Raw genomic sequence first — 56578 nt, 5'->3', positions numbered from 1 at the left:
AAAGAGCCCTTTGGGTGGGTTGTATTTCCTCAAAAACACGTTTGAGCGCAAGCTGTTACCGCGTCTTGAGCGTGTTAATGAGCTGTGCGGGATGAATGAATCCGCCTCGATAGGTTTTTTATCTGCGCGTGATGAATATGCACGCCTGCCGGATATGAACGACAAAGAGCTCAGGAAATTTGCGGCCAGAATAGCCTCGCAGCTCTGGAGCAGATACGAAGAATTAAGCGATGCATGGGCGCACGCTCACGGCGGCAGAGAGACCCTCTTCACTGATGAGGCGCAGGCGCATTTATATGGGAAGGTTGCCGGAGTTGCGCGCGCTTTTAACTTTACCCCGATGTACTGGAAAAAATACCGTAAGGGTCAGATGACGATCCGCATGGCATTTTCCGCTATTTCACGTCTGATTAAGGATGAGTGGTGGGTTAACCAGCTCAAGGCGCAGCGTATGCGCTGGCGCGAGGCGCTGCTCATCGCTGCCGGTGAGGTCAACAAAGACCGCTCCCCCTACGCCAGCAAAATGGCGATCCGCGATGTTCATGCGCGCCGCCTGGCTAATCTCGAATATCTGAAATCCTGCGAGCTCGAAAACAAAGTCACTGGCGAGCGTGTCGACCTCATCAGTAAGGTCATGGGGAGTATTTCTAACCCTGAAATCCGCCGCATGGAGCTGATGAACACTATCGCCGGCATTGAGCGCTATGCGGCCAGCGTTGGTGATGTTGGGATGTTTATCACGCTGACCACGCCATCGAAGTATCACCCGACGCGTCAGGTCGGCAAAGGTGAAAGCAAAACGGTACAGCTTAATCATGGCTGGAACGAAACCGCATTCACCCCGAAAGACGGGCAGCGCTATCTGTGTCGAATCTGGAGCCTGATGCGCACCGCGTTCAAAGATAACGATTTAGAGGTCTACGGGATGCGAGTTGTCGAACCGCACCACGACGGCACGCCGCACTGGCACATGATGCTGTTTTGCAAACCCGGTCAGCGTAAAGCCATTAACGAAATTATGCGTCGTTATGCCCTCAAAGAGGACGGTCATGAAAAGGGTGCGGCAAAACAGCGCTTTGAGTCACGTCATCTTAATCAGGGCGGCGCGGCGGGTTATATCGCTAAATACATTGCCAAAAATATCGACGGTTACGCGCTCGACGGCCAGCTCGACCACGACACCGGCAAGCCTCTGAAAGATACGGCCGCCGCCGTCACCGCATGGGCGTCTACATGGCGCATCCCGCAGTTTAAACCGATTGGTCTCCCTACGATGGGCGCTTACCGCGAACTGCGCAAGCTGCCGCGAGGCGTGAGTATCGCCAGTGAGTTTGACGACCGTGTCGAGGCTGTCCGGGCTGCTGCTGATGAAGGTGAATTTGACCTGTATATCATCGCGCAGGGAGGAGCAAACATTAAGCGTGATGCTCAGGCCGTCAGGGTCGCCCGTAAGGTGACGGATGAGGTCAACGAATACGAGGAAAATATCGAGAGGGTGGTCGGTATTTACGCTCCTCACCTTGGGGCTGACCGTGTGCGTGTAACCCGTACAGCCGAATGGCGCATCGTTCCAAAGGTTTTGGCCGTTGAGCCTTTGACCTTAAAAAGCGGCTTCGCCGCGCCTCGGAGTCCTGTCAATAACTGTGGAAAGCTCACCGGCGGTGACGATCCAGTTATGACCCCTACACCGTCTGAGCAAGCCGCAGCGGTGTTAAATCTGATTGATCGCGGGGTTATCGGCTGGAATGAGCCAGACGTCGTGAAGGTGCTTAACGGTGCGTTAAAAGCTGGCGCACCGCGCAAAAATCGCCAGCAAAGAAGCAATGCGCCGCTCAAAACCAGCGAGCAAGCGCCATCAGCTAGGATGACGAAATCCGAAAGGGATCGCGTCGGAAAAATTCGTTTCGATTTGGCTCAGGAAGGTATTGTCCCAGAACGATGGGAAATGGAGGTGCTTGCTCGCGGGGCGACAGTATGTTTTGGGAACAAAGTATTTAGATATCACAATCATGAGATTTGGGGGTGTGATTTTACTGCAAATGAGTAGTACTATCAGATAATTCTGTTTTTATTAGTCAATTGATTGCATTGCGACATGGAGATTGTAGATGTCAGAAAGTTTGAGTGAAATCAGAGCTTCAACAGTGAATGAGTTGCTAGACAAGGTTAGGCAGAACAATTACGGGAAGTATTTATTAAAAGCTAAAATTGGACGGATCCGCGGATTTTCTGGGGAAGATATTTCTTTTGAATTTCCGGTTACAGCTTTAGTCGGCCCTAATGGCAGTGGTAAATCTTCTGTCCTCGGTGTTGCGGGGTGTGCTTATAAAGAAATTAAACCTAGTGTTTTCTTCCCCAAAAGTGCAATTGGTGATGAAAGCATGGCAGGATGGAAGGTTGAGTACGAAATTATAGACAAAAGTGTAAATCCAAGACAAACAGTCCGTAGAACCAGTAGTTTTAGGAGCGCCAAATGGGCGAGGGATGAAGTTGTATCAAGGGATGTGTATTTCTTTGGTATCGAACGTACTGTTCCTGCTGGTGAAAAAACAAAATATAAAAAATTAACTCGATCCTCTTACCAACACACAGGGAGTTTATCCACCCTGAGTGCAGGAGTTGCTAAGCAGATTGAACATATCTTAGGAAAGGATGTTTCTGCATTTAATGTTACTGATATCGGTCATGATGAGAAGTTTTTTGTAGGCAACAATAATGGTAGCCGTTATTCAGAATTCCATTTCGGAGCAGGTGAATCATCAATTATACGAATGGTGTCAGAAATTGAGAATGCATCTGATAACAGTTTGGTACTCATTGAAGAAATTGAAAATGGACTGCATCCAGTAGCAACAAGACGAATGGTCGAGTATTTGATTGATGTCGCTAAACGTAAATCGATTCAAGCAGTGTTTACCACCCATAGTGACTATGCCCTGATGCCATTACCGCAAGAGGCTATATGGGCATGTATCGACGGTCGCCTCAGAAAAGGAAGGTTAACAGTTGAGTCATTGAGAGCTATATCAGGCAGGGTTGACAAAAAATTGGCAATTTTTGTTGAAGATGAGTTTGCTAAATGTTGGGTTGATACGATTCTGCGGGAAAGATTAAAAGGCGATTATGATCAGCTAGAAGTTCATGCTGTTGCTGGTGATGGTAATGCAGTGTCAATCCACAAGTCTCATACTGCGAATCCGTCAATTAAATTTAAATCACTTTGCATTATTGATGGTGATTCATCTCAGAAAAATAGTGATGAGGATGGTATTCTTAGATTGCCTGGGACTCAGCCAGAGCGTAGTGTGTTTGACAATATATTGGATAATATCGAGCCCATATTGGCAATACTAACGGTATCTTGTCAATTGCCGCCAGAATCACAAGAAAAAGTGAGGGCAGTAGTCGAATCTGTTTCCAGAACGAATAGAGATCCTCATCTTATTTTTAATCAAATTGGCATGGGGTTAGGTTTTGTATCTGAGATTATCATTCGTGGCGCGTTTTTAAGTCTTTGGACACGACAAAATGAAAGCTATTGTGATGATTTAGTGAGCAGGGTTAAAGCTCTTCTTAATTGATTAGAATAACGGAGGGTCTGGATTTTTTCTTCCAGATCTTCCCTTATAGTCGTTAAGCATTACTAAGTTGCATCAATTTGCATTCGTTTTTTATCTAAGATTTTATAAGTTAGCGCTAGTGCTGATGCGGTTCAGGACTACTCATGCACCTGCATTAAAAGCGACCCGTTAAGCGCGCAGGCGAGGCGGGGATAGCACTGCGCGCCAGAGGTGGTGACAGGATTTTTTTTACGCGTCTGTGCGCGTCGTGATGGCGCGCTGTTGAGTGCGGTCGGTTAAGGTGGTGGCGTGGTTGCGCCGCGTGTGCGGCGTCTGACTCGCTCTGAGGGGATGCCGCCCGGAGGCGGCATTCTGGCGGGGGTTACTCAGTTTCGATGTTGTAATCCTTAAAGCGGATCACTTCTAAACCGAGCCATTCATTGATTTCCTTGAAACGCTCCTGCAATGGCGTCAGCTCGTTACGCACAAATACCCGCGCCACCTTCTCGATATCGCCCATTGAGCCGATATTTTCGGGCTTGCCGCCCATAAGCTGGAATGGTACGCGGTGCGCATCGAGCAGGTCGGCGGCGCTCACCTTTTTGATGTTGAAAAAATCATCCTTCGTGGCGACTTCACTCAGCGGCACAATCTTGATGCCGTCCGGTTTACCGTTCGGGGCATAGAAAAACAGGTTTTTGAAATTCCCGAGCCCTTTCGAATCACGCATCGCGGAGCGCAACGCCTCGACGTCGGTGCTGCTCTGCGCCGCGTCGGTGACGTACATGATGTAACCCGCGTGCGCGCCGTTCTGGTAATACTTGCGACGAAACAGCGTGGCGGACTCATTCAGCCAGGCTGAATTAAGCGCGCTAAGGTATTCCGGCATCCCGTAGAGCTCCTGATTGATGTCGGGCTCAAGCAGATGACAGACTGAGCCGGGGGCGAACTGGTGCGGGTGCGTGAAGTCCGACACGTACCAGTAAACCCCATCCTCGACACCCCGGCGGGTGTATTTGGCCGGGGAGGTTTCAAGCTTCATGAGCTGACCGGTCACGCTCATGCGCTTCTCAAGATAGCCATTAGCAAATACCAGATAATCGAGCACAAGGCGGCTGAAATCCTGCCGTGAAAGCAAAGGATGCGGGATGTAGGTGCTCGTCAGGATGTTGCGCTTCACGTAAATCGGTGAGCTGTGATGCACGGCGGCGCGCAGGCTTTTCGCCAGCCCGGAGAAGTTGACCGGCGGCTCGTACCATTTGCCGTTATTGATGCACTCGACATAGTCGAGGATATCGCGGCGATCCAGAACGGGTGACGGCTCGCCAAAGGTGAACGCCTCCATTTTCTGCGGTGCGCTGGCGGTCATGTTGGTCTGTTTTGGCTGTTTCTTTTGGCGTTTTTTCATCTTAGTTGATATCCAGAATCGAGGTTGAATGCATACCGCTACCGGCGGAAAGTGGCTCGTTTAACAGGGCGTGCATGGTCGCCCATGCGATATCCGCGTGGCTGGCTTCCTCACTGCGGCTGGCTTCATAGGTGGCACTGCGACCGCTGCTGGTCATGGTTTTGCGGATGGCCATGAATGACTGCGTGATGTCGGTCGCACCGGCGTCATACTCCAGACACCCGCGTCGGATGGTGTCTTTCGCTTTCAGCACCATTGCGGTTTTCATTTCCGGCGTGTAACGGATGGCGCGCGCTGCCGGGAAGAATGAGCGTACGAGCTGGTAAACACCCTGGCCGATGCCGGTCGCATCGATGCCGATATAGTCGACCGTGTATTTCTCAGTCAGCGCACGGATGGCCTCGGCCTGCGCGGCAAAATCCATGCCTTTCCACTGGTGACGCTCAAGGATGCGGAACTTGCCACCGGCAACCAGCGGCGGAGCCAGCACCGCACAGCCTGCGCTGTCGCCGGTATGTGACGGGTCGTAGCCAATCCAGACCGGACGCCAGTTAAACGGACGGTCAGCGAATGGCTCGAAGTCCTCCCATTCTTCCATCGCATCGACCATGCAACGCTGGAGCTCCTCGAACGGGAATACCGACGCTTTATCGTCGACGAACTCGCACATAAACAGGTTACGGAAGTCATCCGCGCTGTTTTCCTGTCTGAGCTGGTCGAGGTTAAACAGGGTACAGCCCCCGGCGAGCGCGTCCTCAATGGTGACAATCTGCCGCCACTGGCCGTCCCCGCATAACATGCCCCCGGCAAGCGCCTGATGACTGATATCGATGTCGACACGTTCGTCGCGGTTACTGCGGCCACGGTTAAACAGCTCCCCTGACCAGAACGGATAAGCGCCGTGCGCCAGCGTCGACGGCGTCGAAAAATAGGTGGTGCGCAGGTGCGACTGTGAGGCCATACCGGAGGCGACTTTTCGCAGCTTCTGGAAATTGGGTATCCAGAAAATTTCATCGACGTACAGGTCGCCGTTGTGACTCTGCGCGGTGTTGGAGTTGGTCCCGAGGAATATCAGCTCTGCGCCGTTGTTGCCGATGACAATCGGGTCGCCTGACAGGTCGACGTCGACCAGACGCGCAAAGGCGATGATGTACTTACGGAAAACGTAAGCCTGCGTTTTACTGGCGGATAGAAAAATTTGGTTTTGCCCGGTCTTAAGGGCGCGCAGAAGCGCCTCACGCGCGAAGTAGAACGTTGCGCCAATCTGGCGCGATTTGAGGATGTGGCGGATGCGGTGCTCTAGCCCGGCTTTATGCCACCTGAGCTGATACTCAAACGACTGGTCAAAGAAAATCTCTTCCAGCTTTTCAATCGCTTCTTCACTGAAGAAATTACGTTTCGGCTTTTTGCGATCCCCTTTGTTGCGGCTGGCAATGTTGGGGTTTAAATCCACCTCGTTTCCGGTCTGGCCGTAGCGGTTCACGCGCGCGAGGCGCTCCATCTGGCGCGACAGAAAATCGGCGACCTTAAAGTCGTGCGGCGTCAGGTCGGGCTTGGCGTAAAGCTGGATGAGGCGCGCCTCTAACGTCGATTCAACGCGGTTAATCGGCGCGGTTTCCTCCCATCCATCACGCTGTTTCCAGCTCTGCACCGTGGGGCGTTTGAGTTGCAGCATGTCGCAGATTTGCGGCACGGCGAACCCCTGCCAGTACAACAGCCGCGCCTGTCGTCGTGGGTCATTGAGTAATGAAAGGTCAGTTGAAATGGTCATGCTTACCTCGTTTTGATGTTACGAGGCAAGGCTAAGGAAATGACCGTGCTTAATCGCTAAACCCCTGTTGTGTCAGGGATTGCACTTCCGCAACAGGTGGCTGATGAGGGTCTGAGTCGGGAAACTAACTCCGACCCGAAAACCCAACATCAGGACACCTGAACAATGGCAAAGAAAGTTTCTAAATGGTTTCGCATCGGCGTCGAGGGTGACACCTGCGATGGCCGCGTCATCAGCGCTGATGACATTCAGGAAATGGCCGACACGTTCGACCCGCGCGTCTACGGTTGCCGCATTAACCTCGAACATATCAAAAGCCTCATCCCTGACAGCCCCTTTAAGCGCTATGGCGATGTGACCGCGCTTAAAGCGGAGATTATCAGCGATGACTCTGCGCTCAATGGCAAAAAGGCGCTGTTTGCCAAAATTGCCCCGCTCGATGAGCTGGTCAGCATGGTACGTGCCGGGCAGAAGGTTTACACCTCAATGGAGATCCGCCCTAATTTCTCCAACAGCGGCAAATGCTATCTCATCGGGCTCGCCGTCACCGATGACCCGGCAAGCCTCGGCACCGAATACCTCGAATTCTGTAGCCGCGCCACACAAAACCCGCTCGCCGGTAAAAAAGACCAGCCGGGCGATCTCTTCTCTGTGGCCTCACTGGCTGAGCTGGAATTTGAGGACGTTCCCGACACCATGCTCAACAGCCTGACCGACAAGGTAAAGGCCATTTTCAGCCGTAAACAGGCCAGCGACGACGCACGTCTTGCAGATGTGCATGAGGCTGTGACGACCGTCACCGAGCTGGTGCAAACCAACCTCACCGCCACCGACCAGCGCGTCACCGAGCTTGAGACCGAACTGGCTCAGCTTAAGCAGGACGTGACCAGCAAGGCCGAAGAAAGCGCGCAGGCGTTTAACGACCTCAAAAACTCCCTCGATAACACCGAAAGCGAGCGCCAGCCGCGCCGCGAGCTTTCTCGTGGTGGTACGGGCGACGAGCTGCTGACCAACTGCTGATAACCCGCCGGGCGCGCTGCCCGGCCTGATACCTATTACCCGAACAGGAAAAACCATGCGTAAACAAACCCGCTTTAAATTCAATGCCTACCTGACCCGCGTCGCGGAGCTGAACGACATTTCCACCGATGACGTGGCGAAGAAATTCACCGTCGAGCCGTCAGTCACGCAAACCATGATGGACACCGTGCAGGAATCGTCCTCATTCCTGACCAAAATTAACATCGTGCCGGTCGACGAGCTGAAAGGCGAAAAGGTCGGTGTGGGCGTTAACGGCACAATCGCGAGTACCGCTGATACTGACGGCGATGGCGAGCGTGAAACCGCTGATTTTACTGCGCTGGAGTCCAACAAATACGAGTGCGCGCAGATTAACTTTGACTTCCATATCCGCTACAAACAGCTCGACCTGTGGGCGCGATTCCAGGACTTCCAGACCCGTATCCGTAACGCCATTATCAAGCGTCAGGCGCTCGATTTCATCATGGCCGGTTTCAACGGCATCGAGCGTGCCGCAAAATCTGACCGCAAAAAAAATCCGATGCTTCAGGATGTGGCCGTTGGCTGGTTGCAGAAGTACCGCAATGAAGCGCCAGCGCGCGTGATGTCAAAAATCACCGACGAGGACGGCGCGGTCATTTCCGATGTGATCCGCGTGGGTAAAAACGGCGACTATGCGAACCTCGACGCGCTGGTTATGGATGCCACCGGCAACCTGATTGATGAGATTTATCAGGATGACCCGGAGCTGGTTGTCATCACCGGTCGCAAGCTGATGGCGGATAAATACTTCCCTATCGTCAATAAAGACCAGGAAAACAGCGAGTCGCTGGCCGCTGACATCATCATCAGCCAGAAGCGAATCGGCAACCTGCCTGCCGTGCGCGTGCCTTACTTCCCGGCGAATGCCCTGATGGTGACGCGTCTCGATAACCTGTCTATCTACTTCATGGATGACGCGCATCGCCGCAGCATCATCGAAAACCCGAAGAAAGACCGCATCGAGAACTACGAGTCAATGAATACCGACTACGTGGTCGAGGCATACGCTGCCGGTTGCCTGATTGAAAATATCAAGCTCGGTGACTTCACCGCACCTGCTGCACCGGAAAGCGGAGAGTAAGCCATGACGAGTCCCGCAGCGCGTCACATGATGCGGGTCTCGGCCTCTGAAACAGCGCGGCGGGCTGCTGTCCCGCTGCGCAATGCAACTGCCTATGAGCAGATGCTCGTTAAGCTGGCCGCAGACAACCGCACGCTAAAACAAATCCGATCCAATGAGCGCAAGGCAGATAAAAAGCGTGAGCTGCTGCCGTTCTATCTGCCATGGGTGGCTGGCGTCCTCGCAAACGGCAAGGGCGCGCAGGATGACATCGTCATGACGGTCATGCTGTGGCGTCTCGATGCTGACGATATCGCCGGTGCGCTGGAAATTGCCCGTTACGCCATGACCTATGGCCTGACCATGCCGACCGGTCGACGTCCGACGCCTTACCTGCTGGCCGAAGAGGTGGCACTGGCCGCGCAGCGCCTGCTCGCTGCAAAACAGCCGGTCGAACTGGCGAACCTGCTCGACACTATTGCACTGACAGAACGCGCTGATATGCCCGATATCGTGCGCGCAAAGCTGCACAAAATCACCGGCTATGTCCTGCGTGATGCGAATCAACTGCCCGAGGCGCTGGCGCACCTGCAACGTGCGATCCAGTTAGAACGCACCATCGGTGTGAAAAAGGATATCGAGCAGTTAGAGCGCCAGCTCAGGCCAAAACCCGAGCCGGCACCGAAAACCAAAACGACTAAACCGCGCACGCGCAAACCTGCCGCTAAACCGGCGGCACGGCGCGGGCGACCACCAAAGGCGGCAAAAGCCGCAGGTTAACCGAGCGCTCCCCGAGCCGGGCGGCACGCCGGTCAAAGCGGGTATCAATTGCCCTGACTGCGACCGGCGTCCACCGCCCACCTATTACCCGAGGTTGTCATGACGACGCTGATTATTGAGCAAAACAAAGAGCCGCAGGATGTGCCGGGCGTGGTGATACCGCCGCCGGGCGTGAGCGAGCCGGTAATCAAAAACACCCCGTTTTTTCCTGATGTTGACCCGAAGCGCGTGCGTGAGGAAATGCGTTTAGAGCAGACCGTTTCCCCTGTGCGCCTGCGCCGGGCAATTAAGACCGCCATCGCAGAGACGAACGCGGAGCTGGGCGAATGGCGCGAGCGTCAGCTCGATGCCGGTTACGCCACGCTGGCTGATGTCCCGACCGACAGGCTCGATGGCGAAAGTGTGCGCGTATTCCATTACTTCAACGCCGTGTGTGCCATGACGACCGCCACGCTTTACGAGCGTTTTCGCGGCGTGGATGCGACAGCCAGAGGTGACAAAAAGGCCGACAGCATCGACAGCACTATCGATGAAATGTGGCGGGATATGCGCTGGTCTGTGGCGCGCATCCAGGACAAAGCGCGCTGCATTGTGGGGCAAATCTGATGAAAGCGTATGCGCTACAGGGCGACACCCTCGACGCGATTTGTGTGCGGTACTACGGGCGCACCGAGGGCGTGGTCGAAACCGTCTTAGAAGCGAATCCCGGTCTGTCTGAGCTCGGCGTCATCCTGCCGCACGGCACGGCAATTGAACTGCCCGACACCGACAGCGCGGCCAGAACCGAAACGGTGAATCTATGGGACTGAGTATGGAGAAAATCACCACGTTTATCGCCTACTGGCTGGCAGTCGCGCTGGCGTACCTCGGCGCAATGTCGCCCGAAAAGATGGCGCTTTACGTGGGCGGCGGATGCGCCATTTTTACCGCGCTGACGAATTACTGGTTTAAGCGCAAAACGTACCTCTATCTGACGTCACTCGGACTCGACAAGGGGGCTATTCGTGAAATCAATCGTTAAACGTTGCAGTGTGGCCGCAGTGCTGGCGCTGGCGGCGCTGATGCCTGACTTTCGTCTGCTTAACACCTCGCCCGAGGGGCTGGCGCTAATTGCCGACCTCGAAGGTTGTCGCCTGACGCCTTACCAGTGCAGCGCGGGAGTGTGGACGTCAGGCATCGGCCACACTGCCGGGGTCGTCCCGAAAGGGGAAATCACAGAACGTCAGGCGGCGGCGAACCTCGTCGCGGATGTGATGAACGTCGAGAAGCGTCTCGCAGTCTGCGTGCCGGTAGAAATGCCGCAGAACATTTACGACGCGCTGGTCAGCTTCTCATTCAACGTGGGAACCGGCGCGGCCTGCCGGTCGACGCTGGTCTCGTATATAAAGCGACACCAATGGTGGCAGGCGTGCGACCAGCTCACCCGCTGGGTTTATGTGAATGGCTCAATCAATAAAGGGCTGGAAAATCGCCGCGCGCGTGAGCGTGCTTATTGTCTGAAAGGAGTTTCGCAATGAAAAAATACTTACGCTCACTGATTTTAGATGCCCTGCTGGCTGTATTCCTGCTATGGGGGCTGGCTTCGCCGCAAAGTGCAGCACTTAATTTTGTTGCAGCGTGGGCGCTGTTTGGCTGTGTTGTCTGTATTACGGCGAGCCTCGCCGGTGTGGCTGTTTTTGACCACTGGCTACGAAATGCGGGGAAAGGTATTCCGGTAAAACCCGGGATTATGAAAATCTTCCGCGCTGTTTTCTGTAACAAGCCCTCAAAGGCGCGTCGCGCATGGTCTCTTATTAATTTTGTCGTGACCATTGGGTGTCTGCTCGGTGCTGGCTGGATCTTTACCGCGCTGCTTTACCTGATTTGCGTCCTGACCTTTACGGGGGTGCGCACCTCATACCGTCAGCGTATTGAGGAGGCGGGGCTGTGTCCAGATTCATTGTGATGTTGATTGCCTCAAGTCTGGCGCTGGCGGCTGTGCTCTGGTTAAGGCATGAGAACGGTAATCTACGGCGCTCTTTTGACCGGGCAAATAAGGTCGCGACCGAACAGAAAAACGTGATCGGGATGCTGAAAAATCAGCTTTCCGTTTCGCAGGGAATCGCCAGGCGAAATGAAACCGCGCAGGTCAGTTTACGTGGTGAACTGATTGCTGCCGGTGCGATGGCCGTGCGCCGGGAAGAAACCATTACGAGACTGATGAATGAAAATGAAACGTTACGCCGCTGGTACAGCGCTGAGCTGCCTGATGTTGTGCGCAGGCTGCACACCCGCGCCGGTTGCGCCTCCGCCGGTCATTGTTTACAGCGCCTGCCCGAAAGTGAGCTATTGCCCGATGCCGGGAAGCGACCCGGCCACTAATGGCGACCTGAGTGCAGATATCCGCAGGCTTGAGCACGCGCTCGCCGCCTGCGCGTTACAGATTGAAACCGTCAAAGCCTGTCAGGATAAACTCGATGAAGAAAGCAATCAGCCTGCGAAAAGCGCTAACTGACGCCGTCCCGCAGCTTAAAACCAACCCCGAGATGATGCGCATTTTTGCCGACGAGGGGAATATCGATGCACGGCTCGCGGCCTCCCTGTCCCACGAGAAAATTTACACCCTGAATGTGATCGTGTGCGATTTTGTGGGCGACCCTGATTTGATTTTCGTGCCGGTGGCCGCGTGGCTCAGGGAAAACCAGCCGGATATCTGCACGCTCGATGAGGGGCATAAAAAGGGCTACCGCTTCCAGATGGATTTAAACGACGGTGATACGGTTGATATCAGCATTAGCCTCCAGCTCACCGAGCGCACCATCATCAGGGAGGAAAACGGCGCGCTGCATGTGAGCTATGCCCCGGAGCCGCCACCGCCTGAACCCGTCACGCGTCCAAAAGAGCTCTATATCAACGGCGAACTGGTGAGCAAGTGGGATGAGTGACTTTAAACCCTTTGATAACAAGCTCGCCGGGCTGCTTGCCGCCCTGTCACCCGCAGGGCGCCGGAAGCTTGCCGGTGAGATTGCGAAGCAACTCAGAACGGCGCAACAGCAACGTATTAAACAGCAAAAAGCCCCGGATGGCTCACCGTATCAGGCGCGAAAGCGCCAGCCACTGAGAACCAAACAAGGTCGAATTAAACGGGCGATGTTTCAAAAACTGCGCACTAACCGGTACATGAAAGCCAGTGGCCGTGAAAACGGTGCTGTGGTGGAATTTACCGGAAAAGTGCAGCGTATCGCGCGTGTCCATCAGTACGGCCTCAAAGACCGGCCAAACGCGCACGCTCAGGATGTTCAGTATGCAGAGCGCCAGTTACTCGGATTTAGTCAGGGCGATGAAGAGAACATTAAAGCTGTTATTATAAGTTTTTTAAATAACCAGTGATTAATATGGATTACCTTTAACAATAAAGGTAATCCACACATTAACTAGTTCTAACTCAATTTTATTGATTCAAGGATTTTGGCGGCCTCTTCTTTCTGAATGGCGCTTTCTTTAGTAAATTTAGTAAGAAACGGAAGTTTGTCATATTGCAGGTCTGATACCATACCCAAGGTCACTACATCCAATTTATAATGACCGGGTGTGCTTCTGGTCTGATAAACGTAGATATGATGTTTTTCATTTTGGGTAGCCTTAAGATGATAGCAAGCGGAGAGGACTTTCTCTCTATCGTCACTTGATGTTCGTGAACCAAAAATCACACCCTTGATGTGTTTGGCGTCAATTTTTATACTACGTAATGGTGCTGCAAGTTCGCGATTGACAGGCAGTCGTACCCTAAGTTCTTTCTCGTACTTCCAGTCTGAATACTTCACTCTGCCAATATCTTCTTCACCATAGGCTTTCAGACATGAGAGCAAATGTTCTGGATAGCAAGCTTCCCGTTCAAGGTCGCTATAGAAAAATTTAGAAATAATCTTTCCGAACCCATTAGCGCGGACCGGTCTAGATTTATATATTACATCGAAAATGGGGGTGCTGCATTCTGTTGATAGATACATCGAAATACAATGTTCGCTGGTTTTTTTATATGATGTAAAAATCGGTAATGACTCCAACTTATTGATAGTGTTTTATGTTCAGATAATGCCCGATGACTTTGTCATGCAGCTCCACCGATTTTGAGAACGACAGCGACTTCCGTCCCAGCCGTGCCAGGTGCTGCCTCAGATTCAGGTTATGCCGCTCAATTCGCTGCGTATATCGCTTGCTGATTACGTGCAGCTTTCCCTTCAGGCGGGATTCATACAGCGGCCAGCCATCCGTCATCCATATCACCACGTCAAAGGGTGACAGCAGGCTCATAAGACGCCCCAGCGTCGCCATAGTGCGTTCACCGAATACGTGCGCAACAACCGTCTTCCGGAGCCTGTCATACGCGTAAAACAGCCAGCGCTGGCGCGATTTAGCCCCGACGTATCCCCACTGTTCGTCCATTTCCGCGCAGACGATGACGTCACTGCCCGGCTGTATGCGCGAGGTTACCGACTGCGGCCTGAGTTTTTTAAATGGCGGAAAATCGTGTTGAGGCCAACGCCCATAATGCGGGCGGTTGCCCGGCATCCAACGCCATTCATGGCCATATCAATGATTTTCTGGTGCGTACCGGGTTGAGAAGCGGTGTAAGTGAACTGCAGTTGCCATGTTTTACGGCAGTGAGAGCAGAGATAGCGCTGATGTCCGGCAGTGCTTTTGCCGTTACGCACCACCCCGTCAGTAGCTGAACAGGAGGGACAGCTGATAGAAACAGAAGCCACTGGAGCACCTCAAAAACACCATCATACACTAAATCAGTAAGTTGGCAGCATCACCTAAAAATCCTTAGATTGCTTTTTAATGTAATGTTCCCATCTATTGTTTCATAAATTATCGCAAAACCTTTTTCAGCATTTCCGTAATGACCCCACATAGTGAGGTTTGTGGCGCTTTTTGAAAAGGATGTCAGGTAATTATTGTCGTTTAATTGCACCTCAAAATCATGATTTAGATATGCACTTAATGCCTGCATTGCTTTACGCGCATCCTTAAAATCAAGTTCGTTGATCGTTAGTCTGGCGAATGCATCTGAAAAATCATTAATCAGAGATTGATGGTCGAGGGTTCTTGTTTTTTTACCATTAAGTAAAGACCGCAAAATTTTATCCTTGAATGCAAGGAGCGATATAGCAAGCGGGGAATTATGTTCTAAATTGAGTTTTAAACACACTTGGACAATTAAATAATAAACAAACCTTTCCCAAACTTCTTTGTTAGCATTAAAGATAAATTGTGGTTTACATTCATGGATGTCATTTAATTCGTTAGGAGAAGCAAAAAAGACCTCCCCATTGCGAAGCATTGATATGCTGAGATTATCAATCGATGAGTATTTATAAAAAAGCATTCTCATTTCCTTATTAACATCAAGATGTTCATTAAATCGAAAAAATTGGGGTGTTTCAAATGTTAATCAATTATGCACGCATTCTGTATGTTTAATCGGTAAGCAGTCTGTCTGTTGTATCAGAGGCTACAAAACCCGCCTTAATTGCCGCTGGCCTTACCGGGCGGCATCCTTCCCGTATGAATAATTTAAATTCTCTACAGGAAATCGCACGCGCGATCCGCAACCTCATCCGCACCGGCATCGTGACCGACGTCGAACTCGACGAGGGGCTGTGTCGTGTCCAGACCGGCGGCATGCAAACCACCTGGCTTAACTGGCTCACCTGTCGCGCCGGTCGCTCTCGCGTGTGGTGGGCTCCGTCCGTTGGCGAGCAGGTGTTATTGCTGGCCATCGGCGGTGAGCTCGATACGGCCTTTGTGCTGCCCGGCATTTTCTCAGATCACAATCCCGCGCCATCAGCCTCACCTGATGCGTTACATGTGGCATTTCCCGATGGCGCTGTCATTGAGTACGAACCCGAAAGCGGCGCGCTCACCGTGTCAGGTATCAAAACCGCCAACGTCACCGCGTCGGATTCCATTACGGCCACCGTGCCGGTGGTACTGGTGAAAGCCTCGACCTGCATCACGCTCGATACGCCCGAGGTGGTTTGTACCAACAAACTGACGACCGGCACGCTCGAAGTGCAGAAAGGCGGGACGATGTCCGGGAACATCGAGCACACCGGAGGGTCACTGTCGTCTAATGGCAAAGTGCTGCACCTTCATAAACACCCGGGCGATAGTGGCGGAACAACGGGGGCACCGATATGACATTGCGTTATCTCGGAATGAACAGCCAGACCGGCCTCAGTATCTCTGAGGTTGAGCATATCAGGCAAAGCGTGCGCGACATTCTCGTCACACCGGTTGGCTCGCGCGTCATGCGCCGTGAATACGGCTCGCTTCTGTCGGCACTGATTGACCAGCCGCAGACACCGGCACTGCGATTGCAAATTATGGCCGCGTGCTATTCCGCGATCCAGAAGTGGGAGCCGCGCGTTAGTCTGACAACCATCACCTTTGAGCGGTCGGAGACCGACGGCGGGCTGTATGTCGATATCACCGGCACGCGATCGGCTAACGGCCAGCCCTTTTCCCTCACCATTCCACTGAGTTAAACGCTATGGCAATTGTTGACCTTAACCAGCTCGCCGCGCCTGATGTCGTGGAAGTGCTGGACTATGAGACCATCCTCGCGGAGCGCAAGGCGACGCTCGTCTCGTTATACCCGGAGGAACAACAGGAGGCAGTGGCGCGCACGCTGACGCTCGAATCAGAGCCGATTGTTAAGCTGCTGGAAGAAAACGCCTACCGGGAAGTTATCTGGCGACAGCGCGTCAACGAGGCCGCGCGTGCGGTCATGCTGGCTTACGCTGCCGGAAGCGATCTCGACCAGATTGGGGCTAACTCCAATGTCCCGCGACTCGTCATCACCCCGCCAGACGACACGACATTTCCGCCCACGCCAGCGGTCATGGAGTCTGACACCGACTACCGTCTGCGCATTCAGCAAGCACCTGAGGGGCTGAGTACTGCCGGGTCAACCGGCGCATATCAGTTTCATGGTCGCAGTGCCGACGGGCGTGTCGCGGATATTTCCGTCATCAGTCCCGAGCCTGCGTGTGTGACCGTGTCTGTGCTGTCGCGTGAAAATAACGGCGTAGCCTCTGACGAGCTGCTCGCCATCGTGCGCGATGCGCTGAACGACGAGGACGTCAGGCCGGTGGCCGACCGCGTGACCGTGCAGTCAGCGAAAATCGTCGACTACAAAATCACCGCGTCGCTTTACCTTTATCCCGGTCCCGAAAGTGAGCCGGTGCTCAGTGCGGCAAAAGCAAAGTTACAGGCGTATATCACCGCGCAGCACCGGCTCGGGCGTGACATCCGTAAATCGGCCATCTATGCGGCACTCCACGTCGAGGGCGTGCAGCGTGTCGAGCTGGCCGCGCCGGTGGCCGACATTGTGCTCGATGACACGCAGGCGTCATGGTGCAGCGAGTACAGCGTCACCATAGGGGGCAATGATGAATGACACCCGACTGTTGCCGGTGGGCTCCTCGCCGCTTGAGGTGGCGGCGGCGCGCGCCTGCGCTGAAATCGAAAATACCCCCGTCCCCCTGCGCCGACTCTGGAGCCCGGACGACTGCCCGGCAAACCTCCTGCCGTGGCTGGCGTGGGCGTTTTCGGTTGACCGCTGGGATGAGAACTGGCCGGAGGCCACCAAACGGGATGTGATCCGCAGCGCCTGGTATATCCACGCACACAAAGGAACGATTGGGGCAGTGCGCCGCGTGGTGGAGCCGCTCGGCTACCTGATAAACGTATCTGAGTGGTGGCAGACAAACGACCCGCCCGGCACGTTTCGCCTCGATATCGGTGTGTTAGAGACCGGCATCACGGAAGAAATGTATTACGAAATGGAGCGACTTATTGCCGATGCAAAGCCAGCCAGCCGCCATCTTATCGGCCTCAATATTATTCAGGACATTCCCGGCTATCTGTACACCGGCGCCCTGAGCTATGACGGCGACATCATCACGGTTTATCCCGGATAAGTGAGAGCACAATGACAGTGAAATATAAAACGGTCATCACCAAAGCCGGTGCCGAAAAACTCGCGGCGGCGACCGTCCCGAACGGGAAAAAGGTGAATTTTACGGCGATGGCCGTCGGTGACGGCGGCGGTACGCTGCCGGTGCCTGATCCGAACCAGACAAAGCTGGTCAAAGAGGTCTGGCGTCACGCGTTGAACAAAATCAGCCAGGACAAGAAAAATATAAATTATGTCGTGGCGGAGCTGCTCATCCCGCCTGAGACCGGCGGTTTCTGGATGCGCGAGCTCGGCCTCTATGACGACACCGGCACGCTGATTGCGGTCGGTAATATGGCCGAAAGCTACAAGCCAGCACTGGCGGAGGGCTCAGGCCGTGCGCAGACCGTACGTATGGTTATCATGGTGAGCGACATTGAGTCAGTCGAGCTGACCATTGACACCTCAACGGTGATGGCAACGCAGGACTATGTCGACGACAAGCTCGCTGAGCATGAGAAATCCCGCCGCCATCCTGACGCCACGCTCACCGCTAAGGGGTTCACTCAGTTAAGCAGTGCGACCGACAGCGCGTCTGAGAGCGTAGCAGCGACGCCTAAAGCGGTTAAGGCAGCATATGACCTTGCGAAAGGGAAATATACGGCTCAGGACGCGACCACGGCGCAAAAGGGTATCGTCCAGCTCAGTAGCGCAACCGACAGTACATCTGAGAGCGTCGCAGCGACGCCGAAAGCGGTTAAAGCGGCCTATGACGTTGCGAAAGGAAAATATACGGCTCAGGACGCCACCACGGCGCAAAAGGGTATCGTCCAGCTCAGCAGCGCAACCGACAGCACGTCTGAGGCGCTGGCGGCAACGCCGAAAGCCGTTAAGGCCGCGAATGACAACGCTAACGGGCGTGTACCGTCAGGGCGTAAGGTAAACGGAAGGGCGCTGTCTTCCGATATCAGCATTACGGCACAGGATATTTTCAACGGGCAGGCCGTGGCAATTGGCAACGCCGCCGACCTGAACGCCTACACCACGGCGGGACTGTATTACCAGCCAGCAAACGCGCAGGCTCAAACCGGCAGGAACTATCCAGAGGCAAACGCCGGTTCGCTGGAAGTCTATAAGCATGCCGGTATCACTCAGATTTACCGGATTTATAACAGCTCCCGCTCGTACATTCGCACGCTTTACAGCGGGACGTGGTCTGCCTGGGTTAAACAGTATGATGCGGCCAATAAACCCTCCCCGGCTGATATTAATGCCGTGAATAAGGGCGGCGATACAATGACCGGGGGGCTTAAGATTCGCACTGCTGATGCGTTGCACATTTACGATGCGGCATACGGAATGATTTTTCGCCGTTCAGAAAATAATTTTTACCTAATTCCGACAGCAAAAGACCAGGGAGAAAATGGCGGCATAAGTTCACTGCGTCCATTTTATGCAGATCTAACTAATGGCAGAGTGACGCTGGGTAATGGTGCAGTCGTTAACGGCGGTCTTGGGCTGGGTGTAGTCAGCGGCCTTGGGGGGAACTCTATTGCTCTGGGGGATAATGACACCGGTTTCAAACAGAACGGAGATGGTGTGCTGGATGTTTATGCCAACAGCAAACAGGTAATGCGATTCCTGAACAGTGGCATAACGAGTTATATGCTCTTCAACATGAATGCAGGCGCATCAGTAAGCAGTACTCTCACCTTTAAAAACGGTAGCGGTATCACTTCAGAGAAAACTGGTGCCAACCCCCGAAACGGCCGAATTTACTGGGGCGGTGATGCGAGTCGCGGCAACAGGATAGAGTTTGCAGATGATGCCGGCTGGAAAGCTTACATTGAACGTCATCCCTCAAACGGTGTTCAGTTGGTCGTAAATGGGCGAATCAATGGAAGTATTGTGTATTCCAGCGGTGAAGTACAGGCAGGCGGAGGCAAAGCCCGCTTTACTGCTGACGGCAATATCTATGGTTCGAAATGGGGAAACCAGTGGCTTGATGCATACCTGAGGAACACCTATCAGCCAAAGGGCAATTACACCCCGGCGGGTCAGGCTTATACCAAAGCGGAGTCGGAAGCGCGTTACGGGGTTGGTAAAACGACGACAGGCAATAACAGCGCTTACTACACGCACGGCAACGGTGCTGTGTTTATGCAGTCTGTGAGAAATATCTCGGTCGGCAACAATGCCACTGTAACCGTGACACTGCCTACGTCGTTCCCTAACGGGATACTCGGTATCGGTTCGAGTTATTACGGTGCAGGGGGTAATAACTCCGCATCCTTTTATCTCTGTTCGCCTGTCGGTAAAAATCAGGTGAAAATTGAAACCCATAACTGCAATGGAACATTTTATTTAAACGTAACGGGTTACTGATATGCAGAAATATTTCAGCAATACAGATAAAAGCTTTTACCTTGAGGAAACTGTCAAAACCTATGAAGAGCAGGGTATTCCCGTTCCGTCAGACCTGATGACAATAACCGATGCTGAATATGAAGCCTTCATGGTTTCACCTGACCGGAAAGCGCCTCAGTACAATGTTGAATCAGAATGCATGGAATGGGTCGACATCGAACCGCCTACACGCGAGGAAGCTATCGAAAAAGCTGAGTCATTAAAGGCGCAGCTCTTGTCTGTTGCAGCTCAGGCAATAGCACCATTGCAGGATGCGGTCGATTTGTCGATGGCGACAGATGAGGAAATGGCGAGCCTGTCGGCATGGAAGAAATACCGGGTTTTACTTAATCGGGTTGATACCAGTGAGCCTGACGAAATTGAATGGCCTGAATCGCCGTTAACAGAGTAATAAAAAACCCGCGTTAAGCGGGTTTAATCATAGGGGCATTCTTCATAGTCTTTTTCTGTTTCATCACCGTCAAACAGTCTGAGCCAGCAAAAGCCAAAGAGCCACCATGCAGCCAGACCACCAACAATCCAGAGTAAAATCGTCATTATCGCTTCCTCGTTAATGGCGAAACGATAGCGACAATACCCATTCATTGATAATGGTTATCAGCGATCAATTAACCGTGATTGATCGCTGATAACGATCAATAACCATTCCCGCACACCACAACCGGTCGCTGTACGTTGTGCTGTCACTCCCCCAACGGCCTTTCGTTTCTCACACCTCACACACAACAGAAAATAGTTGCACCCCTTAACCACGGAGTTAAACGGATGAGCGACTATCATCACGGCGTCGAGGTCATCGAGATTAACGATGGCACGCGCACCATTTCCACCGTTTCGACGGCCATCATCGGCATGGTCTGCACCGCCAGCGATGCTGACGATTCAACATTCCCGCTAAATGAGCCGGTGCTGATTACCAGCGTGCAGAACGCTATCGGTAAAGCCGGTAAGCTCGGCACCCTGTCAAAATCCCTGCAAGCCATTGCCGACCAGTGCAAGCCGGTCGTTGTGGTTGTGCGCGTTGCCGAAGGTATTGAAGACCCGGACGACCCGGAAGCAGCGCAGAAAGAGACCATTTCCAACATCATCGGCACGACCGACGAAAACGGCAAATACACCGGGCTTAAAGCGCTGTTGACCGCCAAAACCGTCACCGGCGTCAAGCCGCGCATTCTCGGCGTGCCTGGGCTGGATTCACTGGAAGTGGCGACCGCGCTCGCGGCGACCTGTCAGAGCCTGCGCGCGTTTGGCTATATCAGCGCGTGGGGCTGCAAGACCATTTCCGAAGCCATCACCTACCGTGAGAATTTCAGCCAGCGCGAGCTGATGGTCATTCACCCTGATTTTCTGGCGTGGGACACCACGGCGAATCAGACCGATATTGCATGGGCGACCGCCCGCGCGCTCGGCCTGCGCGCCAAAATCGACCAGGAGACGGGCTGGCACAAAACGCTGTCTAACGTCGGCGTGAATGGCGTCACCGGCGTCAGTGCCTCGGTCTCGTGGGACTTACAGGAGAAGGCCACCGACGCGAACCTGTTGAATCAGGCCGGTGTCACGACGTTGATCCGTAATGATGGCTTTAAATTTTGGGGCAACCGTACCTGCTCCGACGATCCGTTATTCCTCTTTGAAAACTACACCCGCACGGCGCAGGTGCTGGCCGACACGATGGCGGAGGCGCACGCCTGGGCGATTGATAAACCCGTCACCGCAACGCTTATCCGCGACATTGTCGCCGGTATCAATGCGAAATTCCGCGAGCTGAAAAACAACGGCTATATCGTTGACGGCTCCTGCTGGTACGACCCGGAGTCAAACAGTGTGGAAACGCTCAAGGCGGGGAAACTGTATATCGATTACGACTACACCCCCGTCCCGCCGCTGGAAAACCTGACCCTGCGCCAGCGCATCACTGATACCTATCTGGCGAACCTGTCAGAGTCGGTCAACAGCTAAGGAGCTCTGAGCATGGCATTACCACGCAAACTGAAATACCTGAACATGTTCAACGATGGCCTGAGCTACATGGGCGTTGTTGAATCCGTCACCCTGCCAAAGCTGACCCGTAAGCTTGAGAAATACCGCGGCGGCGGGATGCCGGGCTCGGTGTCGATTGACCTCGGTCTCGATGACGATGCGCTGTCGTGCGAGTGGACGCTCGGCGGTCTGCCTGACGTCGAGCTGTGGGCGCAGTACGCCTCACCGGGCGCGGACAGCGTACCGTTGCGCTTTAGCGGCTCATACCAGCGCGATGACACCGGCGCGATTTCTGCCGTTGAGGTGGTCATGCGTGGCCGTCACAAAGAGTACGACGGCGGCGAAAACAAACAGGGCGAAAGCGGCACGACCAAAATCTCGACCGAGTGCGCGTACTACCAGCTCACGATTGACGGCAGGGAGGTCATCGAGATTGACGTCATCAACATGGTGCTGAAAGTCGACGGCGTTGACCGTCTGGCAGAACATCGCAAGGCCATTGGCCTGTAACCCCCTTAACCGGTCAGCCAGGCTGGCCGGTCACTTAACTTTGACGAGAGCAACATCATGGAAAACAACATCGAAACCGGCGTTACAGAAATTGAAGTCACCGAAACCAAAAAGCCACACGTCGTGACCCTCGATAACCCCCTCATGCGCGGTGAGCAAAAAATCGGAGAGGTGACCATTTCAAAACCTAACGCGGGAACCCTGCGCGGGGTGTCGCTGGCCTCGCTGGCAAACTCTGACGTAGACGCGCTGATTAAGGTGCTGCCGCGTATGACCTACCCGGCACTCACCGAGCATGAAATTGCCCGTCTGGATGCCTCAGACCTGATGCAGTTCGCCGCTGAGGTGATTAGTTTTTTGTCGCCATCTTCGGCTCGCTGACGTTCCCCGCAAAACTTTCGGTCGATGACCTGATGGCGGATATCGCGGTGATTTTTCACTGGCCGCCATCAGAGCTGTATTCCCTTAGCGTGACCGAGCTCCTCACATGGCGCGACAAGGCGCTACAGCGAAGCGGAAACCACTATGAGCAATAACGTCAGAATCGAGGTGCTGCTTAACGCAGTAGACCGGGCAAGCCGACCGCTAAAAGCTATCCAGAACGCCAGCAAATCCCTCGCTGGCGATATCCGCAACTCACAGACGACCCTGCGCGACCTTAACGCGCAGGCGTCCAGAATTGATGGATTCAGGAAAGCGAGCGCACAGCTTGCCGTGACCGGTCAGTCGCTTAACAAAGCGAAACAGGAGGCCGCAGCGCTGGCCGTCCAGTTTAAAAACACGGAAAACCCCACCAAAGCGCAGGCGCGTGCGATGGAGGCGGCAAAAAAATCCGCTGCTGACCTGCAACTCAAATATAACGGGCTCAGGCAGTCGGTACAGCGCCAGCGCACCGAGCTTGCTCAGGCCGGGATTAATACCCGAACGCTGTCGGCTGACGAGCGTCGCCTTAAAACCAGCATCAGCGAGACGACCGCCCAGCTTAACCGGCAACGTGAGGCGCTGGCGCGGGTCAGCCAGCAACAGGCAAAGCTGAGCCGGGTTAAAGAGCGGTATCAGACCGGTAAATCCCTCGCGGGGAGTGCGGCGGCGGCTGGTGCTGCCGGTGTCGGAATTGCCACGGCTGGCACAATGGCCGGTGTAAAACTGCTGATGCCAGGCTATTCGTTTGCACAGAAAAACTCTGAGCTGCAAGCCGTGCTCGGGGTCGACAAACAGTCGCCCGAAATGGAGGCGTTACGCAAGCAGGCCAGACAGCTCGGAGACAATACCGCCGCATCTGCGGACGACGCAGCGAGTGCACAAATCATCATCGCCAAAAGTGGCGGGGATGCTGATGCCATTCAGGCGGCGACGCCGGTCACGCTGAATATGGCGCTGTCGAATCAGCGCTCAATGGAGGAAAACGCCGCCCTGCTGACAGGGATGAAATCTGCGTTTCAGCTTTCCAACGACCAGATCGCGCACATTGGCGACGTGCTGTCGATGACGATGAACAAAACCGCCGCCGACTTTGACGGGCTGAGTGATGCGCTGACCTATGCCGCGCCGGTGGCTAAAAATGCCGGGGTCAGTATCGAGCAAACCGCCGCGATGGTCGGTGCGTTGCACGATGCCAAAATTACCGGCTCGATGGCGGGTACGGGGAGCCGTGCAATCCTGAGCCGCCTACAGGCTCCGACCGGTAAAGCCTTTGAGGCCATCAAAGAGCTCGGTGTCAAAACCTCAAACGCCAGAGGAAACACGCGCCCGATATTTTCCATCCTGAAGGAAATGCAGCGCAGTTTTGAGAAAAACAATCTCGGTACCAGCCAGCGCGGCGAGTACATGAAAACCATCTTTGGTGAAGAGGCAAGCTCGGCGGCGGCGGTGCTGATGACCGCAGCGTCGACCGGCAAGCTCGACAAACTCACCGCAGCGTTTAAAGCCTCGGACGGTAAAACCGAGGAGCTGGTCAAAATCATGCAGGACAATCTCGGCGGCGACTTTAAAGAGTTTCAGTCTGCTTATGAGGCCGTGGGAACTGACCTGTTTGACCAGCAAAACGACGCTCTGCGCAAACTGACGCAGATGGCCACGCGATATGTTTTGAAACTCGATGGCTGGATCACCCGCAATAAATCACTGGCGACCACTATCGGTGTTGTAGCCGGTGGCGCACTGGCGCTGATTGGTGTGATTGGCGGGATTGGCCTGATTGCGTGGCCGGTGGTGATGGGGATTAACGCCATTATCGCCGCCGCAGGTCTGCTGGGAACGGTCTTTACCGTTGCCGGTGGCGCAATAGTGACTGCTGTCGGTGCAATCAGTCTGCCGGTGGTCGCGGTCGCCGGTGCGGTGGTGGCCGGGGCGCTCCTGATTCGTAAATACTGGGAGCCCATCAGCGCATTCTTTTCGGGCGTGGTGGAGGGGCTTAAAGCAGCATTTGCGCCGGTGGCGGAAATCTTCTCGCCGCTGACGCCGGTGTTTGATTCCATCATCGAGAAATTGCGCGGGGTCTGGCAGTGGTTCACTGACCTGATAGCACCGGTCAAGGCAACGCAGGAAACGCTGGACCGCTGCAAAAATGTCGGCGTGGCGTTTGGCAAGGCGCTGGCCGATGCGTTAACGGCTCCCTTGAACGTCTTTAACAGCCTGAGCGGCAAAGTCGGCTGGCTACTTGAAAAGCTCGGGGTTATCAAAAAAGAGTCGGACGGCCTCGACCAGACTGCCGCTAAAGCCAGTGCCGCAGCTGGTGCGCAAAACGTGTCTTATATTCCGCAGACGTCCGTTTATGGCGGTTATCAGATGTACCAGCCAGTGACGGCGCCTGCTGGCCGGTCCTATGTCGACCAGAGCAAGCGTGAATACAACATTAATCTGTCGGGTGGCGTTGCGCCGGGAACTGACCTCGACCGGCAGCTCCGGGAAGCAGTCGAAAAACTCGACCGGGAAGAAAGAGCACGCCAGCGCTCAAGTATGCGCCATGACGGATGAGGGCTAAAACATGTTAATGGTACTGGGTTTATTTGTGTTTGAACGCCGCACGCTGCCGCATCAGTCCATGCAATATTCGAAGGATTACCGATGGGCGTCAAATGACCGCATCGGTAAACCCCCGGCTTATCAGTATCTCGGCGAGGGGGAAACCTCGCGCACGCTTTCGGGCGTGCTGTACCCCGAAATCACCGGTGGACGCCTGTCGCTGACGGCCATCGAACTGATGGCCGACGAGGGCAGAGCGTGGCCGCTGATTGACGGGACGGGCATGATCCATGGTATGTATGTCATCGAAAAAGTGACCCATACGCACACCGAATTATTCAGCGACGGCGCGGCCAGAAAAATTGAGTTTAGCCTCTTGCTGAAACGGGTCGATGACTCGCTCGCGGCCATTTATGGCGACCTGAAAACGCAGGCCGACAATCTGGTGACATCTGCCGGTAACTGGATTGGAGGGCTAGCGGGATGATTACGGGTCTGAATGTTCAGGCCGGGGCGCAGATTGCTCCGGCGTTTATGCTCACGCTTGATGGCGATGATATCACGCAGAATTTCAGCGACCGGCTAATCAGTCTGACCATGACAGACAATCGCGGATTCGAGGCTGACCAGCTCGACATTGAGCTCGACGACACCGACGGGCTTATCGAGCTTCCGCCGCGCGGTGCAAAACTGACGCTGTGGCTGGGCTGGCAGGGCTCAGCCTTACTGAATAAGGGCAGTTTCACGGTCGACGAAATCGAGCACCGTGGCGCGCCTGATACGCTGACCATCAGGGGGCGCAGCGCTGATTTTCGCGGCACGCTGAACTCCCGCCGGGAACAGTCATGGCATGACACCACGCTCGGTGTCATTGTTGAGACCATCGCAGCGCGCAACAAGCTGACGGCCAGCGTGGCTGACACGCTGAAAGCGATCCCTGTGCCTCACATTGACCAGACGCAGGAATCCGACGCGGTGTTTCTGTCCCGCCTGGCTGACCGTAACGGTGCATCAGTATCGGTGAAAGCGGGGAAACTGCTATTCCTGAAAGCCGGTAGCGGCAGGACGGCCAGCGGCAAGCCCATCCCGCAGATGACCATCGAACGCGGCGACGGCGACCGTCATCAGTTTGCAATTGCTGACCGTGAAGCCTACACCGGCGTAACGGCTAAATGGCTGCACACAAAAGACCCGAAGCCGCAAAAGCAAAAGGTGAAGCTCAAGCGCAAGCCTAAAGAGCAGCACCTGCGCGCGTTGCAACATCCAAAAGCGACCAAAATCACGTCAAAGGCCAGAGCCAAAAAAGAGCAGGAGGCGCGCGAGGGCGAATATATGGTCGGTGAGTCTGAGAACGTGCTGGAGCTGACGACCATCTACGCGACAAAAGCGCAGGCCATGCGCGCCGCTCAGGCTAAGTGGGACAAGTTACAGCGCGGAGTGGCGGAGTTTTCAATCTCGCTGGCTATTGGTCGGGCAGATTTATTTCCTGAGACACCGATAGCGGTCAGAGGCTTTAAGCGCGTTATAGACGAGCAGGCCTGGGTAATCAGCCGGGTGGTGCACTACCTTAACGGGAACGGTTACACGACGGGCTTAGAGCTTGAGGTTAAGGTTTCGGATGTAGAGTATGAAAGCGAAGAATTAATGCAATAAATTTCTTTTATGTGTTTGATGTATAAGGATTTAATCGTTAAAATTGGTTCATCAATAACGCTCTGAGGTGTTCGCCATGTTCCACTGCCCTAAATGCCATTACGCCGCCCACGCTCGCACAAGTCGCTATTTTTCCGATACGACAAAAGAGCGGTATCATCAGTGCACAAACATCAATTGCAGTTGCACGTTCGTCACCACTGAGACGGTCGAGCGCTTTATCGTTTCGCCGGGTGAAGTAGTACCAGCGCCGCCGCACCCAACGCAGTCAGGCCAGCAACAAATCCACTGGATGTGACCAAAAGAAAGCCCCGCAAATGCGGGGCTTTTTGTATGCGATTAGTCAAAAAAGATGAGTGTTTGCAAGCATTATAACTTTGGCTCTTTCGGGCTGCTCTTTACCCATTTCATTGCAGGTATTTAGCGGTTTCTCCAAAACATAGCCCTGAGCTTTATGCTTATTGAGGATACGAAGCTCCTTAACCGTTTGAAGATATTTTGCAGGGACGTCTTTTGTCCAAATATCCATACAGGCACCTGAGCTGATAACAGCATCATACACATCAGATGTTATCTGGTTCTCATTTAAAACAACCGTCAATGTGTCGCCACTTTTCGAGACCTCTACGGGTTGCCATGGCTTCAGGGACTTTTTCAGGGTAGAGGTATCATTTGCCAGTGCGGTGAAGGAAGTCAGGGTAAGGGCAAACAAAACTACCGCTTTGAAGGGTTTCAAATTAATTTCCTTATTAAACATATTGTTGAGACTTATTCTTGCACCGCTTAAAACAAAAAGTAAAGCCCCGCACATGGCAGGGCTTTTTTCGATGTGTGGACGACGTGTGGACATCGTCAGAAACAAATCCTTTTGTTTCAGTCTTTTGCGTCTAAAATTAAACCAGCATTGCTGGCTTTTTTCATTTTGGGGAACTGTCATGGCTGAACCGCAGCTGCTGTTGAACTATACCGGGCATCTGCCCGAATGCCCGACGTGGAGTGCAGACGAGAAGGCGCTCTACTGGGCGGATATCCTGGAAGGGGAGATCCATCGGTACCATCTGCCCACCGCGGAACACTCGGTGCTCTCATTCCATGAAGAAGTTGGGTGTTTTGCCCTGCGTGAACGCGGCGGATTTATCGTCGCGATGCGAAACGCCATCTGGCTGACCGATAAACACGGCCTGCTCCAGCGTAAGGTTTGCGATAACCCGTCCAACCCGCAGCTTGCACGCTTTAACGATGGCGGTACCGATCATCAGGGACGGTTTTATGCGGGCACGTTCTGGGGGCCGGGAGATTATAACGGCGCCATGCTGATGCGTATCGACAACGACCTGACGCCGCAAGTGATCCAGTGCGATATTCACGGGCATAACGGTTTAGCGTTTAGTCCTGATAAACGGTGGATGTTTACTTCTGATACGCCGAACGGCGTGATCTACCGTACGCCGCTTGATGAGCAGGGAGAACCCGGTAAGCGCGAAGAGTTTCGCCGGTTTAGCGAGGGAGAAGGTATACCCGACGGTGCGGCAATGGATGAGGAAGGCTGCTACTGGAGCGCACTGTTTGACGGCTGGCGTATCGCACGGTTTTCACCGCAAGGCGAACAGCTGGAAGAGTATCGGCTGCCGGTACGCTGCCCGACAATGGTCTGCTTTGGCGGCGACGATATGAAAACGCTGTTTATCACCACCACGCGGGAAAATATGGAGGCGGAGGAGCTGGCGAAATATCCGCTTTCCGGTGCCATCTTCACCCTGCCTGTAAATGTGGCAGGGATGAAGAAAAGCCGCTTTATCGAACGTTAAGCCGGATCGACCGGGACCACGTTTTCGCTCGGATAGCAGCCCAGCACTTTCATGGAGCGTGTGATCTCGCCCAGTTCGCGCAGGGCTTTCTGCATGGACGCAGACTCCAGGTTGGCCTGAACGTCGAGATAAAACATTTCTTCCCACGGGTTGCCATGTATTGGGCGGGATTCCAGCTTCGTCATGATCAGGTTGTGATTACGCAGCACCAGCAGCGCTTCAACCAGCGCACCCGCCTGCTGGCCGGTCGCCATCAGCAGGGTGGTTTTCGCCGGGACCTGGTCCGACACGTTGATGGCCTTGCGGGCCAGAACCACGAAACGGGTGATATTCTGCGTCTGGTTGGCCAGATTGCGTTCCAGCACCTGTAAGCCATACAGCGCGCCGCCCGCTTCGCTACCGAGAGCCGCGACGGCAGAAGAGTTTGCCTGCGCCACTTTTTCCATCGCCGCCGAGGTGCTTTCGGTGTATTCAATTTTCCAGTGCGGATAACGGTTCAGGAACTGGCTGCACTGCTGGAACGGCTGCGGGTGGCTGTACACCGTTTCGATCTGACTCAGATCGGTTGAGCCAGAGACCAGCACGCAGTGATCGATAGGGATAGTCAACTCGCCGACTAACGACAGGCTGGTGTGCTGGAGCAGATCGTAAACATCATTGATGGCACCGGAACTGGTGTTCTCAATAGGCACTACGGCGTAATCTGCCTGGCCGGTTTCGACCTGGTTGAAAATGTCTGCAAATTTCGCGCAGCCGCTCTCAATAAACTCTTCGAAATGGCGGGCTGCGTACTGGCGAGCTGCCAGGTGAGAATAGGACCCTTTCGGGCCGAGGAAAGCGATACGAGCAGAGTGCGGGTTGGTTTTGTTCAGATGCTGCTGGAGCAGGGCTTGTTGCGTCAGAACGGAGTCTTCGATGATGAGCTGGAACAGGCGGGTGATGTAGTGCGCATCCAGATGATGCGCTTTGCCGAGTTGAATCAACCGTTCCAGTAAATCACGTTCGCGATCGATATCGCGCACCGGCCGATGGGACTCGAGCTTGGCTTTGCCCACTTCAACGGCGAGCGCGCGGCGTTCTGCCAGCAGGGCCAGTAATTTTTCGTCGAGTGCACTGATTTTTACGCGTAAATCCAGGAGCGGGTTTTCCGGTGTCATAGTGTTGTCTGTCTCATTTTATCGTTATCAATAAAAAAGGCCTCCCGGTGTGGGAGGCCTTGTTGTTCGTCTTCGCATTCTTTATCACACGACGAAACGCCTCCCGGTCAGGGGAAGGTAAAAAAGAATGCGAAGAAAAACGGCGTCTGTTTCATAAGGTCATCCTGAAATTGATAGGTTAAAGTACCTGCACTGTTTTGATCCTGTCAATAAAAAACGCGCCCGAAGGCGCGTTGTCGGTACACTCAATTTTAGAGGATTACTCTTCTTCAACTTCTTCCGCGAAGCTGGCGTCTTTCACCGAGGTTGCGGCGCGACGTGCTTCACCTTTGTGTTGCACTTTATTGAGCTGCCGTTCCAGCTTGTTGATCAAATCGTTAATTGCGGTGTACATATCCTCGTGTTTTGCGCTGGCGACCAGATGGCCGTTTGGAGTATTGATAGTTGCATCAGCGATGAAACCCTGCGGCTCCTTGGACAGGATGATATGTGGATTAATCAAATGTGTTTGCCATTTATCCAGTTTGGCGAGACGGTCTGCGACGTGCTGGCGGATTGCCGGAGTAATTTCCATTTGTTTACTGGTAATGTTCATTGTCATAAATTTTACCTCTTGTCTTTCCGTCTTGGTGATTCCAGCATACCCGACCTAATGTCAAAATGTGTGATTTAGATCACGTTATTTTGTCGGTTTTTGTCAGGGAATCTTTTTTGTGAGGCAGGGCAGGAAGAGGTGAGATTTACCTTGTCGAAGCCAACAATTGCGGTCATAGTTGAATGGATGTGTTGAAGCTAAACCGCTTCAGCGTAAGTGTGAAAGAATAAAAAAACGGCAGCCCGCGGGCTGCCGTTATGCGTTGTAGCGGTATCAGGTGTTGCTGCTGTTCGCGGCGATGATTTTCGCCACTTTGTCAGCCTGAGCCGTCATCTGCATCTGGCGATACGCATTTTCCATCAGCTTCAGGCCATCACGCGTGGCCTGGGTATCCGGATAATCACGCAGCATGCCTTCTACACGGTTAACCACGGCAACCCATGCGCCACGGCGGGTGTAGTATTCCGCAACGGAGTACTCATATTTCGCCAGACGATCTTTCAGGAATACCAGACGCTTAGTGGCATCGGTAATGTACTGGCTGTTCGGGTAGCTACGCACCAGTTTGGAGAAGTCATTGAAAGCATCACGCGCATGTTGCGGGTCACGGTCGGAACGATCCACCCCGAAGAAGCCCTGCAATGCACTATCATCCAGCGCCATGTTAGTCAGGCCGCGCATGTACATCACGTAATCGATGTTAGGATGGGTAGGGTTCAGACGCATGAAACGATCGATGGTTGCCTGAGCCAGCGGCAGATCGGCATTTTTGTAGTAGGCGTAGATAAGATCTAACTGTACCTGCTGCGAATACGGGCCAAACGGATAGCGATTATCCAACGCTTCCAGTTGCGTTATCGCCTGTTTCCAGTTACCGTCCTGCAACTTTTGTTGTGCAGTCGCATAGATTTCATTCGGCGGATTGTCAGGGACCTGTTCATTCGAACCGGAGCAGCCCACCAAAGCCAGGCTCAACGTGGCCGCTGCCACCAGATATTTCATGCGCGTCATGACGTTTTGACTTTCCTCAAATGTTTGTCCGGGAGAAACTCAGTTCCTGCTCCCGATTAAGACCAGCTACAATAGCACACTATATTAAACGGCAAAGCCGTAAAACCCAACGTTAAACGAAGAAGCAGTTTATGGCACAACGAGTAGAACTCACCGCAACAGTCTCCGAAAATCAGCTCGGTCAACGCTTAGATCAGGCTTTGGCCGAATTGTTCCCTGATTATTCGCGTTCACGCATAAAAGAATGGATCCTTGACCAGCGCGTGCTGGTAAACGGCAAGATCTGGGACAAACCAAAAGAGAAAGTGTTTGGTGGGGAAGCTGTCGCCATCAATGCTGAAATCGAAGAGGAAGTCCGCTTCGAGCCGCAGGATATCCCGCTGGATATCGTCTACGAAGATGACGACATTCTGGTCATCAACAAGCCGCGCGACTTTGTTGTTCACCCGGGCGCGGGCAATCCTGACGGTACGGTACTTAACGCTCTCCTTCATTATTATCCGCCGATTGCCGATGTACCGCGTGCCGGTATCGTTCACCGTCTGGATAAAGACACCACGGGTCTGATGGTGGTGGCGAAGACGGTTCCCGCCCAGACTCGCCTGGTGGAATCGTTGCAACTGCGCGAAATCACCCGTGAGTATGAAGCGGTGGCGATTGGTCATATGACCTCTGGCGGCACGGTGGAAGAGCCTATCAGCCGTCACCCAACCAAGCGTACGCATATGTCCGTACACCCGATGGGCAAACCGGCGGTAACCCACTACCGCATCATGGAACATTTCCGTATTCATACGCGCCTGCGTCTGCGTCTGGAAACCGGGCGTACTCACCAGATCCGCGTGCACATGGCGCATATTACCCATCCGCTGGTGGGGGACCCTGTTTACGGCGGTCGTCCGCGTCCACCAAAGGGCGCATCGGATGAATTCATCTCCGTGCTGCGTAAATTCGATCGCCAGGCGCTGCATGCGACGATGCTACGTCTTTACCACCCAATCACCGGAATTCAGATGGAATGGCATGCGCCGATCCCACAGGATATGGTGGAACTTATCGACGCGATGCGCGCAGATTTCGAAGAACATAAGGATCACGTGGACTGGTTATGACCAAACTGATTGTCCCGGAATGGCCACTGCCTGAAGGCGTGGCCGCCTGTAGTTCAACCCGTATCGGTGGCGTGAGCCAGGGCGCGTGGGAGTCACTGAACCTCGGTGCGCACTGTGGTGATAACCTGGAGCACGTTGAAGAGAACCGTAAACGCCTCTTTGCTGCGGGAAACCTTCCTTCAAAACCGGTCTGGCTTGAGCAGGTGCACGGTAAAGCGGTGCTGAAGCTGACGGGGGAGCCCTATGCGTCTAAGCGCGCCGATGCTTCGTACAGCAATACGCCGGGAACGGTTTGCGCGGTGATGACTGCTGATTGCCTGCCGGTGTTGTTCTGCAATAAGGCAGGAACTGAAGTGGCTGCTGCCCACGCCGGATGGCGAGGCCTGTGCGAAGGCGTGCTGGAAGAGACCGTTGCCTGCTTCCATGACGATTCTGCAAATCTCATCGCCTGGCTTGGCCCGGCGATTGGCCCGCAGGCGTTTGAGGTCGGGCCCGAAGTGCGCGATGCCTTTATGGAAAAAGATCCGCAAGCGGTCGAAGCGTTTGTGGCTTCCGGAGATAAATATCTGGCCGATATTTATCAGCTTGCCCGCCAGCGCCTGAATAACGTCGGCGTGACCCACATCTTCGGCGGAGATCGCTGTACCTTCACCGAAAAGGGTGATTTTTTCTCCTATCGCCGCGACAAGACGACAGGTCGTATGGCAAGTTTCATTTGGCTGATATAACCTAAAGAATCAAGACGATCCGGTACGCGCCGTTTTCTTTTCACATAATTCAGGTTATTAACCTTGAATAATTGAGGGATGACCTCATTTAATCTCCAGTAGCAAATTTGACCTGTTATGGGAGGAGTTATGCGTCTGGATCGTCTTACTAATAAATTCCAGCTTGCTCTCGCCGATGCCCAGTCCCTTGCACTGGGGCACGACAACCAATTTATCGAACCTCTTCATTTAATGAGCGCCTTGCTGAATCAGGAAGGGGGATCGGTACGTCCTTTATTAACGTCCGCTGGCATTAATGCCGGCCAGTTACGCACCGCCATCGATCAGGCGCTGAGCCGTTTACCGCAGGTAGAAGGTACCGGCGGCGACGTGCAGCCGTCGCAGGATCTGGTGCGCGTGCTGAACCTTTGCGACAAGCTGGCGCAAAAACGTGGGGACAACTTTATTTCGTCAGAGCTGTTTGTTCTGGCGGCGCTTGAATCACGCGGTACCTTAACCGACCTGCTGAAATCCGCCGGTGCAACCACCGCTAATGTGACCCAGGCGATTGAGAAAATGCGCGGAGGTGAAAGCGTGAACGACCAGGGAGCCGAAGACCAACGTCAGGCTTTGAAGAAATTTACGGTCGACCTGACCGAACGTGCCGAGCAGGGCAAACTTGACCCGGTGATCGGCCGTGACGAAGAAATTCGTCGGACTATCCAGGTACTGCAACGTCGTACCAAAAACAACCCGGTGCTGATTGGTGAGCCTGGCGTCGGTAAAACCGCCATCGTTGAAGGGCTGGCGCAGCGTATCGTTAATGGCGAAGTGCCCGAAGGGCTGAAAGGCCGTCGCGTACTGGCGCTGGATATGGGCGCGCTGGTGGCCGGGGCGAAATACCGCGGTGAATTTGAAGAGCGTCTGAAAGGCGTGCTGAACGATCTGGCGAAACAGGAAGGTAACGTCATCCTGTTTATCGACGAACTGCACACCATGGTGGGCGCGGGTAAAGCTGACGGCGCAATGGATGCCGGGAACATGCTGAAACCTGCGCTGGCGCGTGGTGAACTTCACTGCGTTGGCGCCACTACGCTGGACGAGTATCGTCAGTACATTGAAAAAGATGCCGCGCTGGAGCGTCGCTTCCAGAAGGTGTTTGTCGCTGAACCAAGCGTTGAAGATACCATCGCCATTTTGCGAGGACTGAAAGAGCGTTATGAGCTGCACCATCACGTGCAGATCACTGACCCGGCCATCGTTGCGGCGGCGACGCTTTCGCATCGTTACATCGCCGACCGTCAGTTGCCGGATAAAGCCATCGACCTTATCGATGAAGCGGCGTCCAGCATCCGTATGCAGATTGACTCGAAACCGGAAGAGCTGGACCGACTCGATCGCCGCATTATCCAGCTCAAGCTGGAACAGCAGGCGCTGAACAAAGAGTCTGATGAAGCGAGTAAGAAACGCCTCGATATGCTCAACGAAGAACTGGACGAGAAAGAGCGTCAGTATTCTGAGCTGGAAGAAGAGTGGAAAGCTGAGAAAGCCTCCCTCTCTGGCACCCAGACAATCAAGGCGGAGCTGGAGCAGGCGAAAATTGCCATTGAGCAGGCCCGTCGCGTAGGAGATCTGGCGCGGATGTCCGAGCTACAGTACGGCAAGATCCCTGAGCTGGAAAAACAGCTTGAGATCGCCACGCAGTCGGAAGGCAAAACCATGCGTCTGTTGCGTAATAAAGTGACGGATGCCGAGATTGCCGAAGTGCTGGCGCGCTGGACGGGCATTCCTGTGGCTCGCATGATGGAAAGCGAACGTGAGAAACTGCTGCGTATGGAGCAGGATCTGCATCAGCGCGTCATTGGACAGAACGAAGCGGTCGAAGCGGTATCTAACGCCATTCGTCGTAGCCGTGCGGGGCTGTCCGATCCGAATCGTCCAATCGGCTCGTTCCTTTTCCTGGGGCCAACCGGTGTCGGTAAAACCGAGCTGTGTAAAGCGCTGGCTAACTTTATGTTCGACAGCGATGACGCGATGGTGCGTATCGATATGTCCGAGTTTATGGAGAAACACTCCGTCTCGCGTCTGGTCGGTGCGCCTCCGGGATATGTCGGTTATGAAGAGGGCGGTTACCTGACGGAAGCGGTTCGTCGTCGTCCTTATTCCGTCATCCTGCTGGATGAAGTGGAAAAGGCTCATCCTGACGTGTTTAACATTCTGTTGCAGGTGCTGGATGATGGGCGTCTGACGGACGGGCAGGGAAGAACGGTCGACTTCCGTAACACGGTGGTGATCATGACCTCGAACCTGGGTTCCGATTTGATTCAGGAACGCTTCGGTGAGCTGGATTACAGCCATATGAAAGATCTTGTGCTGGGTGTGGTCAGCCAAAACTTCCGTCCGGAGTTCATCAACCGTATTGATGAAGTGGTCGTGTTCCATCCGCTGGGCGAAAAACACATCGCGTCGATTGCGCAGATCCAGTTGCAGCGTCTGTACAAACGTCTGGAAGAGCGTGGGTATGAAATCCACATTTCCGACGATGCGCTGAAACTGCTGAGCGAGAATGGTTACGATCCTGTTTATGGTGCGCGTCCGTTAAAACGTGCTATCCAGCAGCAGATCGAAAACCCGCTGGCACAGCAAATCCTCTCTGGGGAGCTGGTTCCGGGCAAAGTTATTCGTCTGGAAGCCAACGACGATCGCATTGTGGCAGTGCAGTAAGTCACAAAACGCAAAAACGGGCCGCTTGCGGCTCGTTTTTGTTTAAAAACCAGGCGAAAATTGAGGTCTGGGATGTGATTTGCCTGGAAAATGAGCGGTCAGTAAATAATTTTCACTTTATCCTTGCAGGTTCGGAATTACTCCCTATAATGCGCCTCCACTGACACGGAACAACGGCACGCAAGCCGCCGGGTCAGCAGAGAAAAGCAAAACAAACGCTTGACTCTGAAGCGGGAAAGCGTAATATGCACACCCCGCGCCGCAGCGAAAACGAAGCGGCACTGCTCTTTAACAATTTATCAGACAATCTGTGTGGGCACTCAAAGTGACATGGATTCTTAATGTCCTCGGACACTAAATGAATACCAAGTCTCAACGAGTGAACACGTAATTCATTACGAAGTTTAATTCATTGAGCATCAAACTTTTAAATTGAAGAGTTTGATCATGGCTCAGATTGAACGCTGGCGGCAGGCCTAACACATGCAAGTCGAACGGTAACAGGAAGCAGCTTGCTGCTTCGCTGACGAGTGGCGGACGGGTGAGTAATGTCTGGGAAACTGCCTGATGGAGGGGGATAACTACTGGAAACGGTAGCTAATACCGCATAACGTCGCAAGACCAAAGAGGGGGACCTTCGGGCCTCTTGCCATCGGATGTGCCCAGATGGGATTAGCTAGTAGGTGGGGTAACGGCTCACCTAGGCGACGATCCCTAGCTGGTCTGAGAGGATGACCAGCCACACTGGAACTGAGACACGGTCCAGACTCCTACGGGAGGCAGCAGTGGGGAATATTGCACAATGGGCGCAAGCCTGATGCAGCCATGCCGCGTGTATGAAGAAGGCCTTCGGGTTGTAAAGTACTTTCAGCGGGGAGGAAGGCGATAAGGTTAATAACCTTGTCGATTGACGTTACCCGCAGAAGAAGCACCGGCTAACTCCGTGCCAGCAGCCGCGGTAATACGGAGGGTGCAAGCGTTAATCGGAATTACTGGGCGTAAAGCGCACGCAGGCGGTCTGTCAAGTCGGATGTGAAATCCCCGGGCTCAACCTGGGAACTGCATTCGAAACTGGCAGGCTAGAGTCTTGTAGAGGGGGGTAGAATTCCAGGTGTAGCGGTGAAATGCGTAGAGATCTGGAGGAATACCGGTGGCGAAGGCGGCCCCCTGGACAAAGACTGACGCTCAGGTGCGAAAGCGTGGGGAGCAAACAGGATTAGATACCCTGGTAGTCCACGCCGTAAACGATGTCGACTTGGAGGTTGTGCCCTTGAGGCGTGGCTTCCGGAGCTAACGCGTTAAGTCGACCGCCTGGGGAGTACGGCCGCAAGGTTAAAACTCAAATGAATTGACGGGGGCCCGCACAAGCGGTGGAGCATGTGGTTTAATTCGATGCAACGCGAAGAACCTTACCTACTCTTGACATCCAGAGAACTTAGCAGAGATGCTTTGGTGCCTTCGGGAGCTCTGAGACAGGTGCTGCATGGCTGTCGTCAGCTCGTGTTGTGAAATGTTGGGTTAAGTCCCGCAACGAGCGCAACCCTTATCCTTTGTTGCCAGCGGTTAGGCCGGGAACTCAAAGGAGACTGCCAGTGATAAACTGGAGGAAGGTGGGGATGACGTCAAGTCATCATGGCCCTTACGAGTAGGGCTACACACGTGCTACAATGGCGCATACAAAGAGAAGCGACCTCGCGAGAGCAAGCGGACCTCATAAAGTGCGTCGTAGTCCGGATTGGAGTCTGCAACTCGACTCCATGAAGTCGGAATCGCTAGTAATCGTGGATCAGAATGCCACGGTGAATACGTTCCCGGGCCTTGTACACACCGCCCGTCACACCATGGGAGTGGGTTGCAAAAGAAGTAGGTAGCTTAACCTTCGGGAGGGCGCTTACCACTTTGTGATTCATGACTGGGGTGAAGTCGTAACAAGGTAACCGTAGGGGAACCTGCGGTTGGATCACCTCCTTACCTTAAAGAACCTGCCTTTGTAGTGCTCACACAGATTGTCTGATGAAAAGTAAATAGCAAGGCGTCTTGCGATTGAGACTGTACGTCCCCTTCGTCTAGAGGCCCAGGACACCGCCCTTTCACGGCGGTAACAGGGGTTCGAATCCCCTAGGGGACGCCACTTGCTGGTTCGTGAGTGAAAGTCACCTGCCGTCATATCTCAAAACTGACTTGCGAGTCATGTTTGAGATATTTGCTCTTTAAAAATCTGGATCAAGCTGAAAATTGAAACGACACACAGCTCATGTGTGTTCGAGTCTCTCAAATTTTCGCAATCAGAAGATGAAACATCTTCGGGTTGTGAGGTTAAGCGACTAAGCGTACACGGTGGATGCCCTGGCAGTCAGAGGCGATGAAGGACGTGCTAATCTGCGAAAAGCGCCGGCGAGGTGATATGAACCCTTGACCCGGCGATGTCCGAATGGGGAAACCCAGTGCAATCCGTTGCACTATCGTTAACTGAATACATAGGTTAACGAGGCGAACCGGGGGAACTGAAACATCTAAGTACCCCGAGGAAAAGAAATCAACCGAGATTCCCCCAGTAGCGGCGAGCGAACGGGGAGCAGCCCGGAGTCTGAATCAGCTTGTGTGTTAGTGGAACGGTCTGGAAAGTCCGACGGTACAGGGTGATAGTCCCGTACACGAAAGCACACTTGCTGTGAACTCGAAGAGTAGGGCGGGACACGTGGTATCCTGTCTGAATATGGGGGGACCATCCTCCAAGGCTAAATACTCCTGACTGACCGATAGTGAACCAGTACCGTGAGGGAAAGGCGAAAAGAACCCCGGCGAGGGGAGTGAAAAAGAACCTGAAACCGTGTACGTACAAGCAGTGGGAGCCTCTTTATGGGGTGACTGCGTACCTTTTGTATAATGGGTCAGCGACTTATATTCTGTAGCAAGGTTAACCGTATAGGGGAGCCGAAGGGAAACCGAGTCTTAACTGGGCGTTAAGTTGCAGGGTATAGACCCGAAACCCGGTGATCTAGCCATGGGCAGGTTGAAGGTTGGGTAACACTAACTGGAGGACCGAACCGACTAATGTTGAAAAATTAGCGGATGACCTGTGGCTGGGGGTGAAAGGCCAATCAAACCGGGAGATAGCTGGTTCTCCCCGAAAGCTATTTAGGTAGCGCCTCGTGAACTCATCTTCGGGGGTAGAGCACTGTTTCGGCTAGGGGGCCATCCCGGCTTACCAACCCGATGCAAACTACGAATACCGAAGAATGTTATCACGGGAGACACACGGCGGGTGCTAACGTCCGTCGTGAAGAGGGAAACAACCCAGACCGCCAGCTAAGGTCCCAAAGTCATGGTTAAGTGGGAAACGATGTGGGAAGGCACAGACAGCCAGGATGTTGGCTTAGAAGCAGCCATCATTTAAAGAAAGCGTAATAGCTCACTGGTCGAGTCGGCCTGCGCGGAAGATGTAACGGGGCTAAACCATGCACCGAAGCTGCGGCAGCGACACTTATGTGTTGTTGGGTAGGGGAGCGTTCTGTAAGCCGTTGAAGGTGTGCTGTGAGGCATGCTGGAGGTATCAGAAGTGCGAATGCTGACATAAGTAACGATAAAGCGGGTGAAAAGCCCGCTCGCCGGAAGACCAAGGGTTCCTGTCCAACGTTAATCGGGGCAGGGTGAGTCGACCCCTAAGGCGAGGCCGAAAGGCGTAGTCGATGGGAAACAGGTTAATATTCCTGTACTTGGTGTTACTGCGAAGGGGGGACGGAGAAGGCTATGTCAGCCGGGCGACGGTTGTCCCGGTTTAAGCATGTAGGCGGAGGTTCCAGGTAAATCCGGTACCTTGTTAACGCTGAGGTGTGATGACGAGGCACTACGGTGCTGAAGTGATAAATGCCCTGCTTCCAGGAAAAGCCTCTAAGCATCAGGTAACACGAAATCGTACCCCAAACCGACACAGGTGGTCAGGTAGAGAATACCAAGGCGCTTGAGAGAACTCGGGTGAAGGAACTAGGCAAAATGGTGCCGTAACTTCGGGAGAAGGCACGCTGATGTGTAGGTGAAGCCCCTGCGGGTGGAGCTGAAATCAGTCGAAGATACCAGCTGGCTGCAACTGTTTATTAAAAACACAGCACTGTGCAAACACGAAAGTGGACGTATACGGTGTGACGCCTGCCCGGTGCCGGAAGGTTAATTGATGGGGTTAGCGGCAACGCGAAGCTCTTGATCGAAGCCCCGGTAAACGGCGGCCGTAACTATAACGGTCCTAAGGTAGCGAAATTCCTTGTCGGGTAAGTTCCGACCTGCACGAATGGCGTAATGATGGCCAGGCTGTCTCCACCCGAGACTCAGTGAAATTGAACTCGCTGTGAAGATGCAGTGTACCCGCGGCAAGACGGAAAGACCCCGTGAACCTTTACTATAGCTTGACACTGAACACTGGTCCTTGATGTGTAGGATAGGTGGGAGGCTTTGAAGCGTGGACGCCAGTCTGCGTGGAGCCAACCTTGAAATACCACCCTTTAATGGCTGGTGTTCTAACGTGGACCCGTAATCCGGGTTGCGGACAGTGTCTGGTGGGTAGTTTGACTGGGGCGGTCTCCTCCCAAAGAGTAACGGAGGAGCACGAAGGTTGGCTAATCCTGGTCGGACATCAGGAGGTTAGTGCAATGGCATAAGCCAGCTTGACTGCGAGCGTGACGGCGCGAGCAGGTGCGAAAGCAGGTCATAGTGATCCGGTGGTTCTGAATGGAAGGGCCATCGCTCAACGGATAAAAGGTACTCCGGGGATAACAGGCTGATACCGCCCAAGAGTTCATATCGACGGCGGTGTTTGGCACCTCGATGTCGGCTCATCACATCCTGGGGCTGAAGTAGGTCCCAAGGGTATGGCTGTTCGCCATTTAAAGTGGTACGCGAGCTGGGTTTAGAACGTCGTGAGACAGTTCGGTCCCTATCTGCCGTGGGCGCTGGAGAATTGAGGGGGGCTGCTCCTAGTACGAGAGGACCGGAGTGGACGCATCACTGGTGTTCGGGTTGTCATGCCAATGGCACTGCCCGGTAGCTAAATGCGGAAGAGATAAGTGCTGAAAGCATCTAAGCACGAAACTTGCCCCGAGATGAGTTCTCCCTGAGACTTTAAGTCTCCTGAAGGAACGTTAAAGACGATGACGTTGATAGGTCGGGTGTGTAAGCGCAGCGATGCGTTGAGCTAACCGATACTAATGAACCGTGAGGCTTAACCTTACAACGCCGAAGGTGTTTTGGCGAAGAGACAGACACGATTTTCAGCTTAGATTCAGAGTCCGAAGGATTTTGCGCTGAGACAAGGCGGCAAACGAAGGAAAGGAAGGAGCATACTGAGGTATGTGACTGACTTTACGAGAGCAGCCAACGCAGTATCAGTGCGAAAGACACAGGACAGAGCACAAGAATTTGCCTGGCGGCTGTAGCGCGGTGGTCCCACCTGACCCCATGCCGAACTCAGAAGTGAAACGCCGTAGCGCCGATGGTAGTGTGGGGTCTCCCCATGTGAGAGTAGGGAACTGCCAGGCATCAATTAAGAAGAACCCCGTACCGTAAGGTGCGGGGTTTTTTGCTTTGTACGTGGAAAACATGCCGGATGGCGGCTTCCCCTTATCCGGCCTACAATTGTTAAAACAATTTTAACAATGGTGCCGCTTTGACTCGTCCCTTTGATTATCAACAAGATTTTGCCAATATTAATTTTCGCGAACATCCCGAACGGTATCAGGTGGGCCGGGGTGAGCAGGGCGTATTGATGGTCGAGCCTTATAAAAGCGAAATCCTGCCGCACTGGCGTTATAAAAATGCTGAAGTCGCAGCGCGTTCGGCAGAAGAGATCTACGCCCTCTTTGAAGAGTACCGCAGGAATAACGATTTTGTCGGCATGGATATGGCGCGTAAATTCATTCAGATGGGATACACCCGTGCCCGACGATACGCCAATCATAAAGGCGGAAAAAAGTATGATGAGAATCGCCAGGTCAAACCCCTCGATCACGATCCAGTAAAAGCAGAAGCCGCTGCGGTGTTCAAAACATGGTGGGATAAAATTCGTGCTGATGAAGATTATTTGCAGCGAAAAAAGGCACACCAGCAAGCGTGGGGATAATTACTACGTCCGCTAATAATTCGATACCTGATCGAGTTCACAAAATCCAATGAAACATATTGGAAACATTTTATTTACCTAACGATTCGTTTTAAATCCGGTTTTACTGTTTGTGGGCAATGGCCCGCAATGTGAGACAGGGGATTTTAAAATGACAGAAACCGTAGCCAGTGCAGATACGGATAACACAAGTTTAGCAGGCAAGGATACTCGCCGTCGGGTTTGGGCAATCGTTGGAGCTTCATCGGGGAACCTTGTAGAGTGGTTTGATTTTTACGTCTATTCATTTTGTTCACTCTACTTTGCACATATCTTCTTCCCGTCAGGGAACACTACAACGCAGCTTCTGCAAACCGCAGGCGTTTTTGCCGCCGGGTTCCTGATGCGTCCCATTGGCGGATGGCTGTTCGGCAGGATCGCGGACAGGAAAGGGCGCAAGACATCCATGCTCATCTCCGTATGCATGATGTGCGTCGGCTCGCTGGTGATTGCCTGCCTGCCCGGATATGACACTATCGGAACATGGGCACCGGCGTTGTTGCTGCTGGCACGCCTGTTCCAGGGGCTGTCAGTGGGTGGCGAATACGGCACCAGCGCGACATACATGAGCGAAGTAGCTGTTGAAGGGCGCAAAGGTTTCTATGCATCATTCCAGTATGTAACCCTCATTGGCGGTCAGCTGCTGGCGTTACTGGTTGTGGTGATCCTTCAACAAATCCTTAGCGATGAAGATTTACGCGCCTGGGGCTGGCGCATCCCGTTTGCCCTGGGGGCTGCCCTGGCGGTTGTGGCGCTGTGGTTACGCCGTCAGCTTGATGAAACCTCCCAGCAGGAGGTCAGGGCGCTGAAAGAAGCCGGTTCGATGAAAGGGCTGTGGCGAAACCGCAAAGCGTTTTTGATGGTATTAGGCTTTACCGCCGCAGGCTCGCTAAGCTTCTATACCTTCACCACCTATATGCAAAAATATCTGGTCAACACCACGGGCATGCATGCTAACGTTGCGAGTGTCGTCATGACGGTGGCGTTACTGGTCTTTATGCTCATCCAGCCGATTGTTGGCGCGCTGTCGGACAAAATAGGTCGCCGCACCTCCATGCTGATCTTTGGTGGCATGCTCACCCTGGGGACTGTTCCGCTTTTGACGGCGCTACAGCATACAACCTCTCCGTATGCCGCTTTCGCTTTGATTATGGTGGCACTTATTATTATTAGTTTTTACACGGCAATCAGTGGCATTTTGAAAGCAGAAATGTTTCCCGCACAGGTGAGGGCGCTGGGCGTAGGCCTCTCTTATGCGGTCGCTAACGCCCTGTTCGGCGGTTCGGCAGAGTATGTCGCGCTATCCCTTAAGTCATGGGGCAGTGAATCGACCTTTTTCTGGTATGTCACCATCATGGGGGCGCTGGCGTTTATTGTCTCCCTGATGCTGCATCGTAAAGGAAAAGGGATCCGCCTTTAATAATGCGCCATCTGCCAGACGGCGTAGCCGGTTGTTGCCCCGGCTACGTCCCAGGCAAAATCTTTCCAGCTCCAGCCGCTTCCCGAGGGGCGGCTATCCCAAAGTTCTTTTGATGCCCCCAGGCTGATGGAGAACATCAGCCCCATTGTGGCACTTCGATCCCGGCTATAACCCTGGTGCAGCGCATATTCATTACCCGCAGCGGACAACATTGCAGACGCCAGAAAGTGTTGAGCTTTATCCTGACCCGACCAGTTATCATTAGCCATATGGCTGCAACCGGTCAGGAAAAGAGGGATTATCAGGAAAAGCGTACGCATTAACAGACTCCATAAAAAAGCCCCGTCGATGACAGGGCTCGTGTATTACAGAATGCGGCTGATGAGGCGGTCGATACGGATCCGACGTAGACGGCGAATCAGCTTGCGAACTTTCACCGGATAATCAGCGATGCTTTGCAGATCGCGATAATGACGAACCACTGTAGTATGCGTGCGTATAAGCTCCAGCTCACGATCGCGTTTCGCGGCTAACGCATGCTGAGGATCGTGAATAAGGATGGCGTTTTCCAGATCCAGACGCCAGGCGCGTGGGTTGAGATTATTACCGGTCAGCAGCATCCACTCATCATCCACCCACATTCCTTTGAGGTGATAGCTGTTGTCTTCATCTTTCCAGAGACGCACAACCAGCTGGTCCGTGTTCACATAGTACTGTAAACGGCTCAGGAAGCGGCGCAGGTTAATCTCATAGAGATAAGGCAGTGCGCCGATGATCTTGAAAGGCTGATCTTCCGGAATGAAAAAGTCATTTGCCGTTTTATCCCCGACAATAATTTCCACCTTTTTACCATCACGCAGCAGCTGAATGATATTACGCACCAGAACGGCGGGAAGGTTGAAGTACGGGGTACAGATGGTGAGCTTATGCTCCGCGCACGGCATCAAATGGAAGATGGTCTTGTTCAGCAGGCTGGATTTTCCCAGGCCTACCAGAGGCGTAACGGACAGTTCTTCATTACTGGCATCCCCCTGAAAACGATAAACCGCATCGCGCAGTTCCTGGCGGAAGGAGCGAACGTCGTTTTTGATTTCCGGGCTTTTCGGACGATGAGGATCGTCAAGACGGTGCACACCCCGGCCATGAACCAGGTTTTTATCAACCCAGTTGAACATGATGTCGGCCATCTGCGGATTGCGGATCAGATGGTAGCGATCGTAACGGTATTTATCGAGCTGATGGAGATACACATCATTCAGGCTGGCACCGCTATAAAGGACGCTGTCATCAATGATAAATCCTTTAAAATGAAGAACGCCAAGCGCTTCACGGGTATTCACCGGTACGCCATACACCGGGATATCAATACCCGGATTTTCCTGGGCCGTGCGGCAATACCAGTCAGCATTGGTATTCGAGGCAGCCGCACCAATACGGCCGCGCTGAGCACGGTGCCAGTCAACCAGCACGCGAACATCCAGTTCCGGACGCTGACGTTTCGCTTCATAGAGCGCGTTCAGGATCGCACGCCCACCTTCATCTTGTTCAAGATAGAGCGCCACAATGCAAATACGTCGCGTAGCGCTGGCAATCTTTTCAAGAAGCGTCTCCCGGAAATGAGCGGGAGCATAAAAGAACTCTACATCATCAACTGACTGAGAAATCTTCGGTAGTTGAGCAAGGTGTTGTTGATGTTTATTACGCTTAAATTTTGACAACATCACAGTGCGTTTCTTCTCTGTTCATTGAAGGGTTGTCTGTACCAGGCAAACAACATAAGCGGACAATGATACCCCAGTGCCGCGAAAAGTGGGTAACATTTCCAGCAGCTTACTCTTGTTTATCCGTCGAAATCAGGCTGAGGGACAGAGAGACAATGCCTTCATCCAGCTGGATATCAACGTCAAAACCGAGCTTCCGCGCCAGGGTCACCATACCCCGATTGTTTGGCATAGTAATGCCATTCAGGCGTGACAATCCGTGATCGCGCGTATAACCAATGAGTTTTTCGAGCAGCCGTCTGCCCAACCCCAAACCCTTAAGATCGGAACGCACCAGTACGGCAAACTCCGCATCCACGTTATCCGGGTCGGAAATGGCACGCGTCACGCCGAGGATCTCCTCTCCCGCTCCGGAACGGCGGACCGCCACAATCGCCATTTCTCGATCGTAGTCGATCTGGGTCATATTGGCTAAATCATCGTGGGTAAATTCATTGATTTCGCTGAAATAGCGATAGTACAAATCTTCCTTCGTCACCTGCGAGATGAACGCCCGCAGCAGCGGCTCGTCTTCCGGCAGGATAGGGCGAAACAGCGCCCGTTCCCCATTTTTCATCTCCACCCACTCTTCCAGATGAAGAGGATAAGGACGAATGGCGAGACGGCTTTCCCGATCACCGATAAAGGGCGCAATATCCAGCGTCACGTCCAGCGCGGTAAATTCATTTCCGGAGGCAAGAAGGGGGTGGATATCCAGGCGCTGGATCTCCGCACAGTCAACAATGAGGTTGGAGACCTTCACCAGAAACTGGCTTAACCCAGCGATATCAAGCGGCCGCAGAGCGCTTCTCCCGCGGATTTTTTTGCTTTTGATGGCCTGAATAATCAAATAACGCGCCAGGTTCATGTTTAGAGGAGGAAGCGCGACAACCGCCTGTTCTTCTGGCCGCCACTCAACGCCGCCTTCACCCAGCATAATGAGCGGACCAAAAACCGGATCGTGTTCGACAACCACGCGTAGCTCCTGCGCACCTGCACGGTTGGCCATGCTCTGCACCAGCAGGCCGTGGATCCGGGCCTGTGGCCACGTCATTTTTACGCGATCGATAATGGCATCCGCGGCCTGTTGTACTTCTGTCGCGGTGCGCAGATACAGCATGACGCCCTGCACATCCGATTTGTGCGGAATATCGGGAGAGCGCAGCTTCAGCGCGACCGGATAACCAATCTGCTCAGCGATATGTACCGCCTCAGCGCTGTCGCCGGCAATCCAGGTGGGCAGGGTTTGCATCCCATAGCTGCCAAGAATGGGTTGCACCTCATGTGTGTCAAGAGAAGCGGCGCCCTCTTCGATGGCCTGCTGCAAAAGCCTGTGCACATCCACCGAATTTGCGGTGAGATTGCCCGGCAGGGCAGGCGTTTCACGCAGCTGCTTCTGGTTGCGGCGGTATTCAACCATATGCATAAACGCGGTAATGGTGCCCTCCGGGGTACGGTAGGTTGGCAACCCGGCTTCACTAAACAGACGCCGTGCCTCCTGGGAGGAGAACTCGCCGCACCAGTTGGTCAGCAGGGTAACGTATTTGCCGCGGGGATGTTTTCGGACTGCCTCAATCAGCGCACGCGCACTTTCGCTGCCTGGCGCAACCGCGCTGGGCGAATGGATAATCATCAGCGCATCAAAGTCCTGGCTATCGAGCAAAATCGTGATCGCCTTAATGTAACGATCGCTGCTGGCATCATCGCGCAAATCGAGGGGATTATCGGGAACAACGCTTCCCGGTAACGCGTCCCGCAGGCGCTGTAGCGTCTCTTCACCCAGCGTGGCCAGCTTGCCGTTGCGTAGCCAGAGCTCGTCCAGCGCCAGGGCGGCGGGAGCGGCACCGTTGCTGACAATCATCAGCTTTTCACCGCGCAGGGGGCGCATGTGGCTTAACGTTTCGACGGCGGAAAAAAGCTCGTGCGTATCCTGTACCCGCAGTAAACCGGCGCGCTGGATCGCTGCATCCCATGCGGGATCCATCCCTGAACGGGAATGTAGCAGGCGCTGAGCCGCAGGGCTGCGCCCGCTTTTGATGACCAGTATCGGTTTATTTCGCGATGCGCTACGTGACGCCGACACAAAACGACGGGCGTCGCTCAGGTGTTCAAGGTAGAGCAGGATAGCGCTGGTTTTGCTGTCACGCGCCAGGAAATCCAGCAGCTCATCGACGTCAATGTCCAGGCTGTCGCCCAAAGCGATGAAGTAGGAAAAACCCATCTCACGCTGCTGCGCCCAGTCGAGGATGGTATTGGATACCGCAGCCGACTGCGAAATAAAGGCCAGTTTGCCTTTGCGGATCGGAACCGGGGAAAAACTGGCATTCAGCCCCTGCCAGGGCGCAAGCAGACCGAGGCTGTTTGGACCAAGAATGCGCATCTGGTAGCGGCTGGCGCAGGCCAGCAGTTCGGGCTGCTGTTCAGGAGGCGAGGAAAGAATAATGCAGGTTTTACAGCCTTTCTGACCGAGCGACTCAAGCAGTTCGAGGTTTCGTTTCGCATGCGTACAGAGCACGGCGAGGTCGGGAACGAAAGGCAGGCTCTGCACATCCGGCCACGCCAGTACCCCCTGTACCGCCTTATAAGCGGGCGTAACGGGCATGACCGGGCCGTTAAACCCGCCAGCCAGCAGGTTACGCATCATCAGATACCCTGCGCGGTCCGGTTTCATCGAGGCGCCAATAACGGCAATGGATTTCGGACGGAGTAGCGCTTCTAACCCTCTCTGGCTCATGCAGGCCTCCCGTGAATGCAAGCGACCTGATGATTTTAAACGCTTTCTGTCTCTGTTGCTGTGACGCTACCCTTATGAACGGTTTTTCCCGCAAGATAACGTTCACGGAAGCAGGAGAAGTGGGAGCCCAGCGCGCCGGCCGCCTGGGTATCGCCCGCCAGGTCCAGTAGCGCAATAGCGACTTCAGCGGTGCAATATTGACCGTCGGCATGCGCTTCACGCAAGCGATAGGCCGAAACGCGCGACAGATCGACGGAAATCACCGGCAGCGCATCAAGGTAAGGGCTTTTGCGAAACATCTTTCTCGCTTCGGTCCAGGTGCCGTCGAGCATAATAAACAGCGGCGGCTTACCGGATGGTGGCGCCGTAAGCACCTGACGTTGTTCGCCTGCATATGATGCCGGGAAAACGACCATGGGCTGATAGTCCGGGCTTGCCACCAGGTCGAGCAGAGCCTGAGGTGGCTCAGTGCGCGACCACTGAAACGCTGCGGTGTTGGGCAGAATATCGGCGATCAAACGCCCCGTGTTGCTGGGCTTCATCGGTTCGGTATCGAACATGACCAGACAAAAGCGGCTTTTCGCCTCGCTCGGTGCAAGCGTTTCGCACAGACACACTTTCAGCGGTAAAAGGCAGCGCTGGCAGCGGCGAATACGATTGCCTCGGGCCAGAAAAGGGCGGGTGGCGCGCGCAAGGCGCTCGGCGCGTAATTGAAGTACAGCGTTATCAGTCATGGGCGAAAAGGCAGGAAAAACCCCATTTTCGCAGAGGAGAGAACGGGGCACAAGATATGCCCCGTGAATGTTACAGGGATTCGTTTAACCAGCTGTCGAAAGGCGCTTTCGGTACTGCACCATTGAGCATATCGATCACTTCACCATTTTTGAAAATCATAATGGTTGGAATGCTGCGAATGCGAAAACGGGCGCTGAGTTCACGTTCCGCTTCGGTATTCACTTTGACAAAACGCATTTTCCCGCTGCGCTCTTCAGCCACGTCTTCGAAGATGTGCGCAAAGTTACGGCAGGGGCCGCACCACGGTGCCCAGAAATCGACCACAACAGGCAGATCGTCCTTGAGGAGTTTGTCCAGCGTAGCACCCGTCGCGTTAATGACATCGCCATCAAATAATTCGTGGCCACAACGCCCGCATTTCGCACCGTCATCCACCCGGTCGTCCGGAATGCGGTTTACAGCCTGACAGTTGGCACATACGGTATTCATAACTAACCTCTGATAGAGCCGTGGAACAACGGCAGAACGCCGATAATGTTTCTGATATGTTACATATTATCAGTGAGCTTGTATGAAACGACAATGCGTTTTATTCAATGGGAACAATAGTCACAGGCTTTTGTACGAAATTATGGCTATGAGCTTGCACATCGGGTAATCTGCGCGCTTCGCGCAGCGCTGGTGGAGAAAAGCATGAACGACGAAATGAAAAACAAAAGCGGCAAGGTCAAAGTGATGTATGTCCGCAGTGATGATGACTCTGATAAACGCACCCAAAATCCGCGTACCGGAAAAGGTGGCGGGCGTCCGGCGTCTTCTCGTGCAGACGGTGGCCGTCGCCCCGCCCGCGATGACAGAAATAACCGCGGCGATGACCGCAAACGTGATGACCGTAAGCGTGACGATCGCAAACGCGATGATGTTGTCCGTGACGGTGGATCGCCATGGCGTACCGTTTCTCGCGCGCCCGGTGAAGAGGCGACCGAAAAAGCCGATCACGGCGGTATCAGCGGAAAAAGCTTTATCGATCCGGAAGTGCTGCGTCGTCAGCGTGCGGAAGAGACCCGTGTCTACGGTGAGAACGCCTGTCAGGCCCTGTTCCAGAGCCGCCCGGAGTGTATCGTTCGTGCATGGTTTATTCAGAGCGTGACCCCGCGTTTCAAAGAAGCGCTGCGCTGGATGGCGGCGAACCGCAAAGCCTATCACGTGGTTGACGATGCCGAGCTGACAAAAGCGTCCGGGACTGAACACCACGGCGGCGTCTGCTTCCTGATCAAAAAACGTAACGGCACTACCGTGCAGCAGTGGGTCAGCCAGGCGGATGCCGATGACTGCGTGCTGGCGCTGGAAGATGTGGGTAACCCGCATAACCTGGGCGCTATGATGCGTAGCTGCGCGCACTTTGGCGTGAAAGGCGTTCTGTTGCAGGATGCCGCGCTGCTGGAATCCGGTGCGGCGATTCGTACCGCGGAAGGCGGTGCTGAGCATGTTCAGCCGATCACCGGCGACAGCGTGCTGGAAGCCCTGGAGCAGTTCCGTAAAGCGGGCTACACCATTGTCACCACCTCAAGCCGTGCCGCTACGCCGCTGTTTAAAGCGACGCTGCCGCGCAAAATGGTGCTGGTGTTAGGTCAGGAGCGTGATGGTCTGTCTGATGCGGCACTCTCCAGCGCTGACCTGAGCGTCTCTATCGACGGCACAGGCAACGTTGAAAGCCTGAACGTATCCGTTGCGACCGGCGTGCTGCTGGCGGAATGGTGGCGTCAGAACAAGGCATAAGCCTTTTATGTGCCGGGCCTGACCCGGCACATTCAAACCCTACTCGCTCTCTGCCGATAACACAGGCATCCAGTCAATCGGCTTTTCGCCACGCTTTTCCAGCCACTCATTCGTCAGAACAAAATGATTACTGCCAAAGAAACCGCGATGCGCAGACAGCGGCGACGGGTGCGGTGCCTTCAGCACGTGATGACGCTGACGATCGATAATCGCCCCTTTCTTTTGGGCATGCGAACCCCAGAGTAAAAACACGACGCCTTCACGATGCTCATTGATCAGGCTGATAACCTTATCGGTAAAGGTTTCCCATCCCAGACTGGCGTGGGAGTGTGCCTGACCCGCCCGGACGGTTAATACGGTATTCAGCAACAGCACGCCCTGGCGCGCCCAGCTTTCCAGATAACCGTGATTAGGGCGGGTAAAACCCGGAATCGTTCCTTCCAGCTCTTTATACATATTTAGCAGAGAAGGGGGGATGGCCACGCCCGGACGCACGGAAAATGCCAGTCCGTGAGCCTGCCCGGGGCCGTGGTACGGATCCTGCCCCAGGATAACCACCTTTACATCACTCAGTTCGGTGTAGCGGAAGGCGTTAAACACATCTTTCTGCGGCGGATAAATTGTCTGGCCGGCCTGCCGTTCAGCCGCAACGGTACTGAGGGTGTTAATAAAATAGGGCTGCTGCTTCTCTTCTGCCAGCACGTCATGCCAGGTTAAAGGTGTTGTCATCTCGCTCTCCTGCGAATCTCATTCTGTGTCTAGCTTACCTGCTAAACCCCAATGAGCAAAATTACCCGCGGAAAAGCAGGCTAAGTGTCTCAATTTATGTTGAAAACCAGGCAGGATAAGTTGAATTGGTAAACCTTTAAAATTGATCTAAAACAAAAAATACAGACCACACTCTTTGTGTGGTTGGTGGTTTTGTTGATTTAAATCAATAAATCACCCGGGTCTGAATGTTATATATACACACAACAAACAATGGTTTTACCAATTGGCCGCAAAAGGCCAGCATCAGTTAATGTAGCCTAAGGGAGGCAACACATGATTACAGGTATCCAGATTACTAAAGCTGCAAATGACGATCTGCTGAACTCTTTCTGGCTGCTGGACAGCGAGAAAAACGAAGCGCGCTGTGTAGTAGCGAAAGCAGGTTTTGCGGAAGACGAAATCGTTCCGGTGAGCAAACTGGGCGAAATTGAATACCGTGAAATTCCAATGCAAGTGCAACCAGAAGTACGCGTGGAAGGCGGTCAGCACCTGAACGTTAACGTCCTGCGTCGCGAAACGCTGATGGATGCCGTTGAGCATCCGGAAAAATACCCGCAGCTGACCATCCGTGTGTCTGGCTATGCGGTGCGTTTCAACTCTCTGACCCCGGAACAGCAGCGCGACGTTATCGCGCGTACCTTTACTGAAAGCCTGTAAGGTTTCAGCTTCGGGGGTGGAATAAAAAAGCCGGGAATGTCCCGGCTTTTTTTTACTCTTCCGTTTTTGTCTCTGGCGCAGCAGAGCTTGGCTTACGGCGCTTACCAATATTTTTGGTATCGCGGTGGCGCTGTTTAACGCGCGGCTTCTCTTTTTCTTTCTCTTTTCTCTCAGCACGTTTCGCGAGCGCTTTCTTGGACGGTTTACCCGTCATTTTTTCACTCGGCGCACGTGTGGTCGGACGAAGCCCGTCAATCACGCGAGCTTTCAGCGGCTCCTCAACGTAGCGGCCAATTTTCTGTAGCAGCAGATGGTCGTGCGCTTCTACCAGAGAGATAGCAATACCTTTGCGGCCCGCACGGCCGGTACGACCAATACGGTGCAGGTAAGTATCACCGCTGCGCGGCATATCAAAGTTGATTACGTGGCTCACGTCCGGGATGTCGATCCCACGCGCGGCAACATCGGTGGCAACCAGCACATTCACGCGGCCATCGGTCAGGCGCTTAATCCCTTCGGTTCGCTTAACCTGCGCCATTTCACCTTCGAGATAGCAGTTGTTAATGCCGGCGTTGCGCAGCATTTCTGCCAGCTCATGCACGCGCTCACGTTTGCGTACGAAGACGATGGTACGGGTTGCCTCTTCCTGCTTCAGCAGGTGTTTCAACAACTCAACCTTATGCTCAAGGTTATCTGCGCGGTAGTACCACTGGTGGATCTTCTTACGCTCACGGGTCGATGGCGTAGCGGACACTTCCACCGGATCTTCCAGCAGACGTTCGGCGAAATCTTTAATGGCATCCCCTTCAAGGGTTGCCGAGAACAGCATTGTCTGATTACGCCAGCGCGTTTCACCCGCGATGTGTTCGATATCCTGGGCAAAGCCCATGTCCAGCATGCGGTCAGCTTCATCGAGAATCAGCGTTTCCACCGCGCGGCAGTCGAAGTTCTCTTCTTTTATGTATTGCAGCAGACGGCCTGTCGTCGCGACAACGATATCCTGGTTTTCGCTGAACACTTCGGCGTGGTTCATATACGCTACGCCACCGGTGATGGTCGCGATATCCAGATGGGTGTTCGCCGCCAGCTCACGCGCGTGTTCGGCAACCTGCATCGCCAGTTCACGGGTCGGGGTCAGGATCAAAATGCGCGGCGGGCCTGATTTTTTACGCGGAAAGTCGAGCAAATGCTGCAACACAGGCAGCAAGTAGGCTGCTGTCTTCCCCGTGCCGGTTGGCGCAGAACCGAGCACATCGCGGCCCTCAAGCGCAGGCGGAATGGCCGCGGCCTGAATGGCGGTCGGGCGTGTAAAGCCTTTGCTCTCAAGGGCATTGAGCAGGCTTTCATCGAGTTCAAGTTCGGAAAAAGTCGTTACAGTCATGTTCTACCTCTGTGTGGGGCGCTGATTATAGACGTTACGGCTGTAATCTTCATCTGTTTGTATGGATATCGCTTTTCGACCACTTCGCTTTCCCCTATGCTACTCCAGTTTCACTCAGAAGGTTGCCCTGACATGTCTCAACTCAAAGCGCAGTTGCGCCGCGATGGTTTTACGTTTAAACAGTTTTTTGTGGCGCACGATCGTTGTGCGATGAAAGTCGGTACAGACGGTATTTTACTGGGTGCATGGGCGCCTGTCGCAGGTGTAAAACGCATTCTGGATATTGGTACGGGCAGCGGACTTCAGGCGCTGATGCTGGCGCAGCGAACGGAAGAACACGTCACGATCGACGCCGTTGAGCTTGATCCTCAGGCGTCCCGGCAGGCAAGTGAAAACGCTGCCGACTCTCCGTGGGCAGATCGCATCAGGGTAGAATGCGCCGATGTCCTGACCTGGGCGTCGGAGCAAACCGCGCGTTACGATTTGATTGTCAGCAATCCGCCGTATTTCACGCCAGGCGTGGAATGTGGAACGCCAGAACGCGAGCAGGCACGTTACACCGGCTCGCTCGATCACAAGGCGCTACTGACCAGTGCGGCGGAGCTCATCTCGGAAGAGGGATTTTTCTGCGTGGTCTTGCCTGAAAGCACGGGTAATACCTTCATTGAGATCGCACGGGGGATCGGCTGGAATCTGCGTCTTCGTACCGATATTTCGGATACGGAAGGACGCTTACCGCACCGCGTGTTGCTGGCGCTCTCGCCGAAAGAGGGGGAATGCTTTATCGACAGGTTGGTCATTCGTGGGCCAGACCAGCGTTATTCCGAAGATTACACTGCCCTGACCCAGGCCTTTTATCTGTTTATGTGAACCTGCGGCGTCAACACCGACGGGCCGGACATTTCAAGCGGTTCGGGATAGTCCAGCGTATAATGCAGGCCACGGCTCTCTTTGCGCATCATCGCACAGCGCACAATCAGCTCGGCAACCTGCACAAGGTTGCGCAGCTCCAGCAGATTATTAGAAACGCGGAAGTTGGCGTAATATTCATCAATTTCCTGCTGCAACATCATGATGCGGCGTAACGCGCGTTCCAGACGCTTCGTTGTGCGTACAATCCCGACATAATCCCACATGAAAAGCCGCAGCTCGTGCCAGTTATGCTGGATAACCACCAGTTCGTCCGGGTTTTCTACCCGACTTTCATCCCATGCCGGCAAGTGTGTTGTCGGACGTGCATAGGGCATGCGTTTGGTAATATCTTCCGCAGCCGACCACCCGTACACCAGACACTCCAGCAGCGAGTTTGAGGCCATGCGATTCGCACCATGCAGGCCGGTGTAGCTGACCTCGCCGATCGCATACAAACCATCCACGTCGGTACGACCATGATCGTCAACCATCACCCCGCCACAGGTATAGTGTGCGGCAGGTACAATCGGCACCGGATCGCGGGTTAAATCAATACCCAGACTCAGCAGCTTTTCATAAATCATCGGGAAGTGCTGGCGAATAAAGTCTTCCGGTTTATGGCTAATGTCCAGATACATACAGTCGACGCCAAGCCGCTTCATCTCGTGGTCAATGGCGCGGGCCACGATATCCCGCGGGGCAAGTTCACCTCGGGGGTCGAAGTCCGGCATAAACCGGGAACCGTCCGGACGCTTCAGATACGCGCCTTCGCCGCGCAACGCTTCAGTTAACAGGAAGTTACGTGCCTGCGGGTGGAAAAGGGCGGTAGGATGGAACTGATTAAACTCCATATTCGCCACGCGGCAGCCTGCGCGCCAGGCCATGGCGATACCGTCTCCGGAGGCGATATCCGGGTTTGTCGTGTACTGGTAAACCTTGGAGGCGCCGCCAGTCGCCAGCACAACGGCTTTTGCCTGGCAGGTTTCCACCTTCTCTTTATTCCGATTCCACACCCATGCGCCGACAACACGGCGCGTGCCGGGCAGGCCAATCTTATCGGAAATAATCAGGTCGACGGCATTGCTGCGCTCCAGCACCCGAATATTAGGATGGCTGAGGGCTTTGCTGACCAGCGTGGTTTCAACCGCTTTTCCGGTTGCATCAGCAGCGTGCAGAATACGGCGGTGGCTGTGCCCGCCTTCACGGGTCAGGTGATAGCTCTCTTCACCATTAGGCTGAACATGCGTATCAAACAGCACGCCCTGATCGATAAGCCATTGCACGCAGTGGCGGGCATTGCTGGCGACAAACTCTGCCGCATGCTCATCCACGATCCCGGCGCCGGCAATCAGGGTGTCTTCTACGTGCGAGGCTATACTATCCGTTTCATCAAACACGGCGGCAATACCGCCTTGTGCATAGAAGGTGGAACCTTCGCTCATCGGCCCTTTACTCAGCACGATTACGTTCTGATGTTCCGCCAGGCGCAGTGCGAGGGATAGGCCGGCAGCACCGCTGCCGATGATCAGTACATCACAATGAAGTTCAGGCGTCGTGTTCATGATGTTTGTTTAATTTACTAAACATGGTGTGGGGAGAATAGCATTGTGATGCGAGATATCGCACGTTTTTTTTGTTGTGTGTTGCAATGACTAAACGGAAGGCCAGAAGTTAAATTTGCGCTAAATGGCCGGAAATATTTTGCGAAGCAGATCGTTAGCTTCAGATTTTGTGGTGAAATAAAGCCTGTGTTGCGTTACTCTTCTGACGATAAAGTTGATGATTCTTGTCAGAAAGCGGGTGCGTATCGTGAACAGACTTATAATGAGAGAAAATGAACGGTCTGCGGCGCGATGAACAAAAACAAAGGCGTTACGGAACTTATTGAAGAACAGACACTCTAATTCGGTGCTTGCTCAAAGTGCAATGTTGTTAGAGTGGCGTTTCGATAACGCGTGGAATTTGGTTTGGGGAGACATTACCTCGGATGAGCGAGCAGTTAACGGACCAGGTCCTGGTTGAACGGGTCCAGAAGGGAGATCAGAAA

The 56578-nt window shown here is 53.8% G+C and carries 57 protein-coding genes, 1 tRNA gene, 3 rRNA genes and 1 other annotated feature (2 of these 62 running past the window's edge); of the genes, 42 read left to right on the top strand and 19 right to left on the bottom strand.

The annotated features are described in order from the left end of the window. A protein-coding gene (locus tag L463_RS02325) for a replication endonuclease (RefSeq protein ID WP_047726085.1) crosses the window boundary here: on the top strand, window positions 1-2047 show its 3' portion. It extends 239 nt beyond the left edge of the window; the window shows 2047 of its 2286 coding nt (coding positions 240-2286); its start codon lies off the left edge, out of view; it ends in the stop codon at window positions 2045-2047. 61 nt (window positions 2048-2108) lie between these two features. After that, window positions 2109-3581, top strand: a complete 1473-nt coding sequence (locus L463_RS02330; protein WP_032673302.1) for an ATP-dependent nuclease — start codon at window positions 2109-2111, stop codon at window positions 3579-3581. Between the two features lie 361 nt (window positions 3582-3942). On the opposite strand, the gene L463_RS02335 is transcribed toward L463_RS02330, so the two are convergent. Continuing rightward, window positions 3943-4968 (bottom strand): phage portal protein, encoded by a 1026-nt coding sequence (locus L463_RS02335; protein WP_032618971.1) that lies wholly within the window; start codon window positions 4966-4968, stop codon window positions 3943-3945. 1 nt (window position 4969) lies between these two features. Next, window positions 4970-6739 (bottom strand): terminase ATPase subunit family protein, encoded by a 1770-nt coding sequence (locus L463_RS02340; protein WP_023323600.1) that lies wholly within the window; start codon window positions 6737-6739, stop codon window positions 4970-4972. A gap of 165 nt (window positions 6740-6904) precedes the next feature. Here L463_RS02340 and L463_RS02345 point away from each other — a divergent pair, with 165 nt between their 5' ends. From L463_RS02345 to L463_RS02395, 12 genes are all read left to right on the top strand, one after another. Then, entirely contained in the window at window positions 6905-7759 is an 855-nt protein-coding gene (locus tag L463_RS02345; RefSeq protein WP_032673301.1) for a GPO family capsid scaffolding protein, read from the top strand. A 55-nt stretch (window positions 7760-7814) separates the two neighbouring features. After that, window positions 7815-8882, top strand: a complete 1068-nt coding sequence (locus tag L463_RS02350) for a phage major capsid protein, P2 family (protein ID WP_017382976.1) — start codon at window positions 7815-7817, stop codon at window positions 8880-8882. A gap of 3 nt (window positions 8883-8885) precedes the next feature. Next, window positions 8886-9641, top strand: coding sequence for a phage terminase small subunit (locus L463_RS02355; RefSeq protein WP_023323597.1), 756 nt, complete (start codon window positions 8886-8888; stop codon window positions 9639-9641). A 99-nt stretch (window positions 9642-9740) separates the two neighbouring features. Next, window positions 9741-10247, top strand: a complete 507-nt coding sequence (locus L463_RS02360) for a head completion/stabilization protein (RefSeq protein WP_032609900.1) — start codon at window positions 9741-9743, stop codon at window positions 10245-10247. Next, the gene (locus L463_RS02365; RefSeq protein ID WP_032673300.1) at window positions 10247-10450 is read left to right on the top strand and encodes a tail protein X; all 204 of its coding nucleotides are present in this window, start codon (window positions 10247-10249) and stop codon (window positions 10448-10450) included. Before L463_RS02360 ends, L463_RS02365 begins: the two co-directional genes overlap by 1 nt. Continuing rightward, window positions 10441-10662: a phage holin family protein gene (locus L463_RS02370; RefSeq protein WP_017382980.1), complete on the top strand. Its 222-nt coding sequence runs from the start codon at window positions 10441-10443 to the stop codon at window positions 10660-10662. Before L463_RS02365 ends, L463_RS02370 begins: the two co-directional genes overlap by 10 nt. Next, window positions 10646-11158 (top strand): lysozyme, encoded by a 513-nt coding sequence (locus L463_RS02375; RefSeq protein ID WP_032673299.1) that lies wholly within the window; start codon window positions 10646-10648, stop codon window positions 11156-11158. The genes L463_RS02370 and L463_RS02375 overlap by 17 nt, the downstream gene beginning before the upstream one ends. Then, a complete protein-coding gene (locus L463_RS02380) occupies window positions 11155-11586 on the top strand; it encodes a DNZ54_00345 family protein (protein WP_032673298.1) in 432 nt (143 codons plus the stop codon). The genes L463_RS02375 and L463_RS02380 overlap by 4 nt, the downstream gene beginning before the upstream one ends. After that, window positions 11586-12002: an Rz-like lysis system protein LysB gene (gene lysB / locus L463_RS24650; RefSeq protein ID WP_032673297.1), complete on the top strand. Its 417-nt coding sequence runs from the start codon at window positions 11586-11588 to the stop codon at window positions 12000-12002. The genes L463_RS02380 and lysB overlap by 1 nt, the downstream gene beginning before the upstream one ends. Then, on the top strand, window positions 11890-12135 hold the full coding sequence (gene lysC, locus L463_RS24515) for an Rz1-like lysis system protein LysC (RefSeq protein WP_072163360.1): 246 nt from the start codon (window positions 11890-11892) through the stop codon (window positions 12133-12135). The genes lysB and lysC overlap by 113 nt, the downstream gene beginning before the upstream one ends. Next, entirely contained in the window at window positions 12098-12565 is a 468-nt protein-coding gene (locus L463_RS02390; protein WP_032673296.1) for a phage tail protein, read from the top strand. The genes lysC and L463_RS02390 overlap by 38 nt, the downstream gene beginning before the upstream one ends. Further along, a complete protein-coding gene (locus L463_RS02395; protein WP_032673294.1) occupies window positions 12558-13010 on the top strand; it encodes a phage virion morphogenesis protein in 453 nt (150 codons plus the stop codon). The genes L463_RS02390 and L463_RS02395 overlap by 8 nt, the downstream gene beginning before the upstream one ends. 50 nt (window positions 13011-13060) lie before the next feature. Here L463_RS02395 and L463_RS02400 read toward each other — a convergent pair whose 3' ends face one another. The 3 genes from L463_RS02400 to L463_RS02405 all read right to left on the bottom strand — a co-directional run bounded on the left by L463_RS02400 (window position 13061) and on the right by L463_RS02405 (window position 15012). Then, window positions 13061-13630 (bottom strand): hypothetical protein, encoded by a 570-nt coding sequence (locus L463_RS02400; RefSeq protein WP_032673293.1) that lies wholly within the window; start codon window positions 13628-13630, stop codon window positions 13061-13063. A gap of 58 nt (window positions 13631-13688) precedes the next feature. Next, window positions 13689-14386 (bottom strand): IS1-like element IS1B family transposase gene (locus tag L463_RS0122990; protein ID WP_095033700.1). Its coding sequence is split into 2 segments (ribosomal slippage): window positions 13689-14137 and window positions 14137-14386, totalling 699 coding nucleotides; the frame shifts between segments, so codons are not numbered across the junction. Between the two features lie 50 nt (window positions 14387-14436). After that, window positions 14437-15012, bottom strand: a complete 576-nt coding sequence (locus L463_RS02405; protein WP_032673292.1) for a hypothetical protein — start codon at window positions 15010-15012, stop codon at window positions 14437-14439. Between the two features lie 179 nt (window positions 15013-15191). Here L463_RS02405 and L463_RS02410 point away from each other — a divergent pair, with 179 nt between their 5' ends. Genes L463_RS02410 through L463_RS02435 form a run of 6 tightly spaced genes read left to right on the top strand, consistent with a single transcriptional unit; the run spans window position 15192 to window position 20404 of the window. Further along, window positions 15192-15827 (top strand): phage baseplate assembly protein V, encoded by a 636-nt coding sequence (locus L463_RS02410; RefSeq protein WP_032673290.1) that lies wholly within the window; start codon window positions 15192-15194, stop codon window positions 15825-15827. Then, on the top strand, window positions 15824-16174 hold the full coding sequence (locus L463_RS02415; RefSeq protein WP_032673289.1) for a GPW/gp25 family protein: 351 nt from the start codon (window positions 15824-15826) through the stop codon (window positions 16172-16174). The genes L463_RS02410 and L463_RS02415 overlap by 4 nt, the downstream gene beginning before the upstream one ends. Before the next feature lie 5 nt (window positions 16175-16179). Then, entirely contained in the window at window positions 16180-17088 is a 909-nt protein-coding gene (locus L463_RS02420) for a baseplate assembly protein (RefSeq protein ID WP_032618987.1), read from the top strand. Then, window positions 17081-17611 carry a phage tail protein I gene (locus L463_RS02425; RefSeq protein WP_026080583.1) on the top strand — a complete coding sequence of 177 codons (531 nt, stop codon included), beginning with the start codon at window positions 17081-17083 and terminating at the stop codon, window positions 17609-17611. Before L463_RS02420 ends, L463_RS02425 begins: the two co-directional genes overlap by 8 nt. Before the next feature lie 11 nt (window positions 17612-17622). Beyond that, the gene (locus L463_RS02430) at window positions 17623-19971 is read left to right on the top strand and encodes a phage tail-collar fiber domain-containing protein (RefSeq protein ID WP_032673288.1); all 2349 of its coding nucleotides are present in this window, start codon (window positions 17623-17625) and stop codon (window positions 19969-19971) included. Between the two features lies 1 nt (window position 19972). Beyond that, on the top strand, window positions 19973-20404 hold the full coding sequence (locus L463_RS02435; protein WP_032673287.1) for a tail fiber assembly protein: 432 nt from the start codon (window positions 19973-19975) through the stop codon (window positions 20402-20404). 23 nt (window positions 20405-20427) lie between these two features. Here the strand turns inward: L463_RS02435 and L463_RS24645 are convergent, their stop codons facing one another. Further along, a complete protein-coding gene (locus L463_RS24645; RefSeq protein WP_255344325.1) occupies window positions 20428-20550 on the bottom strand; it encodes a hypothetical protein in 123 nt (40 codons plus the stop codon). 228 nt (window positions 20551-20778) lie between these two features. Here L463_RS24645 and L463_RS02440 point away from each other — a divergent pair, with 228 nt between their 5' ends. The 8 genes from L463_RS02440 to L463_RS02470 all read left to right on the top strand — a co-directional run bounded on the left by L463_RS02440 (window position 20779) and on the right by L463_RS02470 (window position 27418). Then, window positions 20779-21972: a phage tail sheath protein gene (locus tag L463_RS02440; RefSeq protein ID WP_032673286.1), complete on the top strand. Its 1194-nt coding sequence runs from the start codon at window positions 20779-20781 to the stop codon at window positions 21970-21972. A 12-nt stretch (window positions 21973-21984) separates the two neighbouring features. Further along, complete coding sequence (locus tag L463_RS02445) at window positions 21985-22503, top strand: phage major tail tube protein (protein WP_032673285.1); 519 nt, start codon at window positions 21985-21987, stop codon at window positions 22501-22503. A gap of 57 nt (window positions 22504-22560) precedes the next feature. Then, on the top strand, window positions 22561-22884 hold the full coding sequence (locus L463_RS02450) for a phage tail assembly protein (RefSeq protein ID WP_032673284.1): 324 nt from the start codon (window positions 22561-22563) through the stop codon (window positions 22882-22884). Window positions 22885-22916: 32 nt separating this feature from the next. Then, window positions 22917-23039 carry a GpE family phage tail protein gene (locus L463_RS0122985; protein ID WP_017382998.1) on the top strand — a complete coding sequence of 41 codons (123 nt, stop codon included), beginning with the start codon at window positions 22917-22919 and terminating at the stop codon, window positions 23037-23039. Further along, entirely contained in the window at window positions 23029-25479 is a 2451-nt protein-coding gene (locus tag L463_RS02455) for a phage tail tape measure protein (RefSeq protein WP_032673282.1), read from the top strand. Before L463_RS0122985 ends, L463_RS02455 begins: the two co-directional genes overlap by 11 nt. Window positions 25480-25489: 10 nt before the next feature. Beyond that, window positions 25490-25954 (top strand): phage tail protein, encoded by a 465-nt coding sequence (locus L463_RS02460; RefSeq protein ID WP_032673281.1) that lies wholly within the window; start codon window positions 25490-25492, stop codon window positions 25952-25954. Then, window positions 25951-27120: a phage late control D family protein gene (locus L463_RS02465; RefSeq protein WP_032673280.1), complete on the top strand. Its 1170-nt coding sequence runs from the start codon at window positions 25951-25953 to the stop codon at window positions 27118-27120. Before L463_RS02460 ends, L463_RS02465 begins: the two co-directional genes overlap by 4 nt. Window positions 27121-27196: 76 nt before the next feature. Beyond that, the gene (locus L463_RS02470; protein WP_023323577.1) at window positions 27197-27418 is read left to right on the top strand and encodes a DNA-binding transcriptional regulator; all 222 of its coding nucleotides are present in this window, start codon (window positions 27197-27199) and stop codon (window positions 27416-27418) included. 45 nt (window positions 27419-27463) lie between these two features. On the opposite strand, the gene L463_RS02475 is transcribed toward L463_RS02470, so the two are convergent. Next, window positions 27464-28057, bottom strand: a complete 594-nt coding sequence (locus L463_RS02475) for a hypothetical protein (RefSeq protein WP_227022486.1) — start codon at window positions 28055-28057, stop codon at window positions 27464-27466. Here L463_RS02475 and L463_RS02480 point away from each other — a divergent pair. Then, window positions 28056-28928 (top strand): SMP-30/gluconolactonase/LRE family protein, encoded by an 873-nt coding sequence (locus L463_RS02480; RefSeq protein WP_017383978.1) that lies wholly within the window; start codon window positions 28056-28058, stop codon window positions 28926-28928. The genes L463_RS02475 and L463_RS02480 overlap by 2 nt on opposite strands. Here the strand turns inward: L463_RS02480 and pheA are convergent. The 4 genes from pheA to bamD all read right to left on the bottom strand — a co-directional run bounded on the left by pheA (window position 28925) and on the right by bamD (window position 31691). Continuing rightward, entirely contained in the window at window positions 28925-30085 is a 1161-nt protein-coding gene (gene pheA, locus L463_RS02485; RefSeq protein ID WP_015571567.1) for a bifunctional chorismate mutase/prephenate dehydratase, read from the bottom strand. The genes L463_RS02480 and pheA overlap by 4 nt on opposite strands. 30 nt (window positions 30086-30115) lie before the next feature. Continuing rightward, window positions 30116-30241: a sequence feature (Phe leader region), on the bottom strand. Beyond that, entirely contained in the window at window positions 30193-30240 is a 48-nt protein-coding gene (gene pheL, locus L463_RS24380) for a pheA operon leader peptide PheL (RefSeq protein ID WP_100229775.1), read from the bottom strand. (Overlaps the previous feature by 48 nt.) Window positions 30242-30344: 103 nt before the next feature. Next, window positions 30345-30686 (bottom strand): ribosome-associated translation inhibitor RaiA, encoded by a 342-nt coding sequence (gene raiA, locus L463_RS02490; RefSeq protein WP_003863162.1) that lies wholly within the window; start codon window positions 30684-30686, stop codon window positions 30345-30347. A gap of 267 nt (window positions 30687-30953) precedes the next feature. Next, window positions 30954-31691: an outer membrane protein assembly factor BamD gene (gene bamD / locus L463_RS02495; RefSeq protein ID WP_003863164.1), complete on the bottom strand. Its 738-nt coding sequence runs from the start codon at window positions 31689-31691 to the stop codon at window positions 30954-30956. 131 nt (window positions 31692-31822) lie between these two features. Here bamD and rluD point away from each other — a divergent pair, with 131 nt between their 5' ends. The 9 genes from rluD (at window position 31823) to L463_RS02535 (ending at window position 43802) form a co-directional block, all read left to right on the top strand. Further along, window positions 31823-32803 carry a 23S rRNA pseudouridine(1911/1915/1917) synthase RluD gene (rluD, locus tag L463_RS02500; protein ID WP_017383977.1) on the top strand — a complete coding sequence of 327 codons (981 nt, stop codon included), beginning with the start codon at window positions 31823-31825 and terminating at the stop codon, window positions 32801-32803. Beyond that, window positions 32800-33531: a purine nucleoside phosphorylase YfiH gene (gene yfiH / locus L463_RS02505; RefSeq protein WP_023295227.1), complete on the top strand. Its 732-nt coding sequence runs from the start codon at window positions 32800-32802 to the stop codon at window positions 33529-33531. The genes rluD and yfiH overlap by 4 nt, the downstream gene beginning before the upstream one ends. 129 nt (window positions 33532-33660) lie before the next feature. Next, window positions 33661-36234 (top strand): ATP-dependent chaperone ClpB, encoded by a 2574-nt coding sequence (gene clpB / locus L463_RS02510; protein ID WP_017692862.1) that lies wholly within the window; start codon window positions 33661-33663, stop codon window positions 36232-36234. A gap of 429 nt (window positions 36235-36663) precedes the next feature. Next, a 16S ribosomal RNA gene (locus L463_RS02515) occupies window positions 36664-38205 on the top strand. Window positions 38206-38289: 84 nt separating this feature from the next. Continuing rightward, a tRNA-Glu gene (locus tag L463_RS02520) sits at window positions 38290-38365 on the top strand. Between the two features lie 183 nt (window positions 38366-38548). Continuing rightward, window positions 38549-41454: ribosomal RNA gene (locus L463_RS02525) — 23S ribosomal RNA — on the top strand. 192 nt (window positions 41455-41646) lie between these two features. Beyond that, window positions 41647-41762 (top strand): 5S ribosomal RNA (rrf, locus tag L463_RS02530). The 16S, 23S and 5S rRNA genes sit together here with 1 tRNA gene alongside, the layout of an rRNA operon. A 128-nt stretch (window positions 41763-41890) precedes the next feature. Next, on the top strand, window positions 41891-42343 hold the full coding sequence (locus L463_RS0122980) for a DUF4385 domain-containing protein (protein WP_017692863.1): 453 nt from the start codon (window positions 41891-41893) through the stop codon (window positions 42341-42343). Window positions 42344-42494: 151 nt separating this feature from the next. Next, on the top strand, window positions 42495-43802 hold the full coding sequence (locus L463_RS02535) for an MFS family transporter (RefSeq protein WP_017383558.1): 1308 nt from the start codon (window positions 42495-42497) through the stop codon (window positions 43800-43802). Here L463_RS02535 and L463_RS02540 read toward each other — a convergent pair. The 5 genes from L463_RS02540 to trxC all read right to left on the bottom strand — a co-directional run bounded on the left by L463_RS02540 (window position 43799) and on the right by trxC (window position 49520). Next, window positions 43799-44122: a YfiM family lipoprotein gene (locus L463_RS02540; RefSeq protein ID WP_015572130.1), complete on the bottom strand. Its 324-nt coding sequence runs from the start codon at window positions 44120-44122 to the stop codon at window positions 43799-43801. The genes L463_RS02535 and L463_RS02540 overlap by 4 nt on opposite strands. A 45-nt stretch (window positions 44123-44167) precedes the next feature. Continuing rightward, entirely contained in the window at window positions 44168-45523 is a 1356-nt protein-coding gene (gene pssA / locus L463_RS02545) for a CDP-diacylglycerol--serine O-phosphatidyltransferase (protein WP_026094276.1), read from the bottom strand. Window positions 45524-45632: 109 nt separating this feature from the next. Further along, window positions 45633-48296, bottom strand: a complete 2664-nt coding sequence (pat, locus tag L463_RS02550) for a bifunctional acetate--CoA ligase family protein/GNAT family N-acetyltransferase (RefSeq protein ID WP_015572131.1) — start codon at window positions 48294-48296, stop codon at window positions 45633-45635. Window positions 48297-48331: 35 nt separating this feature from the next. After that, window positions 48332-49030 (bottom strand): tRNA-uridine aminocarboxypropyltransferase, encoded by a 699-nt coding sequence (tapT, locus tag L463_RS02555; RefSeq protein ID WP_015572132.1) that lies wholly within the window; start codon window positions 49028-49030, stop codon window positions 48332-48334. 70 nt (window positions 49031-49100) lie between these two features. Continuing rightward, window positions 49101-49520: a thioredoxin TrxC gene (gene trxC, locus L463_RS02560; protein WP_032104721.1), complete on the bottom strand. Its 420-nt coding sequence runs from the start codon at window positions 49518-49520 to the stop codon at window positions 49101-49103. A gap of 204 nt (window positions 49521-49724) precedes the next feature. On the opposite strand from trxC, the gene L463_RS02565 reads away from it, so the two are divergent. Next, window positions 49725-50810 (top strand): tRNA/rRNA methyltransferase, encoded by a 1086-nt coding sequence (locus L463_RS02565; protein WP_017383555.1) that lies wholly within the window; start codon window positions 49725-49727, stop codon window positions 50808-50810. A gap of 39 nt (window positions 50811-50849) precedes the next feature. On the opposite strand, the gene ung is transcribed toward L463_RS02565, so the two are convergent. After that, window positions 50850-51539: a uracil-DNA glycosylase gene (ung, locus tag L463_RS02570; protein ID WP_023295224.1), complete on the bottom strand. Its 690-nt coding sequence runs from the start codon at window positions 51537-51539 to the stop codon at window positions 50850-50852. 315 nt (window positions 51540-51854) lie between these two features. Here ung and grcA point away from each other — a divergent pair, with 315 nt between their 5' ends. Then, a complete protein-coding gene (gene grcA, locus L463_RS02575) occupies window positions 51855-52238 on the top strand; it encodes an autonomous glycyl radical cofactor GrcA (protein WP_003860727.1) in 384 nt (127 codons plus the stop codon). Window positions 52239-52290: 52 nt separating this feature from the next. On the opposite strand, the gene srmB is transcribed toward grcA, so the two are convergent. Beyond that, window positions 52291-53619 carry an ATP-dependent RNA helicase SrmB gene (gene srmB / locus L463_RS02580; protein ID WP_017383554.1) on the bottom strand — a complete coding sequence of 443 codons (1329 nt, stop codon included), beginning with the start codon at window positions 53617-53619 and terminating at the stop codon, window positions 52291-52293. A 132-nt stretch (window positions 53620-53751) separates the two neighbouring features. On the opposite strand from srmB, the gene L463_RS02585 reads away from it, so the two are divergent. Next, window positions 53752-54489, top strand: coding sequence for a tRNA(1)(Val) (adenine(37)-N(6))-methyltransferase TrmN (locus tag L463_RS02585; RefSeq protein WP_017383553.1), 738 nt, complete (start codon window positions 53752-53754; stop codon window positions 54487-54489). Here the strand turns inward: L463_RS02585 and nadB are convergent. After that, window positions 54474-56093 (bottom strand): L-aspartate oxidase, encoded by a 1620-nt coding sequence (gene nadB, locus L463_RS02590; protein ID WP_017692868.1) that lies wholly within the window; start codon window positions 56091-56093, stop codon window positions 54474-54476. The two genes, L463_RS02585 and nadB, sit on opposite strands and share 16 nt — an antisense overlap. A 425-nt stretch (window positions 56094-56518) precedes the next feature. Between nadB and rpoE the strand changes: the two genes are divergently transcribed. Then, window positions 56519-56578, top strand: the 5' end (the start) of a protein-coding gene (gene rpoE, locus L463_RS02595; RefSeq protein WP_006176728.1) for an RNA polymerase sigma factor RpoE. Its footprint extends 516 nt past the window's final position; only the first 60 of its 576 coding nucleotides appear in the window; the start codon lies at window positions 56519-56521; the stop codon falls past the right edge of the window.

The organism is Enterobacter sp. BIDMC 27 (genome assembly GCF_000534415.1).
GTDB classification, from domain to species: Bacteria; Pseudomonadota; Gammaproteobacteria; order Enterobacterales; family Enterobacteriaceae; genus Enterobacter; species Enterobacter hormaechei_C.
Note: the sequence above shows the minus strand (reverse complement) of the source record. Positions and strands in the feature narration are given on the sequence as shown.

Bases quoted from the DNA above. Each gene is read 5' to 3' on its own strand.
- L463_RS02330 (WP_032673302.1), top strand. From the start codon at position 2,109: ATGTCAGAAAGTTTGAGTGAAATCAGAGCTTCAACAGTGAATGAGTTG.
- L463_RS02335 (WP_032618971.1), bottom strand. From the start codon at position 4,968: ATGAAAAAACGCCAAAAGAAACAGCCAAAACAGACCAACATGACCGCC.
- L463_RS02340 (WP_023323600.1), bottom strand. From the start codon at position 6,739: ATGACCATTTCAACTGACCTTTCATTACTCAATGACCCACGACGACAG.
- L463_RS02345 (WP_032673301.1), top strand. From the start codon at position 6,905: ATGGCAAAGAAAGTTTCTAAATGGTTTCGCATCGGCGTCGAGGGTGAC.
- L463_RS02350 (WP_017382976.1), top strand. From the start codon at position 7,815: ATGCGTAAACAAACCCGCTTTAAATTCAATGCCTACCTGACCCGCGTC.
- L463_RS02355 (WP_023323597.1), top strand. From the start codon at position 8,886: ATGACGAGTCCCGCAGCGCGTCACATGATGCGGGTCTCGGCCTCTGAA.
- L463_RS02360 (WP_032609900.1), top strand. From the start codon at position 9,741: ATGACGACGCTGATTATTGAGCAAAACAAAGAGCCGCAGGATGTGCCG.
- L463_RS02365 (WP_032673300.1), top strand. From the start codon at position 10,247: ATGAAAGCGTATGCGCTACAGGGCGACACCCTCGACGCGATTTGTGTG.
- L463_RS02370 (WP_017382980.1), top strand. From the start codon at position 10,441: ATGGGACTGAGTATGGAGAAAATCACCACGTTTATCGCCTACTGGCTG.
- L463_RS02380 (WP_032673298.1), top strand. From the start codon at position 11,155: ATGAAAAAATACTTACGCTCACTGATTTTAGATGCCCTGCTGGCTGTA.
- lysB (WP_032673297.1), top strand. From the start codon at position 11,586: ATGTTGATTGCCTCAAGTCTGGCGCTGGCGGCTGTGCTCTGGTTAAGG.
- lysC (WP_072163360.1), top strand. From the start codon at position 11,890: ATGTTGTGCGCAGGCTGCACACCCGCGCCGGTTGCGCCTCCGCCGGTC.
- L463_RS02390 (WP_032673296.1), top strand. From the start codon at position 12,098: ATGAAGAAAGCAATCAGCCTGCGAAAAGCGCTAACTGACGCCGTCCCG.
- L463_RS02395 (WP_032673294.1), top strand. From the start codon at position 12,558: ATGAGTGACTTTAAACCCTTTGATAACAAGCTCGCCGGGCTGCTTGCC.
- L463_RS02400 (WP_032673293.1), bottom strand. From the start codon at position 13,630: ATGTATCTATCAACAGAATGCAGCACCCCCATTTTCGATGTAATATAT.
- L463_RS02405 (WP_032673292.1), bottom strand. From the start codon at position 15,012: ATGCTTTTTTATAAATACTCATCGATTGATAATCTCAGCATATCAATG.
- L463_RS02410 (WP_032673290.1), top strand. From the start codon at position 15,192: ATGAATAATTTAAATTCTCTACAGGAAATCGCACGCGCGATCCGCAAC.
- L463_RS02415 (WP_032673289.1), top strand. From the start codon at position 15,824: ATGACATTGCGTTATCTCGGAATGAACAGCCAGACCGGCCTCAGTATC.
- L463_RS02420 (WP_032618987.1), top strand. From the start codon at position 16,180: ATGGCAATTGTTGACCTTAACCAGCTCGCCGCGCCTGATGTCGTGGAA.
- L463_RS02425 (WP_026080583.1), top strand. From the start codon at position 17,081: ATGAATGACACCCGACTGTTGCCGGTGGGCTCCTCGCCGCTTGAGGTG.
- L463_RS02430 (WP_032673288.1), top strand. From the start codon at position 17,623: ATGACAGTGAAATATAAAACGGTCATCACCAAAGCCGGTGCCGAAAAA.
- L463_RS02435 (WP_032673287.1), top strand. From the start codon at position 19,973: ATGCAGAAATATTTCAGCAATACAGATAAAAGCTTTTACCTTGAGGAA.
- L463_RS24645 (WP_255344325.1), bottom strand. From the start codon at position 20,550: ATGACGATTTTACTCTGGATTGTTGGTGGTCTGGCTGCATGGTGGCTC.
- L463_RS02440 (WP_032673286.1), top strand. From the start codon at position 20,779: ATGAGCGACTATCATCACGGCGTCGAGGTCATCGAGATTAACGATGGC.
- L463_RS02445 (WP_032673285.1), top strand. From the start codon at position 21,985: ATGGCATTACCACGCAAACTGAAATACCTGAACATGTTCAACGATGGC.
- L463_RS02450 (WP_032673284.1), top strand. From the start codon at position 22,561: ATGGAAAACAACATCGAAACCGGCGTTACAGAAATTGAAGTCACCGAA.
- L463_RS0122985 (WP_017382998.1), top strand. From the start codon at position 22,917: ATGGCGGATATCGCGGTGATTTTTCACTGGCCGCCATCAGAGCTGTAT.
- L463_RS02455 (WP_032673282.1), top strand. From the start codon at position 23,029: ATGAGCAATAACGTCAGAATCGAGGTGCTGCTTAACGCAGTAGACCGG.
- L463_RS02460 (WP_032673281.1), top strand. From the start codon at position 25,490: ATGTTAATGGTACTGGGTTTATTTGTGTTTGAACGCCGCACGCTGCCG.
- L463_RS02465 (WP_032673280.1), top strand. From the start codon at position 25,951: ATGATTACGGGTCTGAATGTTCAGGCCGGGGCGCAGATTGCTCCGGCG.
- L463_RS02470 (WP_023323577.1), top strand. From the start codon at position 27,197: ATGTTCCACTGCCCTAAATGCCATTACGCCGCCCACGCTCGCACAAGT.
- L463_RS02480 (WP_017383978.1), top strand. From the start codon at position 28,056: ATGGCTGAACCGCAGCTGCTGTTGAACTATACCGGGCATCTGCCCGAA.
- L463_RS02475 (WP_227022486.1), bottom strand. From the start codon at position 28,057: ATGACAGTTCCCCAAAATGAAAAAAGCCAGCAATGCTGGTTTAATTTT.
- pheA (WP_015571567.1), bottom strand. From the start codon at position 30,085: ATGACACCGGAAAACCCGCTCCTGGATTTACGCGTAAAAATCAGTGCA.
- raiA (WP_003863162.1), bottom strand. From the start codon at position 30,686: ATGACAATGAACATTACCAGTAAACAAATGGAAATTACTCCGGCAATC.
- bamD (WP_003863164.1), bottom strand. From the start codon at position 31,691: ATGACGCGCATGAAATATCTGGTGGCAGCGGCCACGTTGAGCCTGGCT.
- rluD (WP_017383977.1), top strand. From the start codon at position 31,823: ATGGCACAACGAGTAGAACTCACCGCAACAGTCTCCGAAAATCAGCTC.
- yfiH (WP_023295227.1), top strand. From the start codon at position 32,800: ATGACCAAACTGATTGTCCCGGAATGGCCACTGCCTGAAGGCGTGGCC.
- clpB (WP_017692862.1), top strand. From the start codon at position 33,661: ATGCGTCTGGATCGTCTTACTAATAAATTCCAGCTTGCTCTCGCCGAT.
- L463_RS02535 (WP_017383558.1), top strand. From the start codon at position 42,495: ATGACAGAAACCGTAGCCAGTGCAGATACGGATAACACAAGTTTAGCA.
- L463_RS02540 (WP_015572130.1), bottom strand. From the start codon at position 44,122: ATGCGTACGCTTTTCCTGATAATCCCTCTTTTCCTGACCGGTTGCAGC.
- pssA (WP_026094276.1), bottom strand. From the start codon at position 45,523: ATGTTGTCAAAATTTAAGCGTAATAAACATCAACAACACCTTGCTCAA.
- pat (WP_015572131.1), bottom strand. From the start codon at position 48,296: ATGAGCCAGAGAGGGTTAGAAGCGCTACTCCGTCCGAAATCCATTGCC.
- tapT (WP_015572132.1), bottom strand. From the start codon at position 49,030: ATGACTGATAACGCTGTACTTCAATTACGCGCCGAGCGCCTTGCGCGC.
- trxC (WP_032104721.1), bottom strand. From the start codon at position 49,520: ATGAATACCGTATGTGCCAACTGTCAGGCTGTAAACCGCATTCCGGAC.
- L463_RS02565 (WP_017383555.1), top strand. From the start codon at position 49,725: ATGAACGACGAAATGAAAAACAAAAGCGGCAAGGTCAAAGTGATGTAT.
- ung (WP_023295224.1), bottom strand. From the start codon at position 51,539: ATGACAACACCTTTAACCTGGCATGACGTGCTGGCAGAAGAGAAGCAG.
- grcA (WP_003860727.1), top strand. From the start codon at position 51,855: ATGATTACAGGTATCCAGATTACTAAAGCTGCAAATGACGATCTGCTG.
- srmB (WP_017383554.1), bottom strand. From the start codon at position 53,619: ATGACTGTAACGACTTTTTCCGAACTTGAACTCGATGAAAGCCTGCTC.
- L463_RS02585 (WP_017383553.1), top strand. From the start codon at position 53,752: ATGTCTCAACTCAAAGCGCAGTTGCGCCGCGATGGTTTTACGTTTAAA.
- nadB (WP_017692868.1), bottom strand. From the start codon at position 56,093: ATGAACACGACGCCTGAACTTCATTGTGATGTACTGATCATCGGCAGC.